Raw genomic sequence first — 57,671 nt, forward strand, 5'->3', positions numbered from 1 at the left:
CGAAGTGAGGAGCCGTATGCGTGAATTGCGCACGTACGGATCTGAGAGGGGTATGGGGCACAATCCGAGAAGGAAAGGCCCCGCCTACTCGACCAGGTTTTTTGCGTAAAGGTGGTTCATTTTGGCGAAAAGCCTGCGATAGTGCAGGAATTTTCACTGAAAATGAACCTGGGCCCCCTGCAGTCGGCGAAAAGCCTGCACAATTGCAGGAATATTTCGTTGCCGGCCGCTTCAACGAGCAAAAAACTGCACTTTTGCAGGCTTTCTTCGCTCGCTACCGCGTGCAGCTCCCAACGCGTGCCATAACCAGCTCGCCTCACACACACACTTCACACACACACCTCCCCCGCGCGCCTCTTCCCCCGCACAGTTTGCGGCGCTGCTCAGCGAGAGGGGGGCTCCCGTGCTTGCAACCCGCAAAAACCTGCAAAAGTGCAGTTTTTTTGCGGGAAGGTGGTTCATTTTGGCGAAAAGCCTGCGATAGTGCAGGAATTTTCGTTGAAAATGAACCTGAGCCCCTGCAGTCGGCGAAAAGCCTGCACAATTGCAGGAATATTTCGTTGCCGGCCGCTTCAACGAGCAAAAAACTGCACTTTTGCAGGCTTTCTTTGCTCGCTACCGCGTGCAGCTCCCAGCGCGTGCCATAACCAGCTCGCCTCTCTCACACACCTCCCCCGCGCGCCTCTTCCCCCGCACAGTTTGCGGCGCTGCTCAGCGAGAGGGGGGCTCCCGTGCTTGCAACCCGCAAAAACCTGCAAAAGTGCAGTTTTTTTGCGGGAAGGTGGTTCATTTTGGCGAAAAGCCTCCGATAGTGCAGGAATTTTCGTTGAAAATGAACCTGAGCCCCCTGCAGTCGGCGAAAAGCCTGCACAATTGCAGGAAAATTTCGTTGCCGGCCGCTTCAACGAGTAAAAAACTGCACTTTTGCAGGCTTTCTTCGCTTGCACCGCGTGCAACTCCCAGCACGCGGTGTTTCGATGCGCAGCCAGGCAGAATGTTCGATCAACTCTGGGGTGTGAGTTACCGGACAGCCTGCTACTGCACTAAGGCTAGAGTTTCATAGATATGGGCAAAAAATGAAATAAAACCGATTATACCAGTAAATAACAATACAAAATATGAATAATTTGTGAATATCATTCAACTAAAATGGACGGGATATGTAAAGGCAACCAAATTCCTCGATCTCGGTTTTCCTCCAATCAACTTCACTGGCTCTTTCAATTGGAATATATTACAGCTAAAGTATTTCAACTGGGTATGTTACCATGTAATAGAGAGTTTGATGTTAGGAGTCTGGCGGGCGGAGTTGCTTAAGTGCCGTGTCGGGGAGGATCGTGACCGCATCTATGCCGCTAACACTGCATAGAATCCGTCATTTCGCATAAATTTACCTTCTACTTCATTCATCGGCGAGACTCCTAGACTGCCAGATTTGTTGTTGTCGTTTATGCATCGTTTATGCATCGTTTTTGCAGCAAAGACCGTTTGAAAACACCATAGAACCGCTTGCGAAGAAAATTTTTCTTCGAAAAACGAACTTGGGAGGCTTTCATCATGAAAAAACAACTTTTGACCTTTGCGCTTGTTCCGGCTATTGCGTTTGGAGCCGTTTCGATTCCGCTGCCTCAGCAGGCTCATGCATCGACTGCAGGACAAATTGTAAGCAGCGTCAGCTTCAGACAAAGTCCTGACGTGAATTCCACCCGTATCCGGTATTTGAAGTCGGGCGAGAAGGTTACGATTATGGAAAAGGTTAATAATTGGTGGTACAAGGTTCAGGATCAGAACGGACGCGTCGGTTATATCAGCACCAATTTGAAATACATACAGACCTCGGGTTCTGTGGTGACGGCGGGGTCTGGCGCGAGTTCGGGCTCTAGTTCCAGCTCAGGCACTGGTACAGGCTCAGGCTCTAGTTCCAGCTCGGGCTCAAGCTCCAGCCCCAGCACAGGCTCTAGCTCTAGCTCCAGCAGCGCATCCGCCAGCGCAAAAGCGCAAAAAGTGATTGCAGCCGGCGAAAAGTATCTCGGCACTCCTTATGAATTCGGCTCCAGCCGTTCCAATACGAGTACGTTTGACTGCTCCGATTTTGTGCGCCAGGCGTTTATCGACGGTATCGGCTTGACGCTGCCAAGCGATTCCCGGGGCCAAGGCAGCTACGTGAAAGCAAAAGGGAACATAAAGACGAACTGGCGCGATTTGCAGCCGGGGGATCTGATGTTTTTCATGGATTATAAAGGGACGAGCGCTTCGAGCTATTCCGGGATCGATAAATCCACGGCAAGGATTTCGCATGTCGGCATATATTTGGGCGACGGCAAAATTTTGCATACGTATTCCGTTGCGAGCGGCGGAGTGAGGATCGATTCGATTGCGGGCAAGCACTGGGAATACCGGTTCCTCTTCGGCGGCAGCGCAATGTAACGAAAACAAAAAGGACAGGCCTCGATAAGATCGGGGACCTGTCCTTTTTATTTGCGCTTCATATTTGTACCGGATCCAGCAGCGGCTTCCAGTGTACGGTAGGTTCAGCGGTTTCTCCGTCAAGGCCGGCAGAGCCGATCCACGGAAAAGGCGTATTTCCTTCGGCAAAATAGTGCTCGAGCAGACAGCGGAAAATAAAGGGCATGGGACGCTGGAGAACTTCCTCCCGCGGTATCCAGAACAGTTCTCCTTCCTGCGTAATAATCCGCGGGCTTACGTCAGTATGGCCTACGTAGAAGAACTGCTGGCGGATTTCCTGTCCGTTCAGGCGAACCAGCACGTACTGCAGATGCAGGTCATCGATTTCGTCGAATTCAATGCCGGTTTCTTCATAAATCTCGCGCAAGCAAGCGGCTTGCGGATCGTTGATTTCCGCAGGCTCCAAATGTCCGCCGACAGCGGCCCACAGCCCCGGGGATAGCGTCCGGGTTAAGGAGCGTTTCATCATCAACAGCTCGTTACGACTATTCCAGAGGAGCGCCGTAGATATCATTCTTAATGTGATCACAAGCAGGGCCTCCTTTATAATAAAACGGCAGGATTTGAAAAGTATTTTCAATTCAGCTTACCATATGGAAGAGGGGGCCAGCAACGGACAAGGAATACCAATCATTTTGCCTATTGCTTCACGTGCTGCAATTCGATATAATGTCCACTAGAAGGGAACATCAGTCTTTCTAGAGAGGACGATTCATTTGACGCCGGAAAGCAAGGAACTATTCGATCCGATGAAGCCAACCGGGCGGGAACGGTACTATTTAATCCGGGAAGATATTTTGCCCGAAGGTGTGCTCAAGACTGTACAGGCGAAAGAATTGCTCGCTCGCGGAGAAGTGAAGACGATTCACGACGCCGTCGAGCAGGTAGGCCTCAGCCGCAGCGCTTTTTACAAATATAAGGATGGTATCCATGCTTTGAGCAAGCTGGAGCGGGAGCGCATCATTACGATTTCTATGGATCTGGAGCATCGCTCGGGAATTTTATCGAGGGTGCTTGCGCTTATTGCTCATTTGGAGGGCAATGTGCTGACGATCCATCAGACGATCCCTCTTCAGGGCATGGCGAACGTGGTCATTTCCGTCGAAACTTCTTCGATGGGCGAAGACACGAATCGGCTGCTTGACCGGCTTCAGGCTCAGGAAGGTGTCAGGCGCGCTGTTATCATCGGTCAGGGCAGTTAAAGACAGAAGAAATTACTCGGGAGGTATTTGGAATGAAACCGATCAAAGTAGGTTTGCTTGGACTGGGCACTGTAGGGACAGGCGTAGTCCGCATTGTTGAAGGCCATCAGGAGGATTTGCTGCGTCAAACGGGCTCTCCGATTGAAATTGCGAAAATTCTCGTGCAAAATAAAAGCAAAAGCCGCAGCATTCCGGTCGATCCGGACAAGCTGACGGAAAACGCCTGGGATGTTATTAACGATCCCGAAATCGATATTATCGTAGAAGTCATGGGCGGCGTAAGCTCGACGAAAGAGCACATTTTAACGGCGCTGGACAACGGCAAGCATATCGTAACCGCGAACAAAGATTTGATGGCGATGCACGGCGCCGAAATACTGGCCAAAGCGGCCGACAAGGGCTGTGACGTACTCTACGAAGCGAGCGTTGCCGGAGGAATACCGATTATCCGCACGCTGGTGGAAGGCTTCTCGTCCGACCGCATCACCAAAATCATGGGGATCGTGAACGGGACGACCAACTATATTTTAACGAAAATGAGCCAGGAAGGCGCCGCTTACGGTGATGTCCTGAAAGAAGCTCAACAGCTCGGTTACGCCGAGGCGGACCCGACTTCCGACGTGGAAGGTCTGGACGCCGCGCGCAAAATGACGATTTTGTCGACGCTTGGCTTCCATGCGAATGTCGCTTTGAGCGACGTTGAAGTGAAAGGCATCTCGCAGGTCAGCAAAGAGGACATTCTTTACGGGAAAAAGCTCGGTTACGAAGTGAAGCTGCTCGGCATTGCCGAAAATCACGACGGCCATATTTCGGTCAGCGTACAGCCGACGATGGTGAAAAGCTCCCATCCGCTTGCTTCTGTAAACGGCGTTTTCAATGCCGTGTACGTGTACGGCGAGGCTGTCGGCGAGACAATGTTTTACGGTCCGGGTGCAGGCGAACTGCCGACAGCGACTTCGGTCGTAGCCGATTTGGTGGCGGTCGTGCGGAATTTGAAGCTTGGCGTGAACGGGCGCACAGTTCCAGGGCCGTACAAAGAGAAGAAGCTGAAAACCGACGAACAGATCGCATCGAAAAACTTTATCCTGCTCCATGTGGAGGATAAAGCCGGTGTGCTTGCGCAAATCACGCAAATTTTCGCCCAGCACGAAGTGAGCCTTGAGTCCGTGTTCCAGCATCCGAACGTGAGCAATCCGAAGGCGGAAATTATCATTATTACGCATGACGCCAATCAGGCAAGCATGAAAAATGTATTGAAGCAGTTTGAATCCATGGACGTCATTCATTCCATCAAAAGCGTGTACCGCGTAGAGGGGTGAATGTTCGTGAACAAGCAAAAAGTGCGGGTTAAGGTGCCGGCGAGCACGGCGAACCTGGGCCCGGGATTCGACTCGCTCGGAATGGCTTTGAATTTGTATGCCTGGATCGATATGGCGATCGCGGAAAAGACGTCTTTTCAGTTGATCGGAGATCAGATGGCGGGCGTCCCGACAGATAAAACGAACTTGATTTACGAAGTGGCGCAAATGGTGTTCAAGCAGGCCGGCGTCTCTCATCCGGAGCTGGAAATTGCGATGTACAGCGATATTCCGCTGACGCGCGGCCTCGGCAGCAGCGCGTCGGCTATCGTCGGCGCGCTTGCCGGCGCCAATGCGCTGATTGGGAACAAGCTCTCAAGCGACGAGCTGTTCCAGATCGCAACCCGCCTGGAGAAGCACCCCGACAATGTGGGGGCGAGTTTGTTCGGCGGGATTGTGGTCGCTTTTTGGGACGGGCAGCGGGCCGAATATATTCGGCTGGAGCCCGATGCGAATTTGGAAGTGCTGGTAGCCATACCGGCGTTCCAGCTTGCCACCGAGAAGGCGAGAAGCATCATGCCGCAGCAGGTTGCGATGCAGGATGCGGTGTTCAACCTCAGCCATTCCTCGCTGCTGGTTGCCGCGCTCAGCACCGGCAACCTGGAAATGATCCGGCACGCCATGAAGGATGCGCTGCATCAGCCTTACCGTGCGCCGCTGATTCCCGGCATGACGACGATTTTGGAGCAGGCCGATCGGCACGGCGCACTGGGCGCGGCGCTGAGCGGCGCGGGGCCGACGATTCTCACGCTGGTCGATGCCCGCAGCGGGCGCAAACAGGAACTGGAGACGTTTTTGAAACAGACGCTGAAAGCCGAAGGTATTGAAGCCGAGACGCTCTGGCTGAAGCCGAGCCGCGAAGGCGTAACCGCCACATTCACGGCTGCCGGCGAACCCGAGCTGCAGGAGTTGATTCATAAGGAGGTAAGATCGTGAAAAAAATCGCCCTCCTGGGGCCGAACACGTTTTCGGAGGAAGCCACCCGCCATTTTCTCGGATCGAAAGAATTCGAATACGTGCCTTTCAAGCTCATTTCCGATGTATTTATGGCGACGGCGGCAGGCGAAACGGATTTGGCCGTCATCCCCATCGAGAACACGCTGGAAGGTTCCGTGCATATGCATGTGGACTGGCTCGTTCACGAAGTGGAACTGCCGATTCGCGCGGAGTATGTGTTTCCGATCGACATGAATTTAATCGGCTATCCGCTGCCTGGGGAGACGCCTGATTCTTCGAATCCGTACGCGCATATCCGCAAGGTGATGTCGCATCACGTGGTGCCTGCGCAGTGCCGAAACTTTCTCAAAACTTATTTGAGCGGGGCCGAATTCGAAATTGTCAGCAGTACGGCCGAAGGGGTCCGGCTCGCAGCTTCGGCACATGATCCGCACGTTGCCGCAATCGGTCCGGCTGTGGCCGCAGTCAATTATGACATTCCTATCCTGCAGCGGGAAATTCAGGACCACAAAAACAACAAGACACGCTTCCTGCTTGTCGGTTCGGAGGCTCCGGAGCTCAAGGCGTCGGAGCGAATGAAGACGACGATTCTGGTTACGCTGCCCGAAGACTACCCGGGGGCTCTGCACCAGGTGCTGTCGGCGTTTGCCTGGAGGCGGATCAATCTCTCCAAGATTGAGTCCAGACCGACGAAGAAACAGCTGGGCAGTTACTATTTTTACATCGATATCGAAGGCTCTATGGATTCCGTGCTGCTGCCCGGCGCCATTCAGGAGCTGGAGGCGATCGGCTGCCAGGTGCGTTTATTAGGGAGTTACCCCAGCTATTCTTTTGAAACCTATATTCCGGAGGTGTAAGTTTCATCATGGCGCAATGGATTTATTTGGACGGTAATTTTGTAAGCAAGGAAGATGCAAAAGTATCTGTGTATGACCATGGCTTTTTGTACGGTGACGGCATTTTCGAGGGAATCCGCATTTACAATGGGAATATTTTCAAATGCAAAGAGCATCTGGACCGACTTTACGATTCCGCAAAATCCATCATGTTGAACATGCCGCTCACCTATAGCGAAATGCAGGATGCGCTGACCGAGACGGTTCGCCGCAACGGGCTTCGCGACGGATACATACGGCTTGTCGTATCACGCGGCGCCGGCGACCTTGGCCTCGATCCCCGCCGTTCCCCGAAAGCAAGCGTGCTTATTATCGTGGAACAGCTTTCGATTTATCCGCAGGAGGCTTACGAGTACGGTTTGAAAACTGTGTCCGTATCTACCAGACGCAATGTGCCGGACGCTTTGAATCCGAAAATCAAATCTTTGAATTACTTGAACAACATTTTGGTGAAAATTCAAGCCAACCTGGCCGGTGTGGGGGAAGCGATTATGCTGAACTCGCAGGGGTATGTGGCGGAAGGATCGTCGGACAACATTTTCATCGTCAAACGCGGCATCGTATATACTCCGCCTTGCTATTGCGGCGCTTTGGAGGGAATTACACGGGCGGCGATCATGGAATTGTGCGTCAAGTCGGGAATTCCGCTCAAGGAGGAGCCTTTTACGCTGCATGACGTGTATGTGGCGGACGAAGTTTTCTTCACGGGCACGGCGGCTGAGGTTATCCCTGTGCGCGAAGTCGACGCCCGCATTATCGGCGAAGGGAAGGCAGGACCGATCACGACTGCGCTGCTTCAACAATTCCGCGGCATTGTAGAAATTGACGGCGTCAAAGTGCTGGATTAACTTTTTTTCACGATTGTCATATTCGCATCCCTTTCGTACGTAAAATCGTGCGAGAGGGATTTTTTTTGTCCGAAAGAAGGTCAAAAGCCTAGACATGTGCATAAACTGTAATGTCATTGTGAAGAGCAGCCGGAAAGGAATCATTGAAGATCAAGCTCTCGATGCAAGTCTTCTAAGAAAACTTTAAGGAGGTAGTGGACTTGAAAATCCATATTGTCAAAAAAGGCGATACCCTGTACGAGCTGGCAAACAAATATCATGTCGAGCTGGATCAGATCATCGCGTTGAATCCGCAAATCACAGATCCGGACAAAATCGACGTAGGGATGAAAGTGAAAATTCCGTCCAAACCGCAGCCGATCCAGCCGCAGGTCGAACATGTGTATAAGCACGTCGTGCAGCAGGGAGATACGCTTTGGAAGCTTGGAAAAGCTTGGGATGTGCCGCTGAACGACATGATCAACGCCAATCCGCAGCTCAAAAACCCGAATGTCCTTATGACGGGAGAAACCGTGTTCATTCCGAAGATGGCGCACCATCATGGGGGACATCACCACGGGGAGCACCATCATTCAGGGGGGTACTCCGGCAAGCCGAGCACCAAGCCGAACACCGAACCGATCAACAAGCCGAGCACGAAGCCAAGCACCGAACCGATCGCCAAGCCCAGCACTGAACCGATTAACAAACCGAGCACGAAACCAAGCACCGAGCCTATTGTTCAGCCGCAGGTCAACAAGCTTCCCGAGGCGAAGCTGCCTATCAACCAGCTGCCGATTTATCAGCCGCCTATCAATCAGCAGCCGGTGGCCCAGGCTCCGATCAAACAGGAGGTTGCACCTCAGCTGCCGGTAAAAGAGAGTCCGCTAAAAGTGAGCCCGGCAGCCAAAGAGCCGGTTATCCAGCCCACCGAAAGCAAAACCAAAACCGAAGCCGCCCAGAAACAATTGGCTTCCGAAAATTATCCGATGACTTCTACCAAAGAAGGTCCGCTGCACACGGAGAGCGAGCTCGGCCTGCACGAACCTTATACGCCATCGGTTCATCCATTCCATCAGTACCATATCGAGGCCACGGAAGTGTTTGCCAATCCCGGTTCCGCAGCTGTGGAAGCTTCGGGCTACCCGGATTCGTCCGAATATCCGCAAGCGCCTGAATACGAAGCGCCGGTCATGCCGTGGGAAGGCGCTCATCACGCGCCATGGGGCGGAGCGCACGAAGCGCCGTGGGAAGGCGCTCATCCGGCGCCGTGGATCGGGGCGCACCAAGCGCCGTGGGAAGGAGAGCAGGCAGCGCCGTGGAGCGGAGGGCACCAAGCGCCGTGGGAAGGAACGCAGGCAGCGCCGTGGAGCGGAGGGCACCAAGCGCCATGGGAAGGAGAGCAGGCAGCGCCGTGGATCGGGGCGCACCATATGCCATGGGAAGGAGAGCAGGCAGCGCCGTGGATCGGAGCGCACCAAACGCCGTGGGAAGGAACACAGGCGGCGCCATGGAGCGGAGGCCAGCAAGCGCCATGGGAAGGGGCCCAAGAATCCCCATGCGCAGGCGGCGTACCCCAAGCACCATGGGAGGCAGTGCAGCCGGCGTCGTGGGAAGGAACGCAGGGAGCGCCATGGACTGACGGGCATCAGGCTCCTTGGGGCGCTTTTCCTTCGCAGGTGCATGCCGCGCAGCTTCCTGTCAGCCATGGAGGCTGCGGCTGCGGGGAAGGGCAGCCTGGAGCAGAGCCCTGGCAGGCTTATCCGGCGGCAGCACCGTCCTACCATCCGACGGCGGCCATGCCGATTGCCGCTCCTTACGATATGTACCCGGCGGAGGGCTTTCCTTACGGCGGCGAAGACAATTTGCATCCGCACATGCACCCGCATATGCACCCACATATGCACCCGCATATGCATCCGCACGGCGTAATGCCTGCTTATGGTATGCCTTACCATGCTCCGTATGAGAGTCCGTATGAGGCGCCTTACGAGACGCCTTACGAGACGCCTTATGAGGCTCCGATTCTTCCGCAAGTTCATACGCATGTATTACCGGAAGAAAAAGGCATGGAGGACACCGTCGAATTGGATTACCGGTCAAGCAAAAGAAGCGGCAAAACGGGAAAATCCGGCTCCGGCGCAGGCAGCATGAGAAAAGCCAAAACGTCCGGCATCCGATCCGTTCAAACGTTTTTGAAAAAACAGCAGCGGCGAGCGGAAAAGCCGGAGTCCAAACCTAACTTGCCCTGGATTAACGTATAGCAGGCACTAGACTCTCGTCCTTGATGGACGGGGGTTTTCCGTGCTTTTACCGGCATCAAAAAAAAGCAGGATACGGCGGCAAGAGCCGCTATACCTGCTTTTTTCATTATTTTGCTCAGGCGAGCATCCCGATCGTGAAAAATACCATAAGTCCGACAACGAAATTCATGCCCCACTTTTTACGCAGAAGCTCGCGTCCGCGGTGCAATCTTGTTTTGACGGTCGTCACCGGAAGATTGAGCTTTTCGCTAATTTCCTGCAAGGAAAGTTCTTCCAAATAATAGAGTATAATGATGCTTTTGTATTTGTCGGCCAGCTTGTTAATGGACCTGTGAACGTGCTCCTGAATTTCCGTCTGCAGGACGGCGTGCTCCGGAGACTGGTCTTGGCTCGCCAGCTTGCTGTAATAGCTGTAGTCGTCGTCCTGATCATTCAGTTCGGCATCGAGGGATTGAACGGGCTTTTTCTTGCGCAGCAGGTCGATGCACACATTTTTGCCAATCCGGTAAATCCAGGTGGAAAACTTTTGGCTTTCGTCGTAATGATTCAAATTCAAATATACCCGGATAAAAGTCTCCTGTACGATATCCTCGGAATCAGGTTTGTTGTGCAGCATACGATAAGCAAGCTTTTGAATTTTGGTACGGTACAATTCCACCAATTCTACAAAAGCGTTTCTATCGCCGGTCCGCGATAATTGTATTAGTTGAAGTTCTGCCACATTCATGCTGTTCCCCTCCTCAGCTCTTTTCCAATATATATCGATTTCATTCAGTTTGTATGAAAAAAGTTTACCTACATCTGACTATATCATTTCTACGGCTACAGTCAAATATCTGTTAACGCAAACGGCCTGATTTCCGATATTTTGGGAATAGTTAGGATAATTTTCCTTCAAAGATGTCGGGAACGAGACCGTTGTCCCGCTCTTTCTTACTATGGTAAATGATGTATAGCCCCCGATGCAAATGGAAACAATACCAGAAAAACGAGAATGAAGGGGATTTGGGTGAATGTACAAAGCTTCTTAAAACATTTGAAACGCAAGCTGCGCTGGAAACGAGGCTGGATCGCTCTGGGAATGCTGATCGCGCTCTGCACGGCCGGATATATGATCCATGCCGCAGGGCTGTGGCCGGAAGCGGGCGGCGGCACCGTGGCGCGCATGACTTTGGCGCCGGCGAATCAGGAAGAAGAGGACGCCAAACTTAAGGAAGCGATCGCGAAGCTGAGAGGAATTACGGACAGCAGGGAAACGTATTTGCTCAAATCCTACGTCTGCGGGGAAGAACTGCAGAAGCTCGGCTTGCGCACATCGGATCAACTGGTGACGGAATTAATGAAGAACCCGAACTGGACGTTCAGCTTGAATGCGAAAGGAGAAGTGACGTTCACCGAGCAGATCGACGATCTGTCTCCCGAATGCAAGCAGAAAGCGGTTTTCAGTGTCGACGAAAGCGGCAATCTGTCCCTGTTTCAGGGAACGCCGAGCAAGGAGAACGTCATCAGGACCTTTTTTCAGCTGAACATCCGCCAACTGGAGAGCAGTCTTCCGCAGGAAACAGTCAAGCAGCTGCACGACGGAATCCGGATTACAGACATGGAGGAATACAACAGCGTGCTGTCGACTTTCAGCGATTATGCGGTGGAGGAAAGCGAGAGAGCGATGTTCAATCAATAACGGACGAGTAGACGAGGTAGGCAAGGGCGCATCGGCCCGAGTCTATCTCTTTTTTTTGTTATCTGCTATAATGGGGAATGATACATATGTTCGCTTTTTTGGGATGGGAGAGACAATATTGTGCGCATTCTGGGTATCGATCCGGGGATCGCAATCGTAGGTTTCGGATTTATCGATAAAATCGGCAGCAAGCTCGTCCCGGTGCAGTACGGCTCCATTCAGACGGAAGCCCACACGGACCCTGCGCTCAGGCTCAAGGATGTCTATGATGCGACGAGGCAGCTGATCGAGAAATACAAGCCGGATGCAATGGCGATTGAGAAATTGTTTTTTAACCGCAACGTGACGACGGCGTTTACAGTCGGACAGGCGCGGGGCGTCATGATTCTCGCAGGCGTTCAGGCGGAGCTGGCAATCGCGGAATATACGCCGCTTCAGGTCAAACAGGCTGTGGTCGGATACGGCAAGGCGGAAAAGCATCAAGTGCAGGAAATGGTCAAAATGTTTCTGAAGCTCCAGGCTGTCCCTAAGCCGGACGATGTTGCGGATGCGTTGGCCGTCGCCATCTGCCATGCTCATTCTTCCACCATGCAGACGATGATAAATAATAAGGTCGTGAAACGATGATCGATTTTTTAAGAGGAAAAATAGCGCATCGCGAAAGCGATTATGCGGTCGTTGACGTGCATGGCGTCGGCTACCGGGTATTTTGCCCGAATCCGTACGCGCTGCCGCACAAAGACGGCGAGGACGTCACATTGTACACCCACTATCATGTGCGCGAAGATGCCCATCTGTTATTCGGCTTTACTTCCCGCGAAGAGCAGTCGTTGTTCCGTCTGCTGCTTGAGGTTACAGGGATCGGCCCGAAAGTCGCGCTGGGCATACTGGCCGGCGGCGGCAGGCCGGAAACCGTCATTGCGGCGATCAGCCAGGAAAATCTGGCGTTTTTGACGAAGCTGCCGGGCATCGGCAAGAAGACGGCGCAGCGGATTATTCTCGATTTGAAAGATAAGCTCGGCCAGGTTTCGTTTTCCGACAGCCTGGAGACATCCATCGGCCTCGGATTGCCGCATAATCAGGGTTCCGGCGAAGGCGGGGGCTCCTGGTCGGAAGCGAAGGAAGCGCTTATGGCCCTGGGCTATACGGAAGGGGAGACGGACCGGGCATGGGCAAAAATCAAGCCGAAAGCGAAAGAGTCGGATTCCGTGGACGTCATAATGAAGCTTGCGCTGCAAGCGTTGTATACGATGTAAAGGCGGAACAACCGCTCTATTCTGGATTGAAAAATAGTAGGAGGATACCCCGTGGATAATGACCGGATCATTTCCGCTCATTTGATGATGGAGGATCAGGCGATCGAATACAGTTTGCGCCCCCGGTACCTGGCGGAATACATCGGCCAGAAGCAGGCCAAGGAGAACTTGAAGATTTACATCGAAGCGGCCAAAATGCGCAAAGAAGCGCTCGACCACGTGCTGCTGTACGGACCTCCCGGGCTCGGCAAAACGACGCTGTCCAACATTATCGCCAATGAGCTTGGCGTCAATATTCGAACGACCTCCGGCCCCGCTATCGAGCGGCCGGGGGATCTTGCGGCCATCCTGACGAATTTGCAGGAGGGCGACGTACTGTTCATCGACGAGATCCACCGCCTCCACCGCACGGTGGAGGAAGTGCTGTATCCGGCGATGGAGGATTATGCCCTTGACATTATTATCGGCAAGGGGCCGAGCGCGCGCTCGGTGCGTCTGGACTTGCCGGCGTTTACGCTGGTCGGCGCGACGACGCGCGTAGGCCTGCTGTCTGCGCCGCTGCGCGACCGCTTCGGCGTCGTCAGCAGGCTGGAATTTTATACGGTGGAGGAGCTCACCTACATCGTCAGCCGCACCGCCGACATCCTGCAGGTGCAGATCGTCGGCGAAGCCGCGCGCGAGATCGGCATGCGCTCGCGCGGCACGCCGCGCATCGCCAACCGCTTGCTCAAGCGGGTACGCGATTTCGCGCAGGTGAAGGGCGACGGCATCATCACGCTCGACATCGCGCGTACGGCCCTGAAGCTCATCCAGGTGGACGACCTGGGCCTCGATGAGATCGACCACAAAATGCTGCGGGCGATCATCCAAAACTTCCAGGGCGGCCCTGTCGGCCTGGAGACGATCGCAGCGACGATCGGAGAAGAGGGGCAGACGATCGAAGACGTCTACGAGCCGTATTTGCTGCAGATCGGCTTCCTGCAGCGCACCCCGCGCGGCCGCACCGTAACGCCGCTGGCGTACTCGCACATGGGGCTGCCGATGCCGGAACAGCGATAGCTGCACGCGGGAGCCGGCGGCAAGAGCCCACGGCGAAAGTCTGCGCTCATTTGCCGCTAAACACAGCGCAAACATTTTGTCAAGCGGCTTGGCAGACGGTAACGCGAGGAGAAAGACAAGAGCAAACCAAACAAGATAAGAGCAAACAAGGCAAGATAGAGCCATACAAGACAAGGCACAACAAAAGTAATAAGACAAGACCAAACAAGGCAAGATAAGACCGAAAAAGACAAGACAAGAGCAACAAGATAAGAGCAACAAAACAAGATAAGAGCAACAAGTCAAGATAAAGCCAAACAAGGCAAGACCGTGCAAAACCCATGCAAAATCATGCAGAACAAATACAAACCCATGCGGAGACATGCGCATGAAATAAATGGATAAAAATCCAAATAAAACAAGATAAAGCCAACATAACAAGAAAGAACGAACGAATTTTAGAAAAAACCTGCGAAAATACAGTTTTTTTCATCCGAAACGGTTCATTTTCGGAAAAAGCCTGCAATTGTGCAGGAATTTCTTTTCAAAACGGCTTGTGCCCCAGGTATTGTCGTGAAAACCTGCACATTTGCAGGAATTTCGTTACAATCGTGTGAAAGAACAAAAAAGCCTGCACTTTTGCAGGCTTTTTACTTATTGCCAAGTAGATGCACCAGCTACAGCCTGCGAATGCATGCAACAGTCGCCCGTTCGCCAGCTCACTATGTATCTGCCAAGTAGATGCACCAGCTACAGCCTGCGAATGCATGCAACAGTCGCCCGTTCGCCAGCTCACTATGTATCTGCCAAGTAGATGCACCAGCTACAGCATGCGAGCACATCCAACAGTCGCCCGTTCGTCGGCTCACTATGTATCTGCCAAGTAGATGTGCCAGTTTCAGCATTCGAATGCATCCAACAGTCGCACATTCACCGGCTCTCTACGTACCCGGCAAGTAGATGCATCAGCTCAAGCATACGAGTACATCCAACAGTCGCCCGTTCGCCGGCTCACTATGTATCTGCCAAGTAGATGCACCAGCTACAGCCTGAGAATCCATCCAACAGTCGCCCGTTCCCCGGCTTTCTACGTATTACCAGCCCGGCGATGACTTCCGAGATATGTGAAGGACAAAGCTTGCTAGGGGTCTGTCCGACGGAGTTACTTTTGTGCAAACCCAAAGAGTCATGACAAGCAAATACTGTAGCTCACGCTGCATCATAACTGCCATTTCACATACACATACCTTCTACTAAATTTTTCGGACAGACTCCTGGCAGATCGTTTCGTAAATTCGTCCTCTTTCTGCTCGTAGCCTGTCCAGTAGACTATTGAATCCGCAGCGGGAATCTCCGGCAACGAAGCATGTACCTTCAACTGAGTTCTTCGGACAGAACCTCGAGGCGTTGCACAATAATGCCCGTCCCTCGCGTGAAGATGCGGAAACGGGCATTTTTTTGCCGTCTACAAAACTTCTGCGCCTTCATAGAGTCTAACTTACTAGAATACGAGCGAAAGAAAGGAACATTTGTCGAATGAAGTGGGGAAAAGCACTATTCCGTCCAACGATGATTGCGATTGCTTCAACGGTGCTGACCGTAGGGACAGCTCCTGTTTTTCAAAATACGGCCGCGGCGGCTGGTGTAAACCATCTGGATACGATCCGCGTTGCGCTGTTCATTGATGCGGCTAAGTACAGAGTGCTTGAGCCGGTCGTTACTTTGTCGGCCGATAGCGGGTTGGAAATCGGAATCCGCAGCGGCGGCGGAACGCACACTTGGGTTGCGCTGCCCAATCAGGCGGAAATTCGCGCTTCCTTGGATCAGTACAGCGTGAAAATGCTGGAAACGCCCGATTTTGCTGCGGCTGGGGCGCTGCAAGCGAAATTGCTGGCGATGAAGGAGGACGCTTACACCCTCAGCAGGTCAAAACAAGGGAAAACCGTTTTTCAGGTTTTCCTCGGCAGCTACGCCTCCAAAGAAGAGGCTGAAGGAGCCAAGCTGAAGGCGCTGAAAGATGCAGGCGTCGGTGCATTGACGCAGGCTGCGCAGCCTGCGCTCACCGGCCCGCTGCATCTGAGCGCCGGGACGTACCCTACGGAAGCGGCGGCTCTTGGGCAGGCGGCCGCCTATTGGCAGGCGGGGCTCACTGCGGACCTTGCCCTGCAGGAAGATGCAGCGGGCAAGGTCCAGTATGGCGTCTGGCTGGGCGGCGAAGCGACGGCTGAGCAGTTGGAGGCCGTGAAGCAGCAAGCGCTTCAAGCCGTGCCGGGCGTTCCGCTCCAGAACGCGAATACGAATGCCGCGTATTTGCTCCGCAGATCGGACGTGACAGTTGCCTCGTCCGGCGTGCAAGCGGTACCTCATTTTGCAGCCGGTGCAGGAGGGCAAAAAACGCTGATTCATCCCAAAGAAGCGGGAATCACCGTCAAAGAGCGGGCAGGCCGAAGCTACCGCGGAGATATGGAGCTGAGCGCCTACCATGACAAGCTGGCCGTGATTAACGAGCTGCCGCTCGAACAGTACCTGTACTCCGTCGTCGGCACGGAGCTGAATTCGAGCTGGCCGGCCGAAGCTTTGAAGGCGCAGGCTGTAGCTGCGCGTACATTTGCAATCAAGCAGGGCGCCAAGTACGAGATCGCCCAAGTGAGCGATTCCACAATGGATCAGGCTTATTATGGCATGGATCGCGAGTTTCCCGGAGCTCTGCAGGCTGTCGATGCGACCAAGGATGAGGTGCTTGTTGACGACAAGCACAACCTTATCACTCCTGTATTTTCATCCAATGCTGGGGGAATGACGGCGGACCCTTCGGAAGTATGGGGCAACCCCGTTCCATATTTGCGCAGCGTGCCGAGTCCTGACGACGGGGCGGCCAGCGGCAAAGCGGTGTGGTATCGGGTGAAGCTGGCAAGCGGTAAAACCGGATACGTGCACTCGAAGTATTTGAAGGATACGGGGCAAAAAAATGCGGAAGGCGCAGCTGTCTACGAAGCAACCGAATCGGCTGTCAATGTAAGATTAGCTCCGTATGTAGACAATACGGCCAATCCTTCGATCGATCAGCTTGACGCCAAGGAAAAAGTGGCGGTCGTGGGCCGGCAGACGGAATCCAACGCCTATTCCTGGGTGCGCGGACCGTATGACGCGGAGACACTCAAAAGCAAACTGGCGGCTGTGGGAGTTGCGATCGACGGTCCTCTCCAGTCTTTGGAAATTTCCAAGCGCGGGCCTTCCGGGCGGGTGACCGAGCTGAAGGCGAACGGCCAAGTAGTAAAAGTGGCTTATCCCGATGCGCTCAGAAACGCTTTGGGCGGACTTCCGAGCACGCGGTTTGAAATTGGATTACCGGGAAGTTATACTGGTAATACTTCAATTGTTCCTCCGGCCGTTCCATCGGCCCGGACCCCGTCTTCGGCAAGCGTATCGATAGCCGGAGCGAGCAGTACGGACAATGGCGGCGACAAAGCTTCAAGCTCTATTTTTGTGCTTTCGGGCGGACAGACGAAGCCTGCCGAGGTGAGCAAGTCCGATATTATCGCAATCGGGGCATCGGGGCAAGCGGCGCCGGCACCTTCCGCTGGAGCGGGCCAACCGGCGGCGAATGGATCCTTTTCCACATCGGGACCTGTGAAAGGCAGCCAATTTATGTTCTGGGGGACCGGTTACGGGCATGGGCTTGGCATGTCGCAATGGGGAGCCAAAGGTTACGCTGAGCTCGGATATGACTATGAACAAATACTCCAGACCTACTACATTGGAGTCACCATAACTAAGGAATGAATGCGAACATATGGATGTACAAGCTTTTGATTTTGAACTGCCCGAATCTTTAATCGCCCAGACGCCGCTTGCAAACCGGACGGCGTCCAGGCTGCTTACGCTCGACAAAGCGACGGGAAACATCGCGCATAACACATTTGAACAGCTAGCGGACTATTTGGAAGCCGGGGATTTGCTCGTGATGAACGATACGCGAGTCATTCCAGCCCGGCTTTTTGGCGTGAAGAGGGATACGGGCGCCAAGGCCGAGATTTTGCTGCTCAAGGCTCTAGGGGAGGACCGCTGGGAAGCTCTGGTGAAGCCCGGGAAAAGGGTCAAGACGGGGGCTATCATCGATTTTGGCGTAGAATTCGCCTCGGGGGACGAGCCTTTACTTGCCGCGGAAGTTTTGGAAGAAGGTGAAATGGGGGCAAGAGTGCTGCAATTTCGCTACCAGGGCATTTTTAACGAAATATTGGATAAACTTGGACAGATGCCTCTGCCGCCTTATATCAAGGAGCAGCTGCCAGAGAAGGAACGGTATCAGACGGTTTATGCGAAGCACGAAGGCTCGGCCGCTGCGCCGACAGCGGGGCTTCATTTTACGGCGGCTTATTTGGATTTGCTTCGCGCCAAAGGAATCCGGACCGCTTTTGTAACGCTGCATGTAGGATTGGGCACTTTCCGCCCCGTTTCGGTAGACCGTATCGAAGAGCATCAGATGCATGCGGAATATTATGAGCTGTCCGCCGAAACGGCTGCGCTTATTAATGAAACGAAATCGAATGGCAAACGTATTATTGCCGTAGGTACAACTTCGGCGCGCACGCTTGAAACCGCGGCTCAGTCAAGCGGGCTTGGCAGCGGGCATACGGCCATCGAGCCGTCGAGCGGCTGGACCAGCATTTTTATTTATCCCGGCTACAAGTTTCAAGCCGTCGATGCGCTGCTGACCAATTTTCATTTGCCCAAATCGACGCTTCTCATGTTGATCAGCGCATTGGCAGGGCGGGAACATGTGATGCGCGCTTATGAAGAGGCGGTCAGAGAACAGTACCGGTTTTTCAGCTTCGGAGACGCAATGTTTATATACTAAGGAGTCTGTCCGATGAACCGCGTAAAGGGCTGCACAATAGTAGCTCCGTCGGACAGACTCCTAGATGATGTTTACTTAAGATAGGAAGTGGTAGTATTGGCAGCAGTGACATACGAACATATCAAAACTTGCAAGCAATCCGGCGCCAGGCTCGGGCGCGTGCATACGCCGCATGGCGTCATCGAGACGCCAGCGTTTATGCCGGTCGGCACGCAGGCTACGGTGAAAACGATGAGCCCCGAGGAATTGAAGGCGATGGACGCTCACATAATTTTGAGCAACACGTACCATCTGTTTTTACGTCCCGGGCACGAGCTTGTGAAAGCGGCCGGCGGGCTGCACAAATTCATGAACTGGGACAGGCCGATCCTGACGGACAGCGGCGGTTTTCAGGTGTTCAGCTTGAGCGACATCCGCAAAATTACGGAAGAAGGCGTCCAGTTCAAGTCGCACCTGAACGGGGACAAGCTGTTCCTCTCGCCGGAGAAAGCGATGGAAATCCAGAATGCGCTAGGCTCCGACATTATGATGGCGTTTGACGAATGCCCGCCTTATCCGGCCGAGTACGATTACATCAAAAAATCGCTGGAACGGACGACCCGTTGGGCGGAGCGCTGCCTGCAAAGCCATGCCAGACCGGAAGACCAGGGGCTGTTCGCTATCGTACAGGGCGGCATGCATGAAGATTTGCGGCGGCAGAGCGCGGAGCAGTTGACTTCCATGGATTTCCCGGGGTATGCTATTGGTGGATTGAGCGTAGGGGAGCCCAAGCATCTGATGTACGAGGTGCTTAACTACACGACTCCGCTGCTTCCGGCGAATAAACCGCGCTATTTAATGGGCGTAGGCTCGCCTGACGCCTTGATCGAAGGCGCTATCCGCGGCATCGACATGTTCGACTGCGTGCTTCCGACGCGCATCGCGCGCAACGGCACCTGCATGACCAGCTCAGGCAGACTCGTAGTGAGAAACGCTGCGTATGCCGAAGATTTCGGTCCGCTCGACCCGAACTGCTCGTGCTACACATGCTCTAATTACAGCAGAGCGTACATTCGCCATTTGATCAAAGCGGACGAGACATTCGGCATCAGGCTCACGACCTATCATAACCTTCACTTTCTATTACAGCTCATGCGCGATGTAAGACAAGCGATTATGGAAGATCGACTGCTCGATTTCCGCGACGCATTTTTCGAATCGTATGGGCTGAATGATAATGAAAGAGGATTTTAAGAAAGGAGGTTTCCTATGTTCTTGTTGGCTGAAACCGCACCTGCAGCCGATGCCGGTGCGATGGGGTACTTGTATACATACGGGCCGCTGGTGCTCATGTTCGTCGTGCTTTATTTCTTACTTATCCGCCCTCAGCAGAAGAGGCAAAAAACTCGCAACATGATGCTCGGGGCATTGAAAAAAGGGGACAAGGTCGTCACCATCGGCGGTCTGCACGGAACGATTATGGAAATTACGGACGACATTTGCGTACTGCGCGTCAACGACGCCACGAAGATGACGTTCGACCGTTCCGCTATCAACTCCGTCGTATCGAGTGCAGCGAAGGAATAGTGAAAAAAAAGCGAGATCCTATCTCAGGCTCTCGCTTTTTCTATGGCATTTATCTGTATTTCATTTTTCTTATGGGCTATTTGCGGGTATTGACGCCAAGCATGCCGCCAAGCGCTCCGGACGCGAAAAATATGCCGAGCAGCTGCAGCGATTGCAAGTTCAATCCGGCGTCGAACGCAAGAAATCCTACCAGAAAAATGATCAGGAAGTAGATGAGACCGAGCATGCCTCCGTAATACCAGCCTTTGTTGCCGGCTCTTTTGCCGGACACCCAGCCGCCGATAAACAGGGAGACGCCGTGAATGATTGTCGTCAAAGTATGCAGGGCGCTCTCCTGCGTGCTGGTAAGAAACAGCAGCAGCGATGTTACGATTGTGCCGATCGTCATCATAATTAATGAATACACTAACCCGGAAAATAAAGGAGATGTAATTCGAACCTGGCTGACGTTTCGCATAGGGTTCATATGCACCATTCCTCTCATTATATTCGATGTTTAGTTAACATCATTGTATGGCCAAGCACATAGAATTAGTACATACTTGCAGAAAGGAAGTGAGTGCATGAACGAATTTTCTCATGGACCTGCGCTATGGCAGTCCATAGCTGCTTTTCTTATTTTCGCGGCCGCTTTTGCAGGCATATTGATCGAACGCTGGAACAGGTCGTATATTGCGCTTGGCGGCGCTCTTTTAATGCTGCTGCTCGGAATTGTGCCGCTCGGAAAAGCTTTTTCTACATACGCGGATTGGGATACGCTCATCCTTTTAACAAGCCTTTTTGTGCTGGCTTCAGGTTTTCAAAAGACGGGAATTGTCTCCTATTTGGCAGCTGCACTTATTCGCAAATACCGGTTAAAGCCTTTATTTATTTTGCTGGGATTGTCTGTCCTGACGGCCGTTTCGTCGGCGTTTATGGACAGCCTTATGGCCATCGCCGTAATCGTTCCCGTTATGCTCAGCACTGCGCGGGTTCTCAAGCAGTCTCCCGTGCCATTTTTGATAGCGGCTGTCATGTCGGCCAATTTGGGCGGCGCGGCCACGTCGACCGGGAGCGTAACGAACCGGATGATCGGGACGGCGGCGGATTTCAATCTGTGGCAATTTGTTGTAAAAATGGGGCCGCTGGTCATCGTTTCGCTGCTCATCGTTTACGCCGCTATGTGGCTGCTGTACGGCAAGAAAATGATCGTTCCGGAGTCGCAAAAACGCGAGCTGCTAAGCCTGCAGCCTGCTTCGCATCTGGCGGACAAAGCGTTTGTCATCGGCGGGAGCGCGATTTTTTTCCTTTTCATTGCGGCTTTGCTGCTTCAAGGACTGCTCGGGTGGAAGGCCTCTTATACCGCTCTCGCCGGAGCAGTGCTGATCACGGCGCTGGATTACAAAGCGGTTGCCGGCATCGTCACAAACAAAGGCTATCGGGCGCTTTGGCAGGGTGTGCTGGACTCGCAAATTTTGTATTTTTTCGGCCTGTTTGTCATGGCTGGCGGTTTGACGCACGCGGGGATCAGCGGCCTGCTCGCCCTTCGCGCCATGGAGCTGAGCCATGGAAGCATCCCGTTTTTGTCCATGCTGATTTTTTGGCTGACCGGCATCGGTTCCGCTATGGTCGACCATATTCCGTATTTGGCGGGGGTCCGGCAAGTGCTTCATGAAATAGGGGCGCTCGTGCAGACCGTTGAGGGAAGCACGATCGCGCCGTTATGGTGGTCTTTGGCGCTGGGCGCTGCCATCGGCAGCAGCGGAACGATTGCCGGCTCCGTCACCGGCATGCTGGCCGCGGGGCTCGCGATGCGGGACGGCAGCGGTTTTAAGCAGTGGGATTATTTGAAAATCGCGGCGCCGCTTACTTTGATATTGATGATTATCGCCACAGGGTACATCGGGCTGTTTTTGCTTTAATTGCCAACAATTGAATACGCAAATTTTGCATGACGCGGCACATCAGCGGTCAGAATACCATTGAACTCCGGAAGTGAGAAGGAAAGCTTGCTTCGAAAGCATTCGCTTTACAACAGGGAGGCTCAAGCAATGGATATTCTGACCATTTTTTTACGCACGGTGCTGATCTATTTCGTCGTGTTTCTCATGCTCCGCATTATGGGGAAGCGGGAGATCGGGAAGCTTTCGCTGTTCGATCTGGTCATTTCGATCATGGTCGCCGAGATCGCCGTATTCGTCCTTGAAGACGCAAGCAAGCCTTTGCTGGACGGGTTGGTGCCGATGGCGACGCTGGTGCTGATTCAGGTGGCCATTGCGTTCATCGCGCTGAAAAACAGGACGGTCCGCATCATGTTCGACGGGAAGCCGAGCGTTTTGATCGAAAACGGCTCGATCAATCGCGAGGAGATGAGGAAGCACCGCTACAATCTGGACGATCTGATGCTTCAGCTGAGGCAGAACAAAATTATGAACGTTGCCGATGTGGAGTTTGCCATTCTCGAACCGTCAGGCAAGCTGAGCGTCGTTGAAAAAGAGAAGAAAATACCGGATGCGGCAAATTCCGGACGCAAAGGCCAAGTCAGATTTGAAGGTTTGCCTCTCCCGCTCATTATGGACGGGAAAGTGCAGGATGAAAATTTGGATAAAATAGGGAAAACGAGATTTTGGCTTAAAAATCAGCTGCAGGCAAAAGGGACGACCGATTTTAAAGATGTGTTCTACTGTTCGATTGACCATAGAGGCAGGCTGTTTCTCGATTTGAAGCGGTAAGTCGGGAAATTACCGGATAAATTTTTTGCCCAGCTTCAGCATGCGCAGCATATCGCTTTGATTCACGAGGCGAAAAAGAACGATCAGGAACAAATACATGATGAATCCGATGAGGCAGGAGACGATAAAACGCAGCCAATCGGTTTGCGTCCAGGGCGCATACATGACGGCGTAGCTGCAAACTCCCGAGAGCGCCATCGCCCCGACGACTTTGGCAAAGTCGACGCCGTGCATGCGGAATTTCAGCAGTCGCACGACGCTGTTCCAGTGAAGCAGCGTAACGAGCACAATGTTCACGTTGATGGCGAAAATCGCTCCGCGTATGCCGAGCTCCGGCTTGCTGGCGAGCACATAGATCAATGCTAACTTGATCGCGGAACCGATCAGGGAGTTCACCAGGGCGGCGCCCGGCCTGTTCAAAGCTTGCAAAGTCGATTGCAGCGGCGCCTGAAAATAAATGAAAATGGCGATAGGAGCCATCATTTTCAGCATGACGCCGACTTCGGGCTGATTGTACATGTAGGTGCAGATTGGCTCGGCAAGGACGAACATGAGTACTGCAAAAGGAGCGCCGGTCACAAGCGCAAGCCGCAGCGATTGATGAAGCCGCGTGTGGATGGTCTGCATATCTTTGCGGGCGGCCGCTTCGCTGAGCGACGGGATCAGCGAGACGGACAACGACATCGTAAGCGCGCTCGGCAGCATAATGATCGGAATAATCATCCCCTGCAGGGCGCCGTACTGGGCCGTGGCAATCGCTGTGGTGACGCCGGCAAGCGCCAGGCTTTGGGCAATGAGGATCGATTCCAGCAGGTAAGACCCCGCACCGATCAGCTTGCTGCCCGTAACAGGAACGGATATGCGCAAAATCCGCTTGAGATNCCAGGCTTTGGGCAATGAGGATCGATTCCAGCAGGTAAGACCCCGCACCGATCAGCTTGCTGCCCGTAACAGGAACGGATATGCGCAAAATCCGCTTGAGATTGGATACCCGGCCGCCTGTTTTGGTAGTCCCGATCGTCGCTCTGGCAGTATGGAGTGAGGCGTGTTTGCGGCTATTTCTGAACATCATCGCGAGTACGAACAGCCCGCCGATCTCGCCGGCTAATACGCCGATCATCGCGCCTGCCGCGGCGTATTCGATTCCGTAAGGAAGCATGAGGTAAGCGCAGACAAGCACCATAACGATGCGGATCAGCGTTTCCGAGGTTTGCGAGACGGCCGTCGGAATCATGTTTTGCCTGCCCTGAAAGTAGCCGCGGAACACGGAGGCGACGCCGATGATCGGAATCATCGGGCTCATGCACAGCAGCGTGAAATAAACGCGTGAGTCCGTCAGGAGATGGGTTGTAATCCACGCAGAGCAGACTACGCAAATGGCCGTAAAAATGAAGCTTAACCCGGTAGTCAGCAGCAAGGAAATGCGTAAAATGCTGCGAATGCGGGTTTCGTTGCGTTCTGCCTCCGCCTCCGCGATCAGCTTGGCGATGGCAACCGGAATCCCGCCGGTAATGATCGTCAAAACAACTATAAGGAACGGCCACCCCATTTGATAGAGCCCTACGCCCTCAGCGCCGATTACTCGCGGGAGCGTGATGCGGGGAACAAAACCGAGTATGCGGTTGATGATGCCCGCAGCTAGCAAAATCATCGTTCCTTTGATAAACGACTGCTTGGTCAATGCCATTCCTTCTTCCCCGACATGATTACTTATGAGCTTGTTTGCACTCATACTTATGGATATGCGGGAATCGGCCAAGCTCATGCTAACATTTTATGGACATGTTGGGTCTGGAGGGGCAGGAATACGGCCGACGGCCATCGAATACAAAGGCGAGGGGAGGAAATACCCATGGAACAGGACAATAACGAACCGGAAAGCGCATCCGCCCGCGAAGAGGACAGCGCTTCCGATACGGAACGGGCCGAGCCGTCCGATCTTGACGGCGGCGAATTGCCGGCAGACGCGGAAGGCGAGGAGGCGTACGATACGATAGGCGATGAAGCCGATACGATGTCGGACGAGGAATTGAGCGAGGTCATCGAGAGCTTGTGCCTGAGCAAAGTCGAGGAGTTCCGGATGCTAGGCTATGAACACGTGACCGGCCAGGATATATGGGAGTGTGTAAGCGACAAGTACCGCAAAACAGGATTGCCGCCGCTTTACCAAATTGTAAACGACATACTGTCGCTCAAATCCACGCAGTTTATGAACTGGATGACGTTGAGCGTTTTTAAAGGGGCCCAATTGTGACGAGAGGCCTTATTTTTTTGCATGAACGGATCATAATTTACGCAAATTACACAAAATGACGTAAATTGACTCGTTTTTCGAGCCTGAGTATAATAGGAATATTGAGTATGGAAGGGAGACAAGCAAGAATGCTGGATTGGAAAAGAATTTCGATCTTCTTTTTGACGGTGGTCATCGTGCTCGGCGCTATCGCCGCAACGAGTCCCTCATTAGTCGATCGAATCAAGCTTGGACTGGATTTAAAGGGCGGTTTCGAAATCCTCTACACAGCGGAGCCTTTGACTGCAGGTCAGCCCTTGACAAAGGAAACGCTGTCGCAGGCCGCGGAGAGCCTGGCCAAGCGCGCGGACAGTCTCGGCGTCGCCGAGCCCGAAGTTTACCCGGAAGGAACCGACCGTATCCGCGTCCGGTTAGCCGGTGTGCAAAATGAGGACGAGGTCAGGAGCCTGATGTCCAAACCGGCCGTACTGACATTCCGCGGTCCGGACGGAACGGTTTATATGAACGGCACCGATTTCGTCGAGAATGCGGCCAAATTGAGTTTCGATCCGAACACGAAACAGCCGATCGTCGAGATCAAGATGAAGAGCAGAGAGAAGTTCAAGGAGGTTACCACCAAGCTGGTCGGCAGCAGTCTGTCCATTTATTTGGACGACGCACTGCAGTCCACCGCGTCGGTTAATTATCCGATCGACAGCGACTCCGCGATCATTACGCAATCGAACATCCAGGAAGCGACCAAAGTCGCGAAGATCATCAACCTGGGCGCAATGCCGCTTAAATTGACGGAGAAGTACATTCAACGCGTAGACGCTACATTAGGGAAAGCTTCGCTGCATCAAACTGCGCTTGCAGGCTTGATCGCCTCCGTGCTGATTTTCCTCTTCATGGTCATTTATTACCGCGTTCCGGGTCTCGTAGCGGCGTTTACACTGATTACTTATATATGGGTGCTTTTGGCCGTTTTCGACTTTATGAACGCGACCCTCACATTGCCGGGTATTGCCGCATTGGTGCTCGGGGTAGGCATAGCGGTCGATGCGAACATCATTACATATGAGAGAATCAGGGAAGAAATCCGCTCCGGCAAAAGCGTTCTGTCATCGTTAAAATCGGGTTCGAAGCATTCCTTCCGGACGATTATGGACGCGAACGTAACCAACCTGATTGCCGGAATCGTACTTTACTATGTTGGTAACGGGGCTATCCGCGGATTCGCCGTCATTAACATGATCAGTATCATTATCAGTATCGCAACGAACGTTATCCTCTCCAGATGGCTGTTGCATCTGATTGTTCGAGGCAACCTGCTCAAGAAGCCGGGCTATTTCGGCGTTAAGGAGGCGGACATACGTGAGCTTTAAGAAACAATACGATTTTGTTAAAAATCGCAACAAGTTTTTTGCCGTTTCGGCTTTAATCCTGATTGCGGGTATAGTGATTATGTTAATTTCGGGAATGAATTTCGGCGTCGATTTTAAAGCGGGAACGAACATCGACCTGGTCGTCGGCAAAACGGTCGACAAGGCCAAAGTCAGCGAAATTCTCGGCCAGTTGTCGGCAAGCGGCGACGTAAAATCAAGATACGCCGAGCCGACGATCGGCGGCAACAATAACGACCGCGTCTCGATCCGCTTTGACGACGTGCTCAGTGATGATGCGGTCAACAAAATTCATAGCGCCTTTGTCAATGCTTACGGCGGCGAAGTTTCCAAGGAAATCAATACGGTTGACCCGCAGTTGGCCAAAGAGCTGCTCATTAAGGCCGGATATGCCATAGGGATTGCGAGCATACTCATCTGCGTCTATGTGAGCATCCGATTTGAGTGGCGGTTCGCGCTTGCGGCGATTATCGCCATTCTCCATGACGCCCTCATCGTTATCGCGGTATTCGCCATTTTCCGTATGGAAGTGAATCTGCCCTTTCTTGCGGCGGTGCTGACGACGATCGGTTACTCGATCAACGATAAAATCGTTATTTTCGACCGGATCCGCGAAAACCTCCGCTTTGCCAAGCTGAAGACGGACGAGGATCTGGTAAATCTCGTCAACGACAGTATTTGGCAGACAATGGCGCGGAACATCAATACGGTGCTCGTCGTACTCGTCGCAGCAGGCTGTCTGTATGTTTTCGGCAGCGTATCGATCAAGCTGTTTGCCCTTGCCAAGCTGATCGGTCTGGCGAGCGGAGCTTACTCCTCCATTTTCATCGCTTGTTCGTTATGGTATTTATTTAAAAGAAATTCACTTGGTTCTAAAAAGAAAGCTGCAGCGTAATAACGTTAATAAACGGCCGCGTGATCGATTGCGCGGCCTTTGCATAGGTCTAAACAGGTTTTTCAAGGGGAGTGGCACGGTGTGACTGACCGGCGTTTTGAAAAGGCAGAGTTTGCCGCTTGGGGCGGAATCGCGGGCATTCTGGCACTTGCCGTATTAAAAGGCATTGTCGGCATTATGGCGCAGAGCTCAGGGCTGATCGCCGACGCGGCGCACTCCGCCTCCGGCGCTGCCGGGTCCATTGCCGAGCGGGCCGGGTTCCGCGCAGCCAGGCCGGGGTCCGATGACAATCATATTTACGGACATAACAAAACGGAAACCATTGCGTCCGTAATCGTTTCCGTTTTCATTCTTGTCGTCGGAGCGGAGATTGCGGTGTCTGCGGTTAAGGCGCTGTGGAACGGGGCGGAGCATCCGCCGAAATCGTATGCGCTCATCGCTATCGTCATTTCATTAGCCGTAAACGAAATTTTGTATTATTATAAGCGCAGGCTGGGGAAAAGCCTGGGTTCGCGGGCATTGTTGGCGCAAGCGGAAACACATCGCTCAAGCGTATATTCGTCCCTTGCGGCGTCTCTTGGCGTGCTGCTGGCGGTGTTGGGATCGCAAATCGCCTTGCCTGCGTTGTTTTATTTGGATTCGGCGGCAGGCTTGTTCATATCCCTGCTGGTGCTCAGAATGGGATACAGACTGCTGAACGAGGCTGTCCGCAAAACGGTTGACCGCGTTTTGCATCGCGAGGATGCCGCTGATCTGATCGCCGCCGTGCAGCGTATAAAAGGCGTAATCACCGTTGACGATTTGCGGGCCAGAGAGCATGGCCATTACGTCGTGGTCGATGCGAAGATCAGCGTGAACCCGCGAATTTCCGTTCTGGAAGGACACGATATCGCCCGAAACGTCAAGCAGCAATTGATGAAACGGTTTATTCACGTTGCGGACGTGTTCGTGCATGTGAATCCGTATGATCCCGGGTATCCTTACAAGAACAGTGTGGAATCGGAGCAGGGAGCCCATTCGAATGTTATTCATTGACAGAATTGACGCTTGCGAAGCAAGCACACGGGGAGGGAACGACGGTGCTAGCGCCAAAGGCGAGATGGAATATCGGCAAAGCGGAGGAAGCTCTTGTTGAAACTTTCATTCGCGATTTGAACATAGATCCGCTTGTCGCCCGGCTTCTTGTTCTCCGGGATATACGAACCGCGGAAGAGGCCGAACTTTTTTTAAGCGGCGGCAAAGAACATTTTCACGATCCTTTTTTGCTGGACGGCATGCGTCCGGCAGTCGATCGTATTCACCGGGCGCTCGCCCGGGGTGAATTCATACGTGTATACGGCGATTACGACGCCGACGGAGTGAGCAGCACCTCGTTGATGGTGCATCTGCTCAGAGGGCTTGGCGCCCGCTTCGATACATATATTCCCCACCGCATCCGGGAAGGCTACGGTTTGAACCGCAGCGCGATCGACAAAGCCAAGGAGCAGGGCGTCTCGCTTATCATTACGGTGGACACTGGCATTAGCGCCGTGGATGAAGTACAGTATATTCAGGAGCTTGGCATGGATGTTATCGTAACCGATCATCACGAACCGCCTGAAGTACTGCCTGACGCACTTTCCGTTATAAATCCGAAAAAGCCGGACTGTCCGTACCCATACAAGCATTTGGCCGGCGTCGGAGTCGCCTTCAAGTTAGCTCACGCTCTTCTTGGACGTTTGCCGGAAGAGCTGCTGGAGTTTGCGGCTATCGGCACGGTCGCCGATTTGATGCCGTTAACCGGCGAGAACCGTTTGATCGTCAAATGGGGGCTCGAACGCATGCAAGCTTCCGCTTATGTCGGCATCCGGGCGCTGCTCGGCGTCTCGGGCATCGAGCGGAAGGAAGTGACGGCTTCGCATATCGGCTTTTCCCTGGCGCCGCGCATTAATGCGAGCGGGCGGCTGGAATGCGCGGACGATGCGGTGAAGCTGTTGACGACCGATGCGGAGCAGGAAGCCGAGCATATCGCCTTTGAACTGGACATGCTCAACAAAGAGCGCCAGCGCATCGTGGAGGACATGACGGCCGAAGCGATGGCCATGGCGGAGGAGCAGCGCAGCCAAGGGCTGGATAAAGTCATTGTAGTTGCGAAGGAAGAATGGAACGTGGGCGTAGTGGGAATCGTCGCTTCCAAAATCGTCGAGAAGCATTACAGGCCTGCACTCGTTCTCAGCATCGACCCGCTGACGGGAATCGCCAAAGGTTCGGCGCGCTCCATAGCCGGATTCGATATGTACAAGGCGCTGACGGCTTGCCGGGAGTGGCTTGACCATTACGGCGGCCATCAGGCTGCGGCCGGCATGAGCTTGAACCGCAGCGACGTCGGAGCGTTCTCCCGGAAGCTGAACCAGCTTGCCGGAGAATGGCTCACGGAGCAGGATTTCATCCCGCTGCTCAAAGCGGACAGCGAATGCAGCCTGCAAAGCGTGCCGATAGCGAGCATCGAGCAGCTTGGCAAGCTGGCGCCGTTCGGCATGGGGAACCCGGCGCCAAGGTTCGTTTTCACGGATTTGACGCTCGGCGAAATCCGCACGATGGGCAAAGAAAAGCAGCATCTGAAGCTTGCGCTTTCGCAAACGGAGGACGAGGTCAGCCGGTCCGTGGAAGCTGTCGGCTTCGGCAAAGGAAGCCTGAGCAGCCTTATTGCGCCGACTTCGCGCATCGACGTGCTGGGCGAGCTTTCCGTCAACGAGTGGAACGGAGTGCGCAAGCCGCAGATCGTGATGCAGGATTTGCGGGTGCCGCATATCCAGCTGTTCGACTGGCGCGGAGCGCAGCAGATGGAATCGAAGCTGTCCGCGCTTGCGAGCTCTCTCGCCGACATGCCCGGGGCGAGCGACGGCATCGTGCCGCCGGCTATAGTGTTGTTTGACGAAGCCGACTTGGCTTCTGCGGCCGTGCAGGCCGGGTGGAATTACCCTCTCTGGATGCTTCAGCGCTCAGGCACGGTGGTGCCGGGTAATGAGCAGGCGGCGGGCTTGCAGTTTGCCCGTATGCAGGATATTGTGCTATATTCAGCTCCGCGAAGCATCGCGGGCTTCAAGCGTTTACTGCGGCAAAGCCCGGGTATGATGCGCTGCTACGCCGTTTTTGCGGAGCTTGGACAGCAGCATGGCGGGGCCATGCCTTCGCGTGACATGTTCAAGCTGCTGTACGGCACTTTGCAGAAGCATGGGCCGTTGAATGCGCAGGACCAGCGCTTCATGCAGTCGTTAAGCAAGCGCACAGGGCTTTCGCCGGCCATGATCGAATTTATTTTTTCCGTATTCGAAGAACTGGGCTTTCTTGAGCGGACAGGCGGCATCGTAAAGCTGCAGCCGTCCCCGGACAAAAAAGACCTGGGGTCGTCCAGGCTTTACCAGGACAAATTGCACCGCCAGGAAGTGGAATCGATCATTTTGTATTCCTCGGCCAAAGAGCTCGAGCAGTGGATCGTGGAGCAATTGAACAATGATAAACAAGCAGTGGAGGAGATCGTATGAATTTTAAAGAGTATATTCGCGTCATTCCGGATTTTCCGCAGCCGGGAATTAGCTTCAAGGACATTACCACCTTGCTGCAAAACGGAGCCGTCTACAAAGAGGCGATCGACCAAATAAAACAACTGGTGGCCGATAAGCAGATCGACGTCATTGCCGGCCCGGAGGCGCGCGGTTTTGTTGTCGGTGCTCCGCTGGCTTACGCGCTGGGCGTCGGCTTTGTGCCGATCCGTAAAAGCGGCAAGCTTCCGGGGAATACGATTGAGGCGGATTACGCCCTGGAGTACGGCAAGGACAAGCTGGCTATGCACCAGGACGCTATCAAGCCAGGTCAAAAAGTGCTTATTGCCGATGACCTGCTCGCAACGGGCGGCACGATTCAAACTTCGATCGACTTGATCAAGCAGCTTGGCGGAGACATCGTCGGAGCCGCGTTCCTGATCGAGCTGTCCTACCTGGACGGCAGAGAGAAGCTGGGCGGTATCGACGTCGTTTCGTTGGTACAATATTAATCATACGAGGGGTTGTCCCAAAAAGGTCACATATGGCCTTAGGGGCAGCCCCTTTAAAATTGTTGACCAGGCAAAGGCCGGAACAAGCTCCAAACAGGGGGCATGTGGTTGACCGTCATGCAATACCCACTGCGCGCCGGGAACCGTGCGCGGCGAAGATTTAGCCTCTGTTACAATATATGGAAAATGCGGAGGTGGTTCTTTGATCGACTTGGCAGCCCTCGGCGGTCCTTGGAAGTCTCCGGAAGTCCTTGGCAGTCTTTGGCGGCGGCAGACTTTGGCAGTCCTCTGCAGCCTTCGAAAGTCCTTGGAAATCCTTGGCAGTAATCGCCAGCTCCTCGGTAGCCCCTCTGCTGTCCCCGATTAACCAAAAAACCTGCAAAAGTACAGGCTTTTTCCAAGGAAATGTCTCGTTTGGCGGAAAAGCCTGCAATTGTGCAGGAATTTCAAGCAAAATGGGCTTGTACCTACTGCAGCAGCAAAAAAGCCTGCAGATTTGCAGGAATTTTTCGCTGCAAGCGTATCCGCAGGCAAAAAGATGTATTTTTGCAGGTTTTTCGGCCGCAGCCTGTTGCTGCAAGTAGATCCGTCAGCTTAAGCAGATGAACTTCTCAATGCTCTCCGGCTTGTGCAGTCTTTTTCGAGGGAAACGGTTCGTTTGACGGAAAGGCTTCGATTTGTGCAAGAATTCCCGGTTACAACGGGGCTGATGTGAAACGAACATCAAGCCTCGGACTGCCGCGCATTTAAATTAAACTTGGAAACCGCTTGTTTTTCAATTTCGTCCCAATGGGGAGTCGCAATGTTTGATTGCAGCTTCAACTTATTGAACGATTCAAACAAAGCTGCAATTTCGCCGAAAGATCCAACCACAAATTTCATAAACGGTAAATTATGCAGCAGTTTTAAACCATAATATACACCGTGTTTATGCTTACGAATCCATTTAACTTGGCTTGCAGGAGTGATCGTATAACCCAATTTTTCCAACACCTGAAACCCTTCGTCCACCGCTGATATAGCTTGCTTTAATAGCTTTTTGTCCTTGGCTGCCCGCTTTAAATCACCGTCGTAAAGATAGCCAATGGAGTTTAAAGGCACAATAGGAACGATATGACTTTTAAGCCAAGCGTCCATATCTTCATGATAAGTTAATGTATACTTAGCATGTTTGAAAGCATTTTCCAGCAAATGTTGAAATGGGATCTCACCGTATAGGCTGCCAAGTACCATATGTCCACCGCCGCGTATGCAGATAATGCGACCGCTCTCTTCTCTGACTCCTCCGCTAAGTTGAAACCCGAAGACTACATGTTTGTTAACGAGGCTATTTTCCTGCAGAAAAATTTGCATTTCGCGGGCATCGGTATTATTGCCGACAAGGACAATATTACGGCTCTGGTTTTTTGCCAAAATCGGCAGTACTGACAGGAAATCATTGTATTTCATAACAACAAAAATGAGATCGTAACTATCATCCGGTTGAAGTGTTTGGATTACTTTTACTTCATCGACAGTAGTTTTTCGCTGAAAATAATGGCGAATGACGAGCCCGTCTTTTTGCAACTGCTCAGCTCGCTTCCCTCTGGCGAGCACCGTTACTTCATTGCTACTCCCACGTACCAAGGCATGAGCAAGATAACTGCCTAAAACTCCCGCGCCGTAAACTAATATTCTCAAGGTATACGCACTCCTTTTTTTACGATTGTTGTTTTTTAACCATTTGTTCAATATAATCAGACTATCAGCTTTCCAAACATGCTTCAATCGTTAATCTTATCGGTAATGTTGGTTTTTCAACAGATTACAATCCATTGTTCAATTAAAGGGGTATCTCGATGGACAGAAGAGTAAAAAAAAACCAAGCAGCCATTATGAAGGCGTTCATTCATCTGATGGCGGAAAAAGATTTTGAAAAAATAACGATTAACGAAATCGCCGAGCGTGCCGATGTAAACCGGGGCACCGTTTATTCGCATTATTCGGATAAATACGATCTATTGGATAAATGCTTGGAGACTCAACTGGGACAACTAATCGAAAGCTGCTTGCCGGTGGACGAAACAGAGACTTATCTCTCGAAGGATTCATTGCTCCGCACATTTGAACAAATGGAGAAGAATGCTCTTTTTTACAGAACTTTTTTAACGAACAGAGGCGTTCCTTCCTTTACAAACCATTTGCAAGAATTAATAAAAAAGGGAATACGGGAACAAATTAAAAACCATTTGAATCTGGATGACCTGAGCAAGGACATTTTAGTGCAATTTTTGAGCTCGGCGGTTGCCGGAGTGATTGAATGGTGGTTTATGCACACAATGCCCTGTTCTGCAGCAGAGATTACGGAAAAGTTATGGCGGCTGCTTGAGCTTAATCAGATGATACCCCGATCTCAACGCGAAACCGCACCTTCGGAAGCTTTATCCTTTGATAAATTAGGTATATCGTGCTGATACTAGTAAAATTTCTAAATACTCCCTGTCTTGCTTATTCGAAATGTGAAAGGTTTGCGAGAAAAGACCGTGTTTTGTCGAAAGTAAGCCGGCGGGCAGTTGACGCGGAGCCTGCCTTGAAGGCATAATGAATAAAAATCGACTAAAGGGAATGGGTAGATGAATGGGTATAGAGCTGCTGCTGGAGAAGGCCGCCACCTATCTGAAGGAGAATGATTTGCAGCGGATTCGGGAGGCCTACGAGTTTGCCGATGAAGCCCATCACGGCCAAGTGCGCAAATCGGGGGAACCCTACATTCTGCATCCTTTGGCTGTTGCTGAAATTTTGGTCAACATGCAGATGGACGTGACCTCCATCATTGCAGCGCTGCTTCATGATGTCGTAGAAGATACGACGGTTTCTTTGGAGGCCGTTCTCGATAAATTCGGAAAAACATGCGCAATGCTGGTTGACGGATTGACCAAACTGGAGAGAATCAAATTCAAGTCGAAGGAAGAGCAACAGAACGAAAATTATCGCAAAATGTTCGTTGCCATGGCGCAGGACATCCGCGTCATTTTGATCAAGCTTGCCGACCGTCTTCACAACATGCGCACACTCAAGTACCAGTCGGAAGAAAGTCAGCGGCGCATTGCGGAGGAAACGCTGGAAATTTTTTGCCCCATTGCGCACCGGCTCGGGATTTCGACGATCAAATGGGAGATGGAGGACATTGCTCTCCGTTATTTGAACCCGCAGCAGTATTACCGGATCGTGAACCTGATGCAGAAGAAGCGCGCGGAGCGGGAGCAGTACATCGAGAACGTTATTCAGAGCATTAAGGAAAAGCTCGAAGAAATGGGCATTCAGGGGGACATTTCCGGGCGCCCCAAGCATTTGTACAGCATTTACAAAAAGATGAGCTCCCGCGGCAAGCAGTTCAATGAGATTTACGATCTGATGGCGTTGCGGGTCATTGTCGATAATATCAAGGATTGCTACGCCTCGCTCGGCATCATCCATACGTTGTGGAAGCCGATGCCGGGCCGTTTCAAGGACTATATCGCGATGCCCAAGCCCAATATGTACCAGTCTTTGCATACGACGGTGATCGGGCCGAAAGGCGAGCCGCTGGAAGTGCAGATCCGCACATGGGAAATGCACAAAACGTCCGAATTCGGGATCGCCGCGCACTGGGCATATAAAGAAGGCGGCTCTGTGGTGCCGTCGGGCACGTTCGAAGACAAGATGAACTGGTTCAGAGAAATTCTTGAGCTGCAGCAGGAGACAAGCGACGCTTCGGAATTTATGGAATCCATGAAAATGGATTTCTTCTCCGACCTTGTTTTTGTCTTTACGCCGAAAGGCGAAGTCATCGAATTGCCGGCGGGATCGGTGCCGCTCGATTTTGCCTACCGCATCCATACGGAAGTCGGCAACCGGACGATCGGGGCCAAGGTGAACGGGCGGATCGTACCGCTGGACCATAAGCTGAAAACCGGCGATATTGTCGAAATTTTAACTTCCAAACATTCGTACGGCCCCAGCCAGGACTGGATAAAAATCGCTCAATCCTCGCACGCCCGCAGCAAGATCAAGCAGTGGTTCAAAAAAGAGAAGCGCGAGGAGAACGTGGAAAAAGGCAAGGAGATGATCGAGCGCGAGCTGAAGCGCTTGGCTATCGATCCTCCGACGCTCATGAGCGACGACAAGCTGCTGGAAGCCGCGAAAAAATACAATTTTAACGACATTGAAGATATGCTTTCGGCAGTCGGCTTCGGCGGCATTACAGCGGCGCAAATTTGCACGAAGCTGACGGAGAAGCTGCGCAAGGAAGCCGAGGAAGCGCAGTCGCTGCAGCTGACCGGCGAGGTCAAAGAAGTGAAGGCGCAGCCGCAAAACGAGCGCAAAGGGCGTCCGACCAACGGCGTACGCGTCAAAGGCGTAGACAACCTGCTTGTACGGTTCGCGCGCTGCTGCAATCCGGTGCCCGGCGATTCCATTATCGGCTATATTACGCGCGGCCGCGGGGTGTCCGTTCACCGTCAGGATTGCTTGAACATTCCTAACAGCATGGGCGAAGAGGAACGCGTCATTGAGGTGGAATGGGCCGAGGCCGTCGAATCCAATTTTAATGTGGAAATCGAGATTACCGGACATGACCGCCGCGGTTTCCTCAACGAAGTGCTGCAGGCCGTCTCGGAAAGCAAAACGATGATATCCGCGGTATCGGGCCGTTCGGACAAAAACAAAATGGCGACGATCCACATGACCATTTTGATCAAAAATATCGACCATCTGCAGTCGGTCGTGGAAAAAATCAAACGCGTCAAGGACGTTTATTCCGTCCAGCGAATTATGCAAACTTAGGAGAGTCGGCAGATCATGCGGGTAGTGGTGCAGCGATGCAAGCAGGCCGCTGTTGCGGTTAACGGAAAGACGATCGGACAAATCGAGCAAGGCTTGATGCTGCTTATCGGCGTTACGCATGAGGATACGGAACAGGATGCGAAATATTTGGCCGATAAAGTTGCGGGGCTTCGCATCTTCGAAGATGAGACTGGTAAGATGAATTTGTCCGTCACGGATACGGGAGGGCAAATTTTGTCGGTTTCCCAGTTTACTTTGTACGGGGACTGTCGCAAAGGCAAGCGCCCGAATTTTATGGCGGCGGCCAGGCCGGAGACCGCGGAGCCGCTCTACGAGAAGTTCAACGAGCTGCTCAGAGCGCAGGGTCTGCGGGTCGAGACCGGCGCTTTCGGCGAAATGATGGACGTAAGCTTTACCAACTGGGGACCCGTTACGCTCATTATCGACAGCAAGGGTTAGATTGCCCGCCGGCTGGCAACACTAAGTGTACAAACCAGTCAGTTAGGGGCACCAGGATGCGGCAATCGATCAAGCATAAAGCGATGACGGCGGCGCAGCAGCAACTGCTGCACGGGACTTTTGCAGAAAGACTCAGCCAGGCGCCCGCTTTGGGCGATGTAGAAATGAGCCAGGAGTTCACCTCCGAACAGGAAAAGCTGAAAAGCGTTCCGAAAAAATCATACCGATGATCCGAAAGCCCCGGTCACTGCCGTCATCTTAGGCAGCGCCGGGGCTTTCTTCGTGCCGGGCGGCATCGCTCCTTTGACCCGTCAGATTTTCGCCAAATTTCTCACGGCTATGAAAATATGGTAAACTAACAAGTGGCGTTACCGGCAGGATCTGCAAAAGCGATACAAACAATGGAGGGTTTTGTTTGAAAATTCAAGTGACCCGTTCCGGTTTTCACGAGCTGACGACGGAAATTTTACATATTAACCGGCTGTTTTTTGAGGAAGTGGAGATCAGCTATCTGCAGGCCGGCGATGCCGAGCTCCAGATCGATATTGTGCTGGAAACGGCTGAACCCGGCAAAGCTTGCGCTTCCGTTCGGGTCCGCGATGCCGCCGCTGCCGAGGAATGGACGGCGCGCAACGAGCGCTCGGCGGATGCTGCAGACGCGGCGGCAAGCAAAGCTGCTGTTCGCCGGGCTGTGTGCACGGCGCTTTTGCAGGCGCTGCAGCGTATGACGGGGCTTACGCAGCCGTGGGGAATTCTGACGGGCGTGCGCCCGACCAAGCTGATGCACAATTTGCTGCAAAAGCACGACCGCGCCGCCTGTCTGCAAATTTTGCTGGAGCAGTATTTGGTCAGCGAGGAGAAGGCGCGGCTGCTTGTGGAGATCGCGGAGCGCCAGCTCAAGGTCATCCCCGATTTGTTCCACCTGGACCGCGAGGTCAGCGTCTATATCGGGATTCCGTTTTGCCCGACGAAATGCGCCTACTGCACGTTCCCGGCTTACGATATCCGCGGCAATAACGGATCGGTCAACTCGTTTTTGCACGGCTTGCACGAGGAGCTTCGCATCATGGGACAGTGGATGAAGGACGCGGACTTGCGCATCACGACGATCTATTGGGGAGGCGGCACTCCGACAAGCATTACGGCCGAAGAGATGGACGCCTTGTTCGTGACGATGCACGAGTCGTTCCCGGATATGAACGCGGTGCGGGAGCTGACCGTGGAAGCGGGCAGGCCCGATACGATTACCCCGGAAAAAATCGAAGTCATGAAAAAATGGAACGTCGACCGCATCAGCATCAATCCGCAAAGCTTTACGCAGGAGACGCTGGATGCAATCGGCCGGCATCATACGGTCGAGGAAACCGTGGAGAAGTTCAAGCTGGCGCGGGACATGGGGCTCGACAACATCAACATGGATCTGATTATCGGGCTTCCGAACGAAGGCATGAACGAACTTGAGCATTCCTTGCGCGAGACGGAAAAGCTTTTGCCCGAGTCGCTGACGGTGCATACGCTGTCTTTTAAGCGCGCTTCGCGGATGACGAAAAACCGCGATCAATACGAAGTAGCGGGGCGCGATGAGGTCGAAGACATGATGAATCGGGCTATAGAGTGGACGCAGCAGCACGAATATGTCCCTTACTACTTGTACAGGCAGAAAAATATTTTGGGCAATTTGGAAAATGTGGGCTACTCCTTTGAAGGTCGCGAAAGCTTGTACAACATCCTCATGATGGAGGAGCGCCAGACGATTATCGGGCTGGGCTGCGGCGCGGTCAGCAAAATTTTATTTCCCCGCGATGCCGCGGAGCAGGAGCCGCAGCGGATCGAACGTTTTCCGAATCCGAAAGAACCGAGTGTCTACAATCAGGCGTATAAGGAATATATCGAGAAAAAAATAATGCTGCTGAATGAAGCTTACAAGCCTTCGGGCGCGAGGCTGCAAGAAACGCAGTAAACTTAAGGCTGGTGTCTAATTACGTATGTCAACCCGTTCCCGAACAAACAATGCTCCGTCCAAAGGATGGATTTTCTGGATGGCGGCCCTTATTCTGCTTGCCGTGCTGGCTGCCGCCGCATCGCTGTATTATCAGTACAAGCACTTGGCGATCGGCGCGCCAAGAGGCCACAAGCAGGCGCTGGAGCCGGTGAAATCGCTCAAAAAAGCGAAGGACTCATACGATGTCATCGTAGTCGGAACAGACCCGGAAGGAATCGCCGCGGCTGTGTCGGCGGCCCGCAACGGCCTGTCGACGCTGCTCGTTGACGGGCGCAACCGGGAAATACTCGGCGGTCTCATGACTTTGGGATGGCTGAATACGCTGGATTTGAATTACGCGCCCAAGACGAATCCGCTCGGCAAACACGAATTTCTGAACAAAGGCTTTTTCACCGAATGGTATGCCAAGGTCGAAGGCAGCTCGTTCGACGTCAATACGGCGGCAAACGCCTTTTACGATATCGTCCGCAATGAGAAGAACATTGATATTTTGCTGAAAACTCAAAAGATCGAGCCGGTTACCGTTCAGGGCGCATCCGGAAATCCGCAGGTACAAGGTGCGGCGATCGTTCTGGAGGACGGCACCAAGCAGACGGTGAAGGCCGGATCGGTTATCGACGCGACGCAGGATGGGGATTTTGCCGCTGCGGCGGGCGTTCCGTTCACGACCGGCCGGGAAGATCTGGGCGATCCGAAGTCCAAAATGGCGGTGACGCTCGTATTCCGCCTGGCTAATGTGACTCCTGAAGTATGGAGCCAGATGGCGAAGCGGCTCAACGGCGACAACAATTCGAACACGGGCGTGGACGATGTAAGCGTCTGGGGCTACGGGGAGATGAGCAGCTATCCGCCGATCAATAAAGAACGCGCCAAAATGCGCGGCCTGAACATGGGCAGAGAGAACGACAACACCGTGCTGGTCAACTCTTTGCAAATATTCGGGGTGGACCCGTTCGATCCGAAGTCGGTTCAGGATGCTTTTGAAATCGGGAAAAAAGAACTGCCGAATGTCGTGGAATACATGAAAAAAACGTTCCCGGAGTTTGCCGGTCTGGAACTGGCGGGTACGGCTCCGGAGCTGTATGTGCGTGAAACGCGCCATATGGAGGGCGAATACCGGTTGAGCATCGTCGACGTTTGCTCGAACAACGATCAGTGGGACCGCATCGGCTTTGGCTCTTACGCCGTCGATATCCAGCGGGTGTCCCCGACGGATTCGGGCAATGTCGTCTGCCATCCGACGCAATACGCCATTCCGTTCCGCAGCCTCGTTCCGCAAAAAGTGGACGGCCTCCTCGTCGTCGGGAGATCGGCAAGCTACGACACGCTGCCGCACGGCAGTGCGCGCGTCATTCCGACCGGAATCGCCGAAGGCCAAGCGGCGGGCGTCGCGGCAAAAATCGCCCGGCAGGATAACATGACGTTCAGACAGCTCTCCGCGTCGAAAGAGGCGGTTGCCAAACTCCAGGCGGATTTGGGCAGCCAGGGAGTAGATATTCAGCCTATCCAGCTGAAGCCGGAACCGTTTATGCAGCATAAAGAGTATGAAGGATTGAAGACGGCGCTCATGCTGGGGCTGGCGACAGGCGCATACGACAACAACTTCCATCTGGACGACAAAGCGAATCCGAAGCGCATGGTCAATGTCGTGAACGGTGCCAAAAAAATGAAGCCGGACGCATTCAAAGGCGATCCGTCGGGAGCGATCGCGAAGCTGGACAATTCCGACAAAATCCCGCTGACATTAGAGCAGGCCAGCTATACGATTACGCAGGCACTCGGCATAAAAACTTCTCCGGCGGAAGCGCAAGCCGAGCTTATCCGCGCCGGTCTGTTGACGGATGCGTCGGTTAAGCTCATATCCGACCAACAAAATCTTACGAATGCAGACACCTATATGCTGATCAAGGACCTGAAGGTCGGCTTGACAGGCAAAGCATTATAAGTCAAGAGCCTTATTACCGCGCAGAACGGGTAATAAGGCTCTTAACCTGTTTGTGGATGGGAATGCTGAGTGCGCTTACAGTTACGCCTCGGAGTCGGAGGCATCCTCTGGGGAATCATCCGCTTCTTCCGCAGCTTCCTCGCCGCTATCCTCATCAGCATCGTCTGCTTCTTCATCCGCCTCTTCAGCATCCGCTTCCCCATCGTCCGCATCTTCGTCCGCTTCTTCTACAGCGTCGTCTTCAGCTTCCGAAGCATCCGCTTCCTCTTCGACTGCACCGACTTCGTCCGCGTCTTCGGAGAAGAGCACCAATAAATCCTGCAGCCGTTCTTGCAATTCGTTTTGTGCTTTCATCGCTATCAGCCTCCTCTTTTTTTCGAGGGGATTCTTCCTTCCCCTGCAATACCATGTATATGTGTAAAGAGACTGAATATACGATGCGCAGAAGATGAAAATTGTTGAAAAACAGGCATTTGGTCGACCGACCGCAGTCATGCAGTGCAACACCGCGCACCGGGAGCGCGACGCAAAGCTTTGTAACCGAAATGTAATTTGTTTTTCATACGCTCTTAATCATGGGCGGATATAATAAAACTCGACCCCCTTTAAAATATAAATTCCTTGAAGGCCTGCAGCTTTGTGCTGCAGGCTATTTTCTTGGGCGAAAGTAAAGCCAACACTCTAAAAACTCAGAAAGCCTGCAAAAGTGCATCTTTTTGCTCCTTAAATCGCTTGCCACGGAAAATTCCTGCGAATCAGCAGGCTTTTGCTGCTAAAACTGTAGAAAGAGGCCGAGATGAGGGTAATTCCTGCACAATTGCAGGCTTTTCCCAAAAACAGGCCCTTTCCTTCGAAAAAGCCTGCACTTTTGCAGGCTTTGCCCGCTGCCACTGTATAGTTAAGCCAAGCCGAGCCATGGAAAGCCAGGCAAAATCAGGCTAAGTCAGGTCAAGCCAAGCCAGGTCAAGGCAGTCAAGCCATGCCATGTGAAGTCAGGCTAAGTCAGGCCAGGCGGTGCCAAGTCAAGTAGATTCAGGCCAGGCAAGCCAAGGTATGCCAAACCGAGCATGTGAAGTCAGGCTAAGGCAGGCCAGGCGGTGCCAGACCAAGCCAGACCAAGTCAGTCAGTGGTCGATCGACCGCCGCCATGCAGCGCAACACCGCAGGCTGGGAGCTGCGCGCCGTGCAGAAAGTCAATGCCGGTCGCAGCCGGCCAAACAAGAAAAGCCGCCCGGGCGCAAACTGCAGCTCCGGGCGGCTTTCATAAATACGCGGCCGCTTATTTTTACATAAGAGCGTCAAGCGAATAGTCGCCTGTGCCGATCAGAGCGACGCCAATTGCAATGGCAATTAACGCAACATTGTACTCCGAACCGTTGGATGTGGACCAGTAGCCGTTCTGGCCGTGCACTTTTACGATAGCGACAAGCATCGTGAGCGCGATCAGCGCGGCGCCGGCGACGGTCCAAAGCCCGGCCGCGAACAGCAGGCCTCCGGCCAGCTCGGCGAGACCGGCCAGCACGGCCATTGTGACGCCGGGTTTAATGCCGATCGAATCGAAGAAACCGCCGGTTCCTTTGGGGCCGTAGCCTCCGAACCAGCCGAACAATTTTTGCGTGCCGTGCGCCGCGAAGGTTAGTCCGATCACCAAACGAATAATAAGTAGTCCTAATGCCATAACTAACAACTCCTTCATAAATTATTTTTGTTTAACAACTTACTTTATGTTAGTATATTATGACGAACACTTACTTTTGTCAAGCAACTATGTTAAAATTGTTTATAAGGAGATGATTCGTATGGAAGACTATCAACTGTGTCCCAAATTCGAAAATGCTTTTGAACTGATTGGCAAACGTTGGACAGGACTTATTATTCGCGTGCTGCTTACGGGCCCCAAGCGGTTTAAGGACATTTCCGAACTCATCCCCAGTATGAGCGATCGTATGCTTTCGGAACGATTTAAGGAGCTAGAAGCTGCAGGAATCATAATCCGTCACGTTTATCCGGAAACTCCGGTGCGTATTGAATACGAATTGACAGAAAAGGGAAAAGGGCTCAAGCCCGTCATGGACGAGCTGCAAAAATGGGCAGACCAACATTAAATTTGCTTACTTGACTTTAACGCTGCCAATGTTTACAATTAGCAATAACGTAATTGGATACTTCAACGATCCGTTGAAGGGACAGAGTAATTCGCCCCCACATATTCAGAGAGGGAAGCCGAGGCTGCAAGCTTCCTTTTGATGAGCGGATGAAAGACTTCCCCGAGGACCGGCAGGGAACCGCATCGAGCCGATGTGCAAGTAGCTGCCGAGCGTATAGCGGGCGTTAACCGCAAAGAGCAGGATTTAGCCGTGATTCGTCTTTTTTTGATGACAGGGCAGTCCTGAATGTGGGTGGTACCACGGGTGAATTTGGCAATCGAATCTCTCGTCCCTGACAGATAATGTCGGGGCGGGAGATTTTTTGTTTGGCGTCGCCTTGGAAACTGAAATTAGGAGGTTGAAACCGATGAGCATTCAAAAACCGAAAGGCACACAGGATCTTCTGCCCGGCGAAGTGGAGAAGTGGCAGTATTTGGAGACCAAAGCCAGGGAGCTGTGCCGAAGATTCAACTACAAAGAAATTCGCACCCCGATCTTCGAGCACACGGAGCTGTTTTCCCGGGGAGTCGGCGAAACGACGGATATCGTGGAAAAAGAAATGTACACATTTCTCGACAAAGGAGACCGCAGCATTTCGCTTCGTCCCGAAGGCACGGCCGGAGTCGTGCGGGCATATGTGGAAAACAAGCTGTACGGGGAGCCTGACGTAAGCAAGCTGTACTATGTGGGCCCGATGTTCCGCTACGAGCAGCCGCAGGCAGGACGCTACCGGCAGTTCCACCAGTTCGGCATCGAGGCTTTCGGCTCCGTCGATCCAAGCATCGATGCGGAAGTGATTGCGCTGGGCTTTACGTTTTACAAGGAGATCGGCTTGAAGAACGTGAGCGTGGAAATCAATTCGGTCGGTACGCCTTCCGTGCGAACCGCTTACCGGACAGAGCTTCAAAAGTTTTTCGCGCCGGTCAAAGATAAGCTGTGCAAAGACTGCCAGTCCCGTTTCGACCGCAACCCGATGCGTATTCTCGATTGCAAAATAGATCAAAAGTACGGGGAAGGGGCGCCGGACATTTTGCAGTTTCTTGATGAAGAGTGTACGACGCACTTCCAGACCGTACAGGATCACCTAAAGGGCATGGACATTCCTTTTACCATTAATCCCCGTCTCGTCCGCGGACTCGATTACTATACACATACGGCCTTTGAATACAAGGCTACGGGGATCGGAGCGATCGATACGATCGGCGGCGGCGGCCGCTACAACGGTCTCGTGGAGCAAATCGGCGGCAGCGATCAGCCCGGCGTAGGCCTTGGGCTCGGCCTGGAACGGATTTTGCTCGTTCTTGCCAGCCAGGGCGTCGAGGTGCCTAAGCCTGAACCGCTTGACGTCTATTTGATCGCTCTTGGCGAAGCTGCGGAGCGGGAAGCGGCCAAGCTGCTTTACCAGTTGAGGCAGCAGGGAATTGCCGCGGAGAAAGATTATCTCGGCCGGAAGATCAAGGCGCAGATGAAATCGGCTGACCGTTTTCACGCGGCGTATGTCGCGATTCTCGGCGACGATGAGCTGGCCCGGGGAGAAATTACGCTGAAAAAGATGGCGACCGGAGACCAAATGACCGTCAGCTTGGCGGATTTGACCGCGAATGCGGCGAAAACGCTGTTTGCATAACAGACAAATTATTTTAGGAGGCTGCACAACCATGTTGCTCAGAACACATCACTGCGGACAATTGACGAAAGCTGAAGTAGGACAAATAGTTACATTAAACGGATGGGTGCAAAGAAGACGCGACCTGGGGGGCGTACTGTTCATCGATCTGCGCGACAGAAGCGGGCTCGTGCAAATCGTCTTCAACCCGGACTTCTCCGGCGATGCGCTTGCCGTAGCCGACCGTGCGCGCAATGAATACGTGCTGGCCGTGCAAGGAAAAGTCGTAGAACGCGACCCGGAAACCGTCAACAAAAACATCGCAACCGGCGAAATCGAAATCCAGGTTACGGAAATCGAAATCATGAACCCGGCGAAGACGCCTCCGTTCTTTATCGAAGACGGCGTTGACGTGGACGAAGCCGTTCGCCTGAAATACCGCTATCTCGACCTGCGCCGTCCGGAAATGCAAAAAACGTTGATGCTGCGCTCCAAAGCGGCGAAAGTATTCCGCAATTTCCTTGACGATCATGGCTTTATCGAGGTTGAAACACCGATTTTGACGAAAAGCTCGCCGGAAGGCGCCCGCGATTATTTGGTGCCGAGCCGCGTGCATCCGGGCGAATTTTTTGCACTGCCGCAGTCTCCGCAAATTTATAAACAGCTGCTGATGGTGAGCGGCCTTGAGCGCTATTACCAAATCGCGCGCTGCTTCCGCGACGAAGATCTCCGCGCAGACCGCCAGCCGGAATTCACGCAAGTCGACATTGAGACTTCGTTCCTGACGCGGGATCAGCTTCTCGACATGATGGAAGAGCTCGTCGCCGAGCTGATGAAAACTACCGCAGGCGTTGAAATTGCCCGTCCGTTCCAGCGTCTGAGCTATGCCGACGCGATCGGCAAATACGGCTCCGATAAGCCTGACCTGCGCTTCGGGCTGGAACTGCAGGACGTCTCCGACATCGTCGGCGAGTCCGGGGTTCAAGTGTTTGCCAACGTGATCAAAGGCGGCGGTCAAGTCAAAGCGCTGAACGCCAAAGGCTGCGGTACATGGAGCCGTAAGGAAATCGACGATTTGCTGCCGTTCGCGGCCAGATACGGGGCCAAAGGTCTCGCCTGGATTCAGGTAAAAGACGGCGAGTTCAAAGGGCCTATCGTGAAATTTTTCAACGAAGCCGAGATTGCCGCTCTGACTGAGCGTCTGGGCGCGGAAGAAGGCGACTTGCTGCTCTTCTCCGCCGACAAAAAGAAAGTAGTTGCCGACGTTCTCGGGAACCTGCGTCTAAAAATCGGCCGCGACCTCGGCTTGATCGACGATTCCGTCTTCAAATTCGCATGGGTTGTCGACTTCCCGCTGCTGAGCTACGATGAGGAACAAAAACGCTACGTTGCGGAGCACCATCCGTTCACGCGTCCGAAAGAAGAGGACCTGCCTTTCTTCGATACGGACCCCGGCCAAATCCGCGCGCAGGCGTACGACCTCGTGCTCAACGGCTACGAAGTAGGCGGCGGCTCGATGCGTATTTACAAGCGTGAAGTACAGGAAAAAATGTTCGCGGCGCTCGGCTTTTCGAAAGAAGACGCCTACGACAAATTCGGCTATTTGCTGGAAGCTTTCGAATACGGAACGCCTCCTCACGGCGGTATCGCCTTCGGTTTCGACCGTCTGGTCATGCTGATCGCAGGCCGCACGAACCTCAGGGAAACGATCGCGTTCCCGAAAACGGCGAGCGCTACGGATCTGCTGATGGACGCGCCGGCGACAGTCGACGATCAGCAGCTTGAGCAGCTGTCGATCCGCGTGTCTTTGAAGCAGCCTGCGGCTAAAGCTTAAGCGAAGGGGCTTCTATCAATAGCAAAAAAGCCGGAAAGCCCGCGTTACAGCAGCTGGACAAGTGTGCAAATCCAAGCTGTAACGCGGTTTTCCGCGCTTTTTATGGTTCATGCATACCAAAGGGGGACCGTATCTCATGCTTCATCAATTTTCCCGTACGGAGCTGGCGATCGGGCCGGAAGGCCTGGAAGTGATGAAAAACAGCACGGTGGCCGTGCTCGGCATCGGCGGCGTAGGCTCGATTGCAGCGGAAGCGCTGGCACGTACCGGAGTCGGCCGAATTATTCTCATCGATAAAGACGTAGTCGATATTACGAATATCAATCGCCAAATCCATGCCCTGACCACGACCGTCGGGCAGCCGAAGGCCGATTTGATGCGCGACCGGATCAAATTGATCAATCCGGAGTGCGATGCGATCGCGCTGCGCATGTTTTACACCGAAGAAACGTACGAGAAGCTGTTTGAATACAAGCTCGACTACGTGCTTGACGCGAGCGATACGATCAGCTACAAAATACATCTGATCAAGCAATGCCTCGACCGGAAAATCCCGATCGTGTCCAGCATGGGCGCGGCGAACAAAATGGATCCGTCGCAGTTCAAAGTTGCCGATATTTCCAAAACGACTATGGACCCGATCGCACGGGTGATTCGTCATAAGCTGCGCAAGGAAGGCATCAAAAAAGGGGTCAAAGTCGTCTTCTCGACCGAGCAGCCGATCAAGCCGCGCGAAGATGTCACCCAGCAGATCGTGCCCGAAAATGCGCCGGAAATACGCAAAGCGCAAATGCCGCCGGCCAGCAATGCATTCGTTCCGCCTGTAGCCGGATTAATTATGGTGAGCGTTGCCGTTAAAGAACTGCTGGAACGGGCTCAAGCGTAAGCCGATGAGCGGATCAAGTTAACATGAAAGCGGACTGACATGGAAACGGTGTTGGTCCTCTTTTTTTTGAGCGAAGGTCAATTTTAGGTTATCGAGGAAATTTTGCGCTTGCGTTTATGGATATTATCGGTAAACACGAGGTTATCTGAGCTTTCTGCGGCGATTGTCGCGAACTTTAATCCACAATCCCCCTTCCTCATCCCGGAAAAATCGAATGCCGAACAGGGCAAGCGGGCTCCACAACTCCTTGTAGTGATAATAGGGCACAGTTATCCACTCCAATCTCTATTTTCTGATACATATTGTATCATAAAAAGGAGACGCGATACCACATTTGCTCATGCTTGCATGGGATATCAACGAGGAATTTGTCGAACCCGCTATCATCTGTTCTGCCTATCTCTGAATGTTTTGACGGATTGCCTTTATTTTTTCCTCTGTAAAAACTCCCGAATCCAACAAATCTAAAATGGAAAGCACACCGCCGCGCGAACCCCAGCTTCCTTCTTCAATGACTTGGAAGGATACCCACCATGCAGGAGATGGCTCCGGAACTTCAAGAGCTTTAGTCAAACTGGCAATAATATTCTCAAGGACCTGTTTTCGGACCTCATTAGGCCAATCACCGTCCATCACTAATACGTTAACGGTAATAACGTCACGCTCAGGCATGTCCGAAAGCAGCTTTCCTCCAATAGCCATGTAATCTGCAGGACGCTCTGTAAAGCGCACTTGAAAACCTTCGCGTGCCGGCGGACAAAATTGGCCTACTTCCGGAATAAGTACGGCATCTGTCAAAGATTCCGCTAAAAGACGACGCTGCTCTTTTGTAATCCGATTTTCGGGATAATTCACTGAAATCATAGTCATTTTTGTTACTCTCCTTTTTGCGTATAGTGTTGTAGGAAACCGCTAATGCTTCGACGAAGTCCGGTAATCCATATGAGCCCACTGCTCATAACCAAACTCTAAACCTGTTCCAAACCTTTGTCAATAATAATTATTATAATAATATATATTAAATAAATATATAAAATTTTAGGCGTGCGCAGAGCTGCCCGAAACCATTAAATTTGAACTCGGGGGTTCCTCGTATAAATTAGGAAAAATTCGACAATATATTTAACAAGAATGTTATCGAAAGGATTTCATCCCGATGAGGACACTCCGCTTGATCAGAAGCCTGTTCAAAAGATTGAGAGTAGAACCGAATCGCAATCATTTCCAACAAAATAGTTCCGAAATGCCGCAGCCGCAAAATCTGAATTCGAATTTGGATCAAAATGAAGACTCACTTCGCGCACTTTATGACAATTGCTCGGACGTGATTTACCGTTCCTTTCTCATCGGAGGAAAGGCGAAAGCGCTCATCATGTATATTGAAGGCTTGTCCGACCCTGAAGGGATCGAGCGGCATGTCATAGCCCCCCTCATAACGGAAGGAATCGATAATAACGACGGTATCGAGCGGCTTATTGAGCGCAAATTATCCGTATCGAAAGCGGATGGATTCACCACATTTGCACAATGCGTAGAGTATCTTTCGAATGGTTACCCGATCCTGTTGTGCGACAACGAGGTGATCGGTTTTGCTTTGGGGTTGGCCAAATGGGAAAAACGCGGAATTGAAGAACCTTCAGCCGAAGTAGGGATCAGAGGACCGCGGGAAGGCTTTACCGAAACAATGCGGACCAATACTTCCCAAATACGGCGCATTATCAAGAGCCCTCTCCTCAAAATGGAATCGATGAAAATCGGATCGTATACCCAAACGAAAGTCGTTGTCGCTTATGTCGAAGAACTCGTGGACCCGACGCTGGTGGAAGAAGTCAAAAATCGTCTTAACCGCATTCAGATAGACGGAATTCTGGAAAGCGGTTATATCGAGGAGATGATTGAGGATCACCCTTATTCTCCTTTCCCGCAATTACTTGGTACGGAACGGCCCGACGTGGTCTGCGGTTGTTTGCTGGAAGGAAGAGTGGCGATTTTGACGGAGGGAACGCCCTTCGTATTGATTGCTCCCATCACTTTTTTTTCATTGATTCAATCTCAGGAAGATTATTACCAGCGTTTTATGGTCTCCACGATTATTCGTTGGCTTCGTTACAGTTTTATCGCTATTTCACTTCTTCTTCCATCTTTGTATGTGGCAACTCTTACTTTTCATCAAGAGATGGTGCCCGGCTCCTTGTTAATCAGCATGGCGAGCTCTCGGGAATCCGTACCTTTTCCGGCTCTGATCGAAGCGCTAATCATGGAAATCTCCTTTGAAGCGCTGCGTGAAGCGGGCGTGCGGTTGCCCAAGCAGGTTGGCGCCGCCGTTAGCATCGTCGGTGCGCTCGTCATCGGTCAGGCGGCGGTTCAAGCCGGTCTTGTGTCCGCGCCGATGGTCATCGTGGTGGCCATTACCGGAATCGCCTCCTTCATGATCCCGCGCTATATTACCGGGATTGCCGTACGGATGCTCCGATTTCCGTTAATCATTCTTGCGGGAACGCTGGGGTTGGTCGGCGTTATGATGGGGATTATCGCGATCGTTCTGCATATGTGCAGCTTGCGTTCGTTCGGCGTTCCGTATCTCTCGGATGCAGCGACTCCTAAAATGGCGGAAATGAAAGACGTTCTGGTCAGGGCTCCGTGGTGGAAAATGGAGACTCGTCCGCGACTTACGGGGACGTATGACCAACGGCGGCAGTCCTCCGGTCTAAAACCGGGACCGGCACAAGGAGGGGAAGACTAATCGAGAACGTCCCGGCAAAGGAGATTGGAAACGATGAATGGCTCGATGAAACCGTTCATAAAAGCAGTTGTCTTCCTTCTGTTGTCAGGCTTGCTTGAAGGCTGCTGGGATCGGACGGAACTCAATGACTTGGCGATCATTACGGCGTTAGCTTTCGATCATGCGGAGAATCATCGGGTTCGAGTGACTGTGCAAGTCATCATTCCTCAAAGCCAAGCGGGCGGAGGAGCGATGGGAGGCGGAATTTCCGGAGGCGGAGCGGCCAAACGGACTACCGTTCGTACGGAGATCGGCATCGATGCTGCGGACGCTCTGTCCAAGCTCCAGCGGCTGTTTCCCCGGAAGCTGTTCTGGGGGCAATGCCAAATTTTTATATTCGGCGAATCGGTAGCCAAATCAGGTATCCGGGACCATCTCGACTTCTTGCTTCGTTTCCCTCAGACGAGAGAGCGGGCTTATATGTTTGTCAGCAAAGGAAAGGCGGCAGAAGCGCTTGAGTTGTTTCCGCCAATCGAGCGCTCTTCGGCAGAAGTTTTGCGGGAATTGGAAGGCTTGCATATCGGGATGCAAGTGACGATGCAGCAGTTGGGCGTCATGTTAAAAGGAGAGGCCCGTTCGGCTGTGCTTCCATTGGTATACATCCTTCCAAAGACTGAGTCGTCAGCGCCTTTTCAAACCATTCCGTATCTTTTAGGAGCCGCTATTTTCAAGGAAGACAAGATGGTCGGAGAAATTTCCGAAAAGACGACACGCGGCGTCATGTGGCTCCGAAATGAAATTGAAGAATATACGGTTGTCTTTAAAATGAAGGACGCGGAAGGGCAAGTATCGTTGAAACCCGTGAAAGCAAGCGTGAAGTTGATTCCGTCTATCCAAGGCGAAACATGGAAGATAACAGTGAAAGTAAAATCGGAAGGAGACATTATTCAGAACGGCACCAACCTGGATCCCATGAATCCCGAATTGCTGGCCTTGATGGAGAAGGCGTTCGAGAATGATGTGACGGAACGCATCCGGCTGGCTCTTCGTGAAGTCCAACATCATTGGAAAGCGGACATTCTTGATTTTGCGAAAGTGTTCCACCGGAAATACCCCGAACAATGGGAAAAAGTGAAAGATCGTTGGGAGCGTCGCTTCCCTGAAGTAGAAGTGACCACGGAAATCGAAACTCGTATACTCAGGCCCGGGACGATCAGTTTTCCGGGGGGAATGCCCAAAGAGGAGGTCAAGGAGAAATGATGTGGGGCTTTTTCTGCGGAGTTACGCTTGCCGCATTGCTGATCGTACGGCTGGAATGGGCAAAATTGAAGGCACTGCCGAAATGGGATCGCGCTGTATTCGTTTCCCTGCTGCTCGTCATTTTGATCCTATCCATGTTGGATCTGCCCCATACACGGGGTCCTACCACTTTTCTTCAGTTCATCTTCAAACCTCTCAGGGGGCTGGTTGAACCGTAGTTTCGGATGCTGCAGCGAAGGAATGAGGATTAATTCGAAGCGTGGTGAATGTTCTTGTTGGAGAAAGGGAAAATTTCAGCTTTTCAAATGGGACTTATGATGGTTCCGACTGTGTTGGCCTCCGGTTTTCTCGTGCTGCCGACCGTTACCGCTCAATATGCTCAAAACGATCTTTGGTTTACGAGCTTTCCGGCCGCTCTCATCGGCCTGATTGCCGTGTATACGGCGACTCGCCTGCATGAGCTTTATCCGAAGCAGACGATCGTCCAATACAGCGAACATATTCTTGGAAAAATACCGGGGAAGCTCGTAGGCATCATTTGCATCACCTACAACCTGCACGCTACTGGGGGCATCACCCGTCAGTATGCCGATTTCGTAGTGGGCAATTTTTTGTTCAAAACCCCTATTCTGATCATCATGTCGTCCATGCTCCTGCTTTGCGCTCTGGCTGTACGCGGGGGAGTAGAAATGCTGGCGAGGAGTACCGTCGTTTTTTTGCCGATGTTTATTGCGCCTGTATTTTTTATGCTGCTTCTTATTCCTGATCTGGATATCAAGAACATATTCCCCATCCTGAGCCATGGGATTGTCCCAGTCGTCAAAGGCTCTTTTTCGATGATGGGCTGGTGCAATGAACTGTTCATGATGTCCTTCTTCCTGCCCTGTCTGACCGATCCGGAGAAAGGGAGGAAGTGGGGCTTCATTTCATTAGGAGGCATTGTATTGTTTTTGACTTATGCCAACCTGATGTGCTTATTTTTGCTTGGACCGGATCTGGGTAATAAAATTTATCCGCTTTTGATGGCTTTCCGCTACATCAGCATCGGTTCATTCTGGGAAAATCTGGAATCCATCGTTCTGGCGATGTGGGTTGTCGGCCATTTCCTGCAGGTCGGCGTTTTTCTCTATGGCGCATCGATCTCATTCGCACAATTTTTTCGACTGTCGGATTACCGGCCCGTCGTCTTTCCGCTCGCGCTTCTTAGTGTGGTGATCGGCATTTGGGATTTGCCCAATTTTTCGGTTTTTGCCACTTTGGTAAAATTGGCGGTTCCGTTTCATATTTTATCGGTTTATATGTTTATTCCGTTGCTTTTGCTTTTAGTTGCCTCTTTACGCAAACGGAAAGCTTTTAATACAAACTAACAGCAAAATTGAAATTGCCGGAATTACAATCTATTTGAATTCGACAGATTTTTCAGATAAGATAGATGAGTTATACCCTAATTCCAACTTTTTTTTATGCGATGATAATGTGCGAATTAATGAATGCGATGAAGGTGGCAGAACATGGACTTGTTTGATTTTGCGGAAAATAATCGATCGGTAACTACCCCACTTGCAGAGCGTATGCGTCCCACGACATTGGATGAATATATTGGTCAGCAGCATATTGTGGGGAAGGGGAAATCTCTGCGGCGTTTGATAGAATCTGACCAGGTTCCGTCTATGATTTTGCAAGGTCCTCCTTCTTCCGGAAAAACCAGTTTGGCGACCATCATCAGTAAAATAACGAATGCCGAATTTATTAAACTTAATGCGGTCTCGCTTGGTATCGCCCAATTGCGTGAGACTTTTGAACAAGCTCAAGACTTAAGAAAGCTTTATGGAAAAAAGACGATTGCTTTTATCGATGAAATCCACGCCATGAAGAGGAACATTCAAGAAACACTGCTGCCATTTGTTGAGAATGGAGTCATTACACTGATTGGCTGCACAACGGAGAGCATCACACACGATATTATTCCGCCGCTCGTATCCAGGTGCCGGGTTTATCAATTGACCGCTCTAGCCCCGGAGGATGTAAAGGGAGTTATACGTTCGGCGTTAAGCGATTCGGAGAGAGGGCTTGGAAACAATCGGTTAGCGATTACCGAAGAAGCGTTACATTATATTGCGGATGTATGCAATGGTGATATACGTACGGCGCTAAATGCGCTCGAAGTTGCTGCATACACGCTTCATGATACAACTGAGATCGATTTGAGCGCCATTCAGGAAGCGTTCCAATTTCGCTTAAACGGCATTAACACTAGCGATATGTATAATTTGACTTCAGCTTTCATCAAATCTATGAGGGGCTCCCAGACGGATGCCGCCCTGTATTGGTTAGCCCGGATGCTCGATAGCGGCGTAGACCCGATTTATATCGCGAGAAGAGTTGTAGTACATAGCTCCGAAGATGTGGGGATGGCAAATCCGCATTGTCTGCAGATGGCAATCGCCGCCCAACAAGCGGTGCAATTCGTAGGGATGCCGGAGGGGCGGTTGGCGCTCGCCCAAGCAGTGGTATATCTTTGTGAAAGCCCAAAATCCAACAGCGTCTATAAAGCTATTAACTCGGCTCTGGAGACGGTTCGGGGACAGAGACAGTATGAAGTGCCTAAGGATATTAAGCACGGCACTACAACCTACTTGTACCCTTTTGACAATCCGGGCAAGGATACGAACCAATACCTTCCCAAAGAATTGGAAGGCATTCGCTTTTACCAGCCTATGGATTCCGGGACGGAAAGTAAGATATTCGCCAAATATCAGAATCGCGATCGAAAGTGAGAAGAGCTGCACAATCCGGGCTGTTGAGAAACGTCCATTGGAGAGGCGCATCACTATTAAACGCGTAGAAAACCTGCGAAGACCAGATTGTTGATAAAGTGACGGGGTTAGAGGAGCCGGAGGGACTGTAGCTGCTATTCCCCGACCCACTCCTGTGCGAGCTGCGAAGCTGAAGTGGGGGAGGGCAAGGTGGCTCGGCCTCGGCAGGGAGAAAACCTGCGAAAGTGCAGGCTTTTTTCGTATGAATGGTTCATTTTGGCGAAAAACCTGCGAAAGTACAGGAATTTTCGGCGAAAATGAATCCGAGCCCATGTTCACGGCAAAAAGCCTGCACAATTGCAGGAATATGTCGTGGCCAGCGTATCCAGCGAGAAAAAGATGTATTTTTGCAGGTTTTCTTCGCGCAACCCGGCAGATGGTGCAACCCGGCTCTGGCGTGTGGGCTCGCATTGAAATTTCACCTAAAGAAAGGACCTCATTCTCCGCTTGGCAGTGGAGTTTGAGGTCCTTTTTGCTCAATAAAAGGGCTGTCCCCGTACTATACGGACACTTTTGGGATAGCCCTGTATGATTTACCGGCTTTTTTATTTATGCACCTTGTCGATGATGCCTCCGCCGAGGCAGATTTCGCCGTCGTAGAATACGACGGATTGTCCCGGCGTGACCGCTTTTTGCGGCTTGTCAAATGCGACTTCGCAGGTGCCGTCCTCCGCCATAGTCAGCGTCACGCCCTGATCGGGTTGGCGGTAGCGGAATTTGGCCGTGCAGGCGACGGGTCCGGAAGGCTTGTCCGGACTGATCCAATTGACGTCGGCGGCGGTAAGCCCTGTGGAGTAGAGGCCTTCGTACTGTTCACCCTGCACGACGAGCAGTACATTGTTCTGCAAGTCTTTGTCTACGACGAACCAGGGCTCTCCCGTCCCGGAGCCGCCGATGCCGAGGCCTTGTCGCTGGCCCAGCGTGTAATACATCAAGCCGTCATGCCTGCCTTTGATTTCGCCTGTGCGGATATCGCGCATATCCCCGGGCTGTGCCGGCAAGTACTGGCTGAGGAACGTCTTGAAATCTCTCTCGCCGATAAAGCAAATGCCGGTGCTGTCCTTTTTCTTTGCCGTAGCCAGGCCTGCAGCTTCGGCGATTTCCCGGACTTTCGGTTTCGGCAGGTGGCCGATCGGAAACATCGCTTTCGCCAGCTGCCGCTGGCCCAGCGCATTGAGGAAATAAGTCTGATCCTTATTCGCATCATTGCCGCGGAGCAGCACGTATTCGCCGTCGCGCTCTTCAACGCGCGCATAATGCCCTGTGGCGAGATAGTCGCCGCCCAGATCCTCGACCTTTTGCAGCAGCTCGCCGAATTTGATTTCCCTGTTGCACATGACGTCGGGGTTCGGCGTACGGCCTTTGCGGTACTCGTCCAAAAAGTAAGCGAAAACTTTATCGTAGTACTGCTTCTCAAAATTCACTGTATAAAAAGGGATGCCGAGCTGATCGCAGACCCGTCTAACATCCTCAGCGTCTTCCTCTGCCGTGCAATGTCCGAATTCATCGGTATCGTCCCAATTTTTCATGAAAATGCCGATGACTTCATAGCCCTGCTCCTTAAGCAGAAGCGCGGCGACCGATGAATCGACGCCCCCGGACATGCCGAGAATAACCCGTGCTTTTTTACTCATCATTAATGACCTCTTTTCTGGCTGCCAGTCTTGAAATGGCGAAAAAACCTTGTGATGCTGTGCTTCCTTGCAGGTTTATCTCATCATTATACATCTATAAAGCTTATTTTTAAAATATTTCATGAGAATGCCATTGTTTTTCACCCATTATAGGAGGAATTATGGTAACATATATATGATACGCGGGTGTTTAGGAATGTTTTGGGCAAAAGTGGAAACGCTGTTTAGGAGTTATAGCCCTGTTTTGGACAAGATGGGGACAACTTTGATGGCATAAATGTTAAATGAGGTGTTATTTTTGAAAATATCGACAAAAGGCCGCTACGGCTTGACAATTATGATGGAGCTGGCCAATCGATTCGGCGAGGGCCCGACCTCGCTCAAAAGCATTGCGGAAAAACATCAGCTTTCCGAGCATTATTTGGAGCAGTTGGTCGCACCGCTGCGCAACGCGGGTTTGGTCAAGAGCATCCGCGGAGCTTACGGCGGATACATTCTCTCGAAATCTCCGGAGCAGGTGACTTCCGGCGAAGTTATCCGCGTTCTGGAAGGTCCGATCAGTCCGGTTGATTTTACGGAAGAAGACGACCCGGCCAAGCGCGACCTGTGGATCCGCATTCGCGACAGCATCGCGGAAGTGCTGGATTCCACGACGCTTTCCAACCTGATTTCATTTCACGATGAAGGCAAGAACGACAACTATATGTTTTACATCTAAAGGTGCGATATGATTCCTATTTATCTCGATCACGCGGCTACGACGCCGCTGCATCCCGACGTATTGGAAGCGATGCTTCCTTTTTATACGGAGTTTTACGGAAATCCGTCGAGCATGCACAGCTTCGGAAGGGCGCCGAGAACGGCGCTGAACCGGTTTCGCGACTCGATGGCGGACGCCTTAGGCTGCCGGCCCGCGCAGCTTATTTTCACAGGCAGCGGGACTGAGAGCAACAATATGGCCATTTTTGGTGTATTGAATGCACAGCGGGACGGCAAGAAGCATATGATTACGACGCAGACTGAGCATCATGCCGTTCTTCATCCGTTCGAACGCCTGGAGAGCCTCGGCTATGAGGTGACCTACCTTCCGGTAGATCCGACCGGTCTTATTCAGCTGGCCGATCTTGAAAGGGCCATTCGCCCGGATACGGCTTTGATCAGCATCATGTACGTCAACAACGAAATCGGCACCATCCAGCCAATTGAGCAAGCGGGACAGTTGGCGCGCGAGCGGCAAATCGTTTTTCACGTCGATGCCGTGCAGGCGCTGGGCAAAATACCGATTCATCTGGAATCGCTGCCGGTTGACCTGATGAGCTTTTCCGCTCATAAAATCAACGGCCCCAAAGGAGTAGGAGCGCTTTATATGGCTCCGAACACGCTGCTCGCTCCTTTCATGCTCGGCGGAGCCCAGGAGCGCAAACGCCGCGCAGGCACGGAAAACATGGCCGGCATCGCCGGATTCGCCAAGGCGGTAGAAATTTGCCTGCCTAAGCTTCAAAAAAGTCAACTAATTGCCGCTGAGCTCCGTCAAATTATTGTAAGCAATCTGGAGCGCCACTTGGGCAGCGGCGGTTTCGTCATAAACGGTAACCCGGAACAGAGCATTCCTCATATTTTGAACATCAGTTTCCCCGGCATCAGCACCGAAACTTTGCTCATGAGCCTCGATTTGGATGGGGTTGCCGCCGCAAGCGGGTCGGCATGCACCTCGGGTTCGCTCGAAATTTCTCACGTCTTAAAAGCGATGCATCTTCCAGAAAATATCGTATCCTCCGCCGTTCGGTTTAGCTTTGGAATGGGGAATTCTAAAGAGCAAATCGAAATAGCCGCCCACAAAATTGCAACCATTGTGGATCGTTTGCGTACTAAATAGTACCGGGTGGTTCTAGGAGGAAACCAGCTTGCGCAAA

The 57,671-nt window shown here is 52.4% G+C and carries 51 protein-coding genes and 1 pseudogene (1 of these 52 running past the window's edge); 43 read left to right on the plus strand and 9 right to left on the minus strand.

Going from position 1 to position 57,671, the window contains the following annotated elements; genetic code table 11:
- The first annotated feature begins 735 nt into the window (after positions 1-735).
- Positions 736-912, plus strand: a complete 177-nt coding sequence (locus tag AC6RNO_RS30325; protein WP_497107792.1) for a hypothetical protein — start codon at positions 736-738, stop codon at positions 910-912.
- Positions 913-1,557: 645 nt separating this feature from the next.
- Positions 1,558-2,427: an NlpC/P60 family protein gene (locus AC6RNO_RS30330; RefSeq protein WP_497107793.1), complete on the plus strand. Its 870-nt coding sequence runs from the start codon at positions 1,558-1,560 to the stop codon at positions 2,425-2,427.
- 58 nt (positions 2,428-2,485) lie between these two features.
- Here the strand turns inward: AC6RNO_RS30330 and AC6RNO_RS30335 are convergent, their stop codons facing one another.
- The gene (locus AC6RNO_RS30335) at positions 2,486-2,995 is read right to left on the minus strand and encodes an NUDIX hydrolase (RefSeq protein WP_474680402.1); all 510 of its coding nucleotides are present in this window, start codon (positions 2,993-2,995) and stop codon (positions 2,486-2,488) included.
- A 220-nt stretch (positions 2,996-3,215) separates the two neighbouring features.
- Here AC6RNO_RS30335 and thrR point away from each other — a divergent pair, with 220 nt between their 5' ends.
- The 6 genes from thrR to AC6RNO_RS30365 all read left to right on the plus strand — a co-directional run bounded on the left by thrR (position 3,216) and on the right by AC6RNO_RS30365 (position 9,970).
- A complete protein-coding gene (gene thrR / locus AC6RNO_RS30340) occupies positions 3,216-3,668 on the plus strand; it encodes a transcriptional regulator ThrR (protein WP_474680696.1) in 453 nt (150 codons plus the stop codon).
- Positions 3,669-3,700: 32 nt separating this feature from the next.
- Complete coding sequence (locus AC6RNO_RS30345; RefSeq protein WP_497107794.1) at positions 3,701-4,987, plus strand: homoserine dehydrogenase; 1,287 nt, start codon at positions 3,701-3,703, stop codon at positions 4,985-4,987.
- A complete protein-coding gene (gene thrB, locus AC6RNO_RS30350; protein ID WP_474680400.1) occupies positions 4,988-5,962 on the plus strand; it encodes a homoserine kinase in 975 nt (324 codons plus the stop codon). It abuts the gene before it with no gap.
- A complete protein-coding gene (pheA, locus tag AC6RNO_RS30355) occupies positions 5,959-6,840 on the plus strand; it encodes a prephenate dehydratase (RefSeq protein WP_474680399.1) in 882 nt (293 codons plus the stop codon). Before thrB ends, pheA begins: the two co-directional genes overlap by 4 nt.
- Positions 6,841-6,848: 8 nt before the next feature.
- Positions 6,849-7,727 carry a branched-chain-amino-acid transaminase gene (ilvE, locus tag AC6RNO_RS30360; protein WP_497107795.1) on the plus strand — a complete coding sequence of 293 codons (879 nt, stop codon included), beginning with the start codon at positions 6,849-6,851 and terminating at the stop codon, positions 7,725-7,727.
- Between the two features lie 200 nt (positions 7,728-7,927).
- On the plus strand, positions 7,928-9,970 hold the full coding sequence (locus AC6RNO_RS30365) for a LysM peptidoglycan-binding domain-containing protein (RefSeq protein ID WP_497107796.1): 2,043 nt from the start codon (positions 7,928-7,930) through the stop codon (positions 9,968-9,970).
- Positions 9,971-10,085: 115 nt separating this feature from the next.
- On the opposite strand, the gene sigW is transcribed toward AC6RNO_RS30365, so the two are convergent.
- The gene (gene sigW, locus AC6RNO_RS30370) at positions 10,086-10,697 is read right to left on the minus strand and encodes an RNA polymerase sigma factor SigW (protein WP_474680396.1); all 612 of its coding nucleotides are present in this window, start codon (positions 10,695-10,697) and stop codon (positions 10,086-10,088) included.
- Positions 10,698-10,979: 282 nt separating this feature from the next.
- On the opposite strand from sigW, the gene AC6RNO_RS30375 reads away from it, so the two are divergent.
- From AC6RNO_RS30375 to yajC, 8 genes are all read left to right on the plus strand, one after another.
- The gene (locus AC6RNO_RS30375; RefSeq protein WP_488434575.1) at positions 10,980-11,651 is read left to right on the plus strand and encodes a BofC C-terminal domain-containing protein; all 672 of its coding nucleotides are present in this window, start codon (positions 10,980-10,982) and stop codon (positions 11,649-11,651) included.
- A gap of 120 nt (positions 11,652-11,771) precedes the next feature.
- Entirely contained in the window at positions 11,772-12,278 is a 507-nt protein-coding gene (gene ruvC / locus AC6RNO_RS30380; RefSeq protein WP_474680394.1) for a crossover junction endodeoxyribonuclease RuvC, read from the plus strand.
- The gene (gene ruvA, locus AC6RNO_RS30385) at positions 12,275-12,907 is read left to right on the plus strand and encodes a Holliday junction branch migration protein RuvA (protein ID WP_497107797.1); all 633 of its coding nucleotides are present in this window, start codon (positions 12,275-12,277) and stop codon (positions 12,905-12,907) included. Before ruvC ends, ruvA begins: the two co-directional genes overlap by 4 nt.
- Before the next feature lie 84 nt (positions 12,908-12,991).
- Complete coding sequence (gene ruvB, locus AC6RNO_RS30390; protein WP_474680695.1) at positions 12,992-13,966, plus strand: Holliday junction branch migration DNA helicase RuvB; 975 nt, start codon at positions 12,992-12,994, stop codon at positions 13,964-13,966.
- Positions 13,967-15,481: 1,515 nt separating this feature from the next.
- A complete protein-coding gene (locus tag AC6RNO_RS30395; RefSeq protein ID WP_497107798.1) occupies positions 15,482-17,728 on the plus strand; it encodes a SpoIID/LytB domain-containing protein in 2,247 nt (748 codons plus the stop codon).
- Between the two features lie 10 nt (positions 17,729-17,738).
- A complete protein-coding gene (queA, locus tag AC6RNO_RS30400; RefSeq protein WP_497107799.1) occupies positions 17,739-18,803 on the plus strand; it encodes a tRNA preQ1(34) S-adenosylmethionine ribosyltransferase-isomerase QueA in 1,065 nt (354 codons plus the stop codon).
- A 96-nt stretch (positions 18,804-18,899) separates the two neighbouring features.
- Positions 18,900-20,036 carry a tRNA guanosine(34) transglycosylase Tgt gene (gene tgt, locus AC6RNO_RS30405; protein WP_474680390.1) on the plus strand — a complete coding sequence of 379 codons (1,137 nt, stop codon included), beginning with the start codon at positions 18,900-18,902 and terminating at the stop codon, positions 20,034-20,036.
- A gap of 15 nt (positions 20,037-20,051) precedes the next feature.
- On the plus strand, positions 20,052-20,369 hold the full coding sequence (gene yajC, locus AC6RNO_RS30410; RefSeq protein ID WP_474680389.1) for a preprotein translocase subunit YajC: 318 nt from the start codon (positions 20,052-20,054) through the stop codon (positions 20,367-20,369).
- Positions 20,370-20,445: 76 nt separating this feature from the next.
- Here yajC and AC6RNO_RS30415 read toward each other — a convergent pair whose 3' ends face one another.
- A complete protein-coding gene (locus AC6RNO_RS30415; protein ID WP_474680388.1) occupies positions 20,446-20,835 on the minus strand; it encodes a TIGR04086 family membrane protein in 390 nt (129 codons plus the stop codon).
- A gap of 97 nt (positions 20,836-20,932) precedes the next feature.
- Here AC6RNO_RS30415 and AC6RNO_RS30420 point away from each other — a divergent pair, with 97 nt between their 5' ends.
- Both AC6RNO_RS30420 and AC6RNO_RS30425 read left to right on the plus strand, forming a co-directional pair.
- Positions 20,933-22,270, plus strand: coding sequence for an ArsB/NhaD family transporter (locus AC6RNO_RS30420; RefSeq protein ID WP_474680387.1), 1,338 nt, complete (start codon positions 20,933-20,935; stop codon positions 22,268-22,270).
- A gap of 129 nt (positions 22,271-22,399) precedes the next feature.
- On the plus strand, positions 22,400-23,080 hold the full coding sequence (locus AC6RNO_RS30425; protein WP_474680386.1) for a DUF421 domain-containing protein: 681 nt from the start codon (positions 22,400-22,402) through the stop codon (positions 23,078-23,080).
- Positions 23,081-23,089: 9 nt separating this feature from the next.
- Here AC6RNO_RS30425 and AC6RNO_RS30430 read toward each other — a convergent pair.
- Positions 23,090-24,761: pseudogene (locus tag AC6RNO_RS30430) on the minus strand (putative polysaccharide biosynthesis protein).
- A gap of 171 nt (positions 24,762-24,932) precedes the next feature.
- Between AC6RNO_RS30430 and AC6RNO_RS30435 the strand changes: the two are divergent.
- The 6 genes from AC6RNO_RS30435 (at position 24,933) to AC6RNO_RS30460 (ending at position 31,644) form a co-directional block, all read left to right on the plus strand.
- Positions 24,933-25,334, plus strand: a complete 402-nt coding sequence (locus AC6RNO_RS30435; protein WP_497107800.1) for a post-transcriptional regulator — start codon at positions 24,933-24,935, stop codon at positions 25,332-25,334.
- Positions 25,335-25,465: 131 nt separating this feature from the next.
- Entirely contained in the window at positions 25,466-26,698 is a 1,233-nt protein-coding gene (secD, locus tag AC6RNO_RS30440; protein ID WP_474680693.1) for a protein translocase subunit SecD, read from the plus strand.
- Entirely contained in the window at positions 26,688-27,611 is a 924-nt protein-coding gene (gene secF / locus AC6RNO_RS30445; RefSeq protein WP_497107801.1) for a protein translocase subunit SecF, read from the plus strand. The genes secD and secF overlap by 11 nt, the downstream gene beginning before the upstream one ends.
- Before the next feature lie 81 nt (positions 27,612-27,692).
- Positions 27,693-28,646 (plus strand): cation diffusion facilitator family transporter, encoded by a 954-nt coding sequence (locus AC6RNO_RS30450; RefSeq protein ID WP_488434570.1) that lies wholly within the window; start codon positions 27,693-27,695, stop codon positions 28,644-28,646.
- A 44-nt stretch (positions 28,647-28,690) separates the two neighbouring features.
- Positions 28,691-31,135, plus strand: a complete 2,445-nt coding sequence (gene recJ / locus AC6RNO_RS30455) for a single-stranded-DNA-specific exonuclease RecJ (protein ID WP_497107802.1) — start codon at positions 28,691-28,693, stop codon at positions 31,133-31,135.
- Positions 31,132-31,644: an adenine phosphoribosyltransferase gene (locus AC6RNO_RS30460; protein WP_474680381.1), complete on the plus strand. Its 513-nt coding sequence runs from the start codon at positions 31,132-31,134 to the stop codon at positions 31,642-31,644. The genes recJ and AC6RNO_RS30460 overlap by 4 nt, the downstream gene beginning before the upstream one ends.
- 723 nt (positions 31,645-32,367) lie before the next feature.
- Here AC6RNO_RS30460 and AC6RNO_RS30465 read toward each other — a convergent pair.
- Positions 32,368-33,324, minus strand: coding sequence for a 2-dehydropantoate 2-reductase N-terminal domain-containing protein (locus tag AC6RNO_RS30465; protein WP_497107803.1), 957 nt, complete (start codon positions 33,322-33,324; stop codon positions 32,368-32,370).
- A gap of 194 nt (positions 33,325-33,518) precedes the next feature.
- On the opposite strand from AC6RNO_RS30465, the gene AC6RNO_RS30470 reads away from it, so the two are divergent.
- From AC6RNO_RS30470 to AC6RNO_RS30495, 6 genes are all read left to right on the plus strand, one after another.
- Positions 33,519-34,097, plus strand: a complete 579-nt coding sequence (locus tag AC6RNO_RS30470; protein WP_497107804.1) for a TetR/AcrR family transcriptional regulator C-terminal domain-containing protein — start codon at positions 33,519-33,521, stop codon at positions 34,095-34,097.
- Positions 34,098-34,260: 163 nt separating this feature from the next.
- Positions 34,261-36,447 (plus strand): RelA/SpoT family protein, encoded by a 2,187-nt coding sequence (locus AC6RNO_RS30475; protein ID WP_474680378.1) that lies wholly within the window; start codon positions 34,261-34,263, stop codon positions 36,445-36,447.
- A gap of 15 nt (positions 36,448-36,462) precedes the next feature.
- Entirely contained in the window at positions 36,463-36,906 is a 444-nt protein-coding gene (gene dtd / locus AC6RNO_RS30480; protein WP_474680377.1) for a D-aminoacyl-tRNA deacylase, read from the plus strand.
- Between the two features lie 56 nt (positions 36,907-36,962).
- A complete protein-coding gene (locus AC6RNO_RS30485; protein WP_474680376.1) occupies positions 36,963-37,136 on the plus strand; it encodes a hypothetical protein in 174 nt (57 codons plus the stop codon).
- Between the two features lie 185 nt (positions 37,137-37,321).
- Complete coding sequence (locus AC6RNO_RS30490; protein WP_488434564.1) at positions 37,322-38,866, plus strand: coproporphyrinogen III oxidase; 1,545 nt, start codon at positions 37,322-37,324, stop codon at positions 38,864-38,866.
- A gap of 79 nt (positions 38,867-38,945) precedes the next feature.
- Positions 38,946-40,853: an FAD-dependent oxidoreductase gene (locus AC6RNO_RS30495; RefSeq protein ID WP_474680374.1), complete on the plus strand. Its 1,908-nt coding sequence runs from the start codon at positions 38,946-38,948 to the stop codon at positions 40,851-40,853.
- 81 nt (positions 40,854-40,934) lie between these two features.
- Here the strand turns inward: AC6RNO_RS30495 and AC6RNO_RS30500 are convergent, their stop codons facing one another.
- Positions 40,935-41,207, minus strand: coding sequence for a hypothetical protein (locus AC6RNO_RS30500; protein ID WP_497107805.1), 273 nt, complete (start codon positions 41,205-41,207; stop codon positions 40,935-40,937).
- 303 nt (positions 41,208-41,510) lie between these two features.
- Here AC6RNO_RS30500 and AC6RNO_RS30505 point away from each other — a divergent pair, with 303 nt between their 5' ends.
- A complete protein-coding gene (locus tag AC6RNO_RS30505; RefSeq protein WP_497107806.1) occupies positions 41,511-41,795 on the plus strand; it encodes a hypothetical protein in 285 nt (94 codons plus the stop codon).
- Positions 41,796-42,138: 343 nt separating this feature from the next.
- Here the strand turns inward: AC6RNO_RS30505 and AC6RNO_RS30510 are convergent, their stop codons facing one another.
- Entirely contained in the window at positions 42,139-42,531 is a 393-nt protein-coding gene (locus tag AC6RNO_RS30510; protein ID WP_497107807.1) for a DoxX family membrane protein, read from the minus strand.
- A gap of 121 nt (positions 42,532-42,652) precedes the next feature.
- On the opposite strand from AC6RNO_RS30510, the gene AC6RNO_RS30515 reads away from it, so the two are divergent.
- From AC6RNO_RS30515 to AC6RNO_RS30530, 4 genes are all read left to right on the plus strand, one after another.
- Positions 42,653-42,958 carry a winged helix-turn-helix transcriptional regulator gene (locus AC6RNO_RS30515; RefSeq protein ID WP_474680370.1) on the plus strand — a complete coding sequence of 102 codons (306 nt, stop codon included), beginning with the start codon at positions 42,653-42,655 and terminating at the stop codon, positions 42,956-42,958.
- A gap of 409 nt (positions 42,959-43,367) precedes the next feature.
- Entirely contained in the window at positions 43,368-44,627 is a 1,260-nt protein-coding gene (gene hisS / locus AC6RNO_RS30520) for a histidine--tRNA ligase (RefSeq protein WP_497107808.1), read from the plus strand.
- A 31-nt stretch (positions 44,628-44,658) separates the two neighbouring features.
- On the plus strand, positions 44,659-46,440 hold the full coding sequence (gene aspS / locus AC6RNO_RS30525) for an aspartate--tRNA ligase (RefSeq protein WP_497107809.1): 1,782 nt from the start codon (positions 44,659-44,661) through the stop codon (positions 46,438-46,440).
- Positions 46,441-46,576: 136 nt separating this feature from the next.
- Positions 46,577-47,326, plus strand: a complete 750-nt coding sequence (locus AC6RNO_RS30530) for a tRNA threonylcarbamoyladenosine dehydratase (RefSeq protein WP_474680367.1) — start codon at positions 46,577-46,579, stop codon at positions 47,324-47,326.
- 396 nt (positions 47,327-47,722) lie between these two features.
- Here the strand turns inward: AC6RNO_RS30530 and AC6RNO_RS30535 are convergent, their stop codons facing one another.
- A complete protein-coding gene (locus AC6RNO_RS30535) occupies positions 47,723-48,196 on the minus strand; it encodes a tautomerase family protein (RefSeq protein ID WP_474680366.1) in 474 nt (157 codons plus the stop codon).
- A 286-nt stretch (positions 48,197-48,482) separates the two neighbouring features.
- Between AC6RNO_RS30535 and AC6RNO_RS30540 the strand changes: the two genes are divergently transcribed.
- The 5 genes from AC6RNO_RS30540 (at position 48,483) to AC6RNO_RS30560 (ending at position 54,085) form a co-directional block, all read left to right on the plus strand.
- Entirely contained in the window at positions 48,483-50,069 is a 1,587-nt protein-coding gene (locus tag AC6RNO_RS30540) for a spore germination protein (protein ID WP_497107810.1), read from the plus strand.
- A 33-nt stretch (positions 50,070-50,102) separates the two neighbouring features.
- Positions 50,103-51,308, plus strand: a complete 1,206-nt coding sequence (locus AC6RNO_RS30545; RefSeq protein WP_474680364.1) for a Ger(x)C family spore germination protein — start codon at positions 50,103-50,105, stop codon at positions 51,306-51,308.
- A complete protein-coding gene (locus AC6RNO_RS30550) occupies positions 51,305-51,526 on the plus strand; it encodes a hypothetical protein (protein WP_474680363.1) in 222 nt (73 codons plus the stop codon). The genes AC6RNO_RS30545 and AC6RNO_RS30550 overlap by 4 nt, the downstream gene beginning before the upstream one ends.
- A 48-nt stretch (positions 51,527-51,574) precedes the next feature.
- The gene (locus tag AC6RNO_RS30555) at positions 51,575-52,675 is read left to right on the plus strand and encodes an endospore germination permease (protein ID WP_497107811.1); all 1,101 of its coding nucleotides are present in this window, start codon (positions 51,575-51,577) and stop codon (positions 52,673-52,675) included.
- A gap of 144 nt (positions 52,676-52,819) precedes the next feature.
- Positions 52,820-54,085, plus strand: coding sequence for an AAA family ATPase (locus AC6RNO_RS30560; RefSeq protein ID WP_497107812.1), 1,266 nt, complete (start codon positions 52,820-52,822; stop codon positions 54,083-54,085).
- 584 nt (positions 54,086-54,669) lie between these two features.
- On the opposite strand, the gene mnmA is transcribed toward AC6RNO_RS30560, so the two are convergent.
- Positions 54,670-55,758: a tRNA 2-thiouridine(34) synthase MnmA gene (gene mnmA, locus AC6RNO_RS30565; protein ID WP_497107819.1), complete on the minus strand. Its 1,089-nt coding sequence runs from the start codon at positions 55,756-55,758 to the stop codon at positions 54,670-54,672.
- Between the two features lie 298 nt (positions 55,759-56,056).
- On the opposite strand from mnmA, the gene cymR reads away from it, so the two are divergent.
- The 3 genes in view from cymR to AC6RNO_RS30580 are tightly spaced (at most 28 nt apart) and all read left to right on the plus strand, a layout consistent with a single transcriptional unit that may run on beyond the window.
- The gene (gene cymR / locus AC6RNO_RS30570) at positions 56,057-56,476 is read left to right on the plus strand and encodes a cysteine metabolism transcriptional regulator CymR (protein ID WP_474680360.1); all 420 of its coding nucleotides are present in this window, start codon (positions 56,057-56,059) and stop codon (positions 56,474-56,476) included.
- Positions 56,477-56,485: 9 nt separating this feature from the next.
- Positions 56,486-57,634 (plus strand): IscS subfamily cysteine desulfurase, encoded by a 1,149-nt coding sequence (locus tag AC6RNO_RS30575; protein ID WP_497107813.1) that lies wholly within the window; start codon positions 56,486-56,488, stop codon positions 57,632-57,634.
- Positions 57,635-57,662: 28 nt separating this feature from the next.
- On the plus strand, positions 57,663-57,671 hold the start of the coding sequence (locus tag AC6RNO_RS30580; RefSeq protein ID WP_497107814.1) for a PRC-barrel domain-containing protein. It continues 513 nt past the right edge of the window; the window shows 9 of its 522 coding nt (coding positions 1-9); its start codon is at positions 57,663-57,665; its stop codon lies off the right edge, out of view.

This window comes from Paenibacillus sp. sgz302190 (assembly GCF_059820445.1).

Coding starts and splice junctions, on each gene's coding strand:
- AC6RNO_RS30330 (WP_497107793.1), top strand. CDS start 1,558: ATGAAAAAACAACTTTTGACCTTTGCGCTTGTTCCGGCTATTGCGTTT.
- thrR (WP_474680696.1), top strand. CDS start 3,216: ATGAAGCCAACCGGGCGGGAACGGTACTATTTAATCCGGGAAGATATT.
- AC6RNO_RS30345 (WP_497107794.1), top strand. CDS start 3,701: ATGAAACCGATCAAAGTAGGTTTGCTTGGACTGGGCACTGTAGGGACA.
- thrB (WP_474680400.1), top strand. CDS start 4,988: ATGTTCGTGAACAAGCAAAAAGTGCGGGTTAAGGTGCCGGCGAGCACG.
- ilvE (WP_497107795.1), top strand. CDS start 6,849: ATGGCGCAATGGATTTATTTGGACGGTAATTTTGTAAGCAAGGAAGAT.
- sigW (WP_474680396.1), bottom strand. CDS start 10,697: ATGAATGTGGCAGAACTTCAACTAATACAATTATCGCGGACCGGCGAT.
- ruvA (WP_497107797.1), top strand. CDS start 12,275: ATGATCGATTTTTTAAGAGGAAAAATAGCGCATCGCGAAAGCGATTAT.
- ruvB (WP_474680695.1), top strand. CDS start 12,992: ATGATGGAGGATCAGGCGATCGAATACAGTTTGCGCCCCCGGTACCTG.
- AC6RNO_RS30395 (WP_497107798.1), top strand. CDS start 15,482: ATGAAGTGGGGAAAAGCACTATTCCGTCCAACGATGATTGCGATTGCT.
- queA (WP_497107799.1), top strand. CDS start 17,739: ATGGATGTACAAGCTTTTGATTTTGAACTGCCCGAATCTTTAATCGCC.
- yajC (WP_474680389.1), top strand. CDS start 20,052: ATGTTCTTGTTGGCTGAAACCGCACCTGCAGCCGATGCCGGTGCGATG.
- AC6RNO_RS30415 (WP_474680388.1), bottom strand. CDS start 20,835: ATGAACCCTATGCGAAACGTCAGCCAGGTTCGAATTACATCTCCTTTA.
- AC6RNO_RS30420 (WP_474680387.1), top strand. CDS start 20,933: ATGAACGAATTTTCTCATGGACCTGCGCTATGGCAGTCCATAGCTGCT.
- AC6RNO_RS30425 (WP_474680386.1), top strand. CDS start 22,400: ATGGATATTCTGACCATTTTTTTACGCACGGTGCTGATCTATTTCGTC.
- AC6RNO_RS30435 (WP_497107800.1), top strand. CDS start 24,933: ATGGAACAGGACAATAACGAACCGGAAAGCGCATCCGCCCGCGAAGAG.
- AC6RNO_RS30460 (WP_474680381.1), top strand. CDS start 31,132: ATGAATTTTAAAGAGTATATTCGCGTCATTCCGGATTTTCCGCAGCCG.
- AC6RNO_RS30470 (WP_497107804.1), top strand. CDS start 33,519: ATGAAGGCGTTCATTCATCTGATGGCGGAAAAAGATTTTGAAAAAATA.
- AC6RNO_RS30475 (WP_474680378.1), top strand. CDS start 34,261: ATGGGTATAGAGCTGCTGCTGGAGAAGGCCGCCACCTATCTGAAGGAG.
- dtd (WP_474680377.1), top strand. CDS start 36,463: ATGCGGGTAGTGGTGCAGCGATGCAAGCAGGCCGCTGTTGCGGTTAAC.
- AC6RNO_RS30485 (WP_474680376.1), top strand. CDS start 36,963: ATGCGGCAATCGATCAAGCATAAAGCGATGACGGCGGCGCAGCAGCAA.
- AC6RNO_RS30495 (WP_474680374.1), top strand. CDS start 38,946: ATGGCGGCCCTTATTCTGCTTGCCGTGCTGGCTGCCGCCGCATCGCTG.
- AC6RNO_RS30500 (WP_497107805.1), bottom strand. CDS start 41,207: ATGAAAGCACAAAACGAATTGCAAGAACGGCTGCAGGATTTATTGGTG.
- AC6RNO_RS30510 (WP_497107807.1), bottom strand. CDS start 42,531: ATGGCATTAGGACTACTTATTATTCGTTTGGTGATCGGACTAACCTTC.
- AC6RNO_RS30515 (WP_474680370.1), top strand. CDS start 42,653: ATGGAAGACTATCAACTGTGTCCCAAATTCGAAAATGCTTTTGAACTG.
- hisS (WP_497107808.1), top strand. CDS start 43,368: ATGAGCATTCAAAAACCGAAAGGCACACAGGATCTTCTGCCCGGCGAA.
- aspS (WP_497107809.1), top strand. CDS start 44,659: ATGTTGCTCAGAACACATCACTGCGGACAATTGACGAAAGCTGAAGTA.
- AC6RNO_RS30530 (WP_474680367.1), top strand. CDS start 46,577: ATGCTTCATCAATTTTCCCGTACGGAGCTGGCGATCGGGCCGGAAGGC.
- AC6RNO_RS30535 (WP_474680366.1), bottom strand. CDS start 48,196: ATGACTATGATTTCAGTGAATTATCCCGAAAATCGGATTACAAAAGAG.
- AC6RNO_RS30540 (WP_497107810.1), top strand. CDS start 48,483: ATGAGGACACTCCGCTTGATCAGAAGCCTGTTCAAAAGATTGAGAGTA.
- AC6RNO_RS30545 (WP_474680364.1), top strand. CDS start 50,103: ATGAATGGCTCGATGAAACCGTTCATAAAAGCAGTTGTCTTCCTTCTG.
- AC6RNO_RS30550 (WP_474680363.1), top strand. CDS start 51,305: ATGATGTGGGGCTTTTTCTGCGGAGTTACGCTTGCCGCATTGCTGATC.
- AC6RNO_RS30555 (WP_497107811.1), top strand. CDS start 51,575: ATGTTCTTGTTGGAGAAAGGGAAAATTTCAGCTTTTCAAATGGGACTT.
- AC6RNO_RS30560 (WP_497107812.1), top strand. CDS start 52,820: ATGGACTTGTTTGATTTTGCGGAAAATAATCGATCGGTAACTACCCCA.
- mnmA (WP_497107819.1), bottom strand. CDS start 55,758: ATGAGTAAAAAAGCACGGGTTATTCTCGGCATGTCCGGGGGCGTCGAT.
- AC6RNO_RS30575 (WP_497107813.1), top strand. CDS start 56,486: ATGATTCCTATTTATCTCGATCACGCGGCTACGACGCCGCTGCATCCC.